At 52.3% G+C, this 57,671-nt stretch carries 52 protein-coding genes (1 of these 52 running past the window's edge); 21 read left to right on the forward strand and 31 right to left on the reverse strand.

All coding sequences use genetic code 11. The features are described 5' to 3' along the window. The 4 genes from E8E00_RS12360 to rpe form a co-directional block, all read right to left on the reverse strand. Positions 1-1,814: the 5' portion of an ExeM/NucH family extracellular endonuclease gene (locus tag E8E00_RS12360; RefSeq protein ID WP_096630640.1), read on the reverse strand. It extends 526 nt beyond the left edge of the window; 1,814 of the gene's 2,340 nt are visible here — the first part of the coding sequence; it begins with the start codon at positions 1,812-1,814; its stop codon lies beyond the left edge, outside the window. Positions 1,815-2,013: 199 nt separating this feature from the next. After that, a complete protein-coding gene (gene trpS, locus E8E00_RS12365; protein WP_096630638.1) occupies positions 2,014-3,027 on the reverse strand; it encodes a tryptophan--tRNA ligase in 1,014 nt (337 codons plus the stop codon). A gap of 60 nt (positions 3,028-3,087) precedes the next feature. Continuing rightward, positions 3,088-3,768 carry a phosphoglycolate phosphatase gene (locus tag E8E00_RS12370; RefSeq protein WP_096630636.1) on the reverse strand — a complete coding sequence of 227 codons (681 nt, stop codon included), beginning with the start codon at positions 3,766-3,768 and terminating at the stop codon, positions 3,088-3,090. A gap of 5 nt (positions 3,769-3,773) precedes the next feature. After that, a complete protein-coding gene (rpe, locus tag E8E00_RS12375) occupies positions 3,774-4,448 on the reverse strand; it encodes a ribulose-phosphate 3-epimerase (protein ID WP_069589885.1) in 675 nt (224 codons plus the stop codon). 148 nt (positions 4,449-4,596) lie between these two features. Between rpe and E8E00_RS12380 the strand changes: the two genes are divergently transcribed. Beyond that, positions 4,597-4,785 carry a DUF2970 domain-containing protein gene (locus E8E00_RS12380; protein ID WP_069589884.1) on the forward strand — a complete coding sequence of 63 codons (189 nt, stop codon included), beginning with the start codon at positions 4,597-4,599 and terminating at the stop codon, positions 4,783-4,785. Between the two features lie 13 nt (positions 4,786-4,798). On the opposite strand, the gene dam is transcribed toward E8E00_RS12380, so the two are convergent. The 9 genes from dam to pilM form a co-directional block, all read right to left on the reverse strand. Then, positions 4,799-5,620 carry an adenine-specific DNA-methyltransferase gene (gene dam, locus E8E00_RS12385; protein ID WP_069589882.1) on the reverse strand — a complete coding sequence of 274 codons (822 nt, stop codon included), beginning with the start codon at positions 5,618-5,620 and terminating at the stop codon, positions 4,799-4,801. Between the two features lie 72 nt (positions 5,621-5,692). Then, entirely contained in the window at positions 5,693-7,258 is a 1,566-nt protein-coding gene (locus E8E00_RS12390) for an AAA family ATPase (RefSeq protein ID WP_096630633.1), read from the reverse strand. Between the two features lie 11 nt (positions 7,259-7,269). Further along, complete coding sequence (aroB, locus tag E8E00_RS12395; RefSeq protein WP_096630631.1) at positions 7,270-8,349, reverse strand: 3-dehydroquinate synthase; 1,080 nt, start codon at positions 8,347-8,349, stop codon at positions 7,270-7,272. A gap of 21 nt (positions 8,350-8,370) precedes the next feature. Beyond that, positions 8,371-8,889: a shikimate kinase AroK gene (gene aroK / locus E8E00_RS12400; RefSeq protein WP_069589875.1), complete on the reverse strand. Its 519-nt coding sequence runs from the start codon at positions 8,887-8,889 to the stop codon at positions 8,371-8,373. Positions 8,890-9,034: 145 nt separating this feature from the next. Continuing rightward, complete coding sequence (locus E8E00_RS12405; RefSeq protein WP_096631586.1) at positions 9,035-10,780, reverse strand: type IV pilus secretin PilQ; 1,746 nt, start codon at positions 10,778-10,780, stop codon at positions 9,035-9,037. 16 nt (positions 10,781-10,796) lie between these two features. Beyond that, positions 10,797-11,309 (reverse strand): pilus assembly protein PilP, encoded by a 513-nt coding sequence (locus tag E8E00_RS12410; RefSeq protein WP_069589873.1) that lies wholly within the window; start codon positions 11,307-11,309, stop codon positions 10,797-10,799. Next, positions 11,306-11,917, reverse strand: a complete 612-nt coding sequence (locus E8E00_RS12415; protein ID WP_069589871.1) for a type 4a pilus biogenesis protein PilO — start codon at positions 11,915-11,917, stop codon at positions 11,306-11,308. Before E8E00_RS12415 ends, E8E00_RS12410 begins: the two co-directional genes overlap by 4 nt. Then, positions 11,914-12,492 (reverse strand): PilN domain-containing protein, encoded by a 579-nt coding sequence (locus E8E00_RS12420; protein ID WP_096630628.1) that lies wholly within the window; start codon positions 12,490-12,492, stop codon positions 11,914-11,916. Before E8E00_RS12420 ends, E8E00_RS12415 begins: the two co-directional genes overlap by 4 nt. Then, a complete protein-coding gene (pilM, locus tag E8E00_RS12425) occupies positions 12,483-13,397 on the reverse strand; it encodes a pilus assembly protein PilM (protein ID WP_096630626.1) in 915 nt (304 codons plus the stop codon). The genes E8E00_RS12420 and pilM overlap by 10 nt, the downstream gene beginning before the upstream one ends. Before the next feature lie 143 nt (positions 13,398-13,540). On the opposite strand from pilM, the gene E8E00_RS12430 reads away from it, so the two are divergent. Beyond that, positions 13,541-16,033, forward strand: a complete 2,493-nt coding sequence (locus tag E8E00_RS12430) for a penicillin-binding protein 1A (RefSeq protein ID WP_096630624.1) — start codon at positions 13,541-13,543, stop codon at positions 16,031-16,033. Between the two features lie 65 nt (positions 16,034-16,098). On the opposite strand, the gene oxyR is transcribed toward E8E00_RS12430, so the two are convergent. Further along, complete coding sequence (gene oxyR, locus E8E00_RS12435) at positions 16,099-17,031, reverse strand: DNA-binding transcriptional regulator OxyR (RefSeq protein WP_069589866.1); 933 nt, start codon at positions 17,029-17,031, stop codon at positions 16,099-16,101. A gap of 149 nt (positions 17,032-17,180) precedes the next feature. Here oxyR and E8E00_RS12440 point away from each other — a divergent pair, with 149 nt between their 5' ends. The 3 genes from E8E00_RS12440 (at position 17,181) to E8E00_RS12450 (ending at position 19,850) form a co-directional block, all read left to right on the forward strand. Then, on the forward strand, positions 17,181-17,912 hold the full coding sequence (locus E8E00_RS12440) for a glutathione peroxidase (protein ID WP_096630621.1): 732 nt from the start codon (positions 17,181-17,183) through the stop codon (positions 17,910-17,912). Between the two features lie 52 nt (positions 17,913-17,964). After that, positions 17,965-19,416, forward strand: coding sequence for a dihydrolipoyl dehydrogenase (locus E8E00_RS12445; RefSeq protein WP_096630619.1), 1,452 nt, complete (start codon positions 17,965-17,967; stop codon positions 19,414-19,416). 161 nt (positions 19,417-19,577) lie between these two features. Continuing rightward, positions 19,578-19,850 (forward strand): DUF3624 domain-containing protein, encoded by a 273-nt coding sequence (locus tag E8E00_RS12450; protein ID WP_096630616.1) that lies wholly within the window; start codon positions 19,578-19,580, stop codon positions 19,848-19,850. On the opposite strand, the gene E8E00_RS12455 is transcribed toward E8E00_RS12450, so the two are convergent. The 5 genes from E8E00_RS12455 to argC form a co-directional block, all read right to left on the reverse strand. Continuing rightward, positions 19,847-21,316 (reverse strand): alkaline phosphatase, encoded by a 1,470-nt coding sequence (locus E8E00_RS12455; RefSeq protein ID WP_069589861.1) that lies wholly within the window; start codon positions 21,314-21,316, stop codon positions 19,847-19,849. The genes E8E00_RS12450 and E8E00_RS12455 overlap by 4 nt on opposite strands. Before the next feature lie 213 nt (positions 21,317-21,529). Continuing rightward, entirely contained in the window at positions 21,530-23,410 is a 1,881-nt protein-coding gene (gene argH / locus E8E00_RS12460) for an argininosuccinate lyase (RefSeq protein WP_096630614.1), read from the reverse strand. A gap of 35 nt (positions 23,411-23,445) precedes the next feature. Next, a complete protein-coding gene (locus tag E8E00_RS12465) occupies positions 23,446-24,657 on the reverse strand; it encodes an argininosuccinate synthase (protein ID WP_096630612.1) in 1,212 nt (403 codons plus the stop codon). Between the two features lie 62 nt (positions 24,658-24,719). Next, on the reverse strand, positions 24,720-25,499 hold the full coding sequence (gene argB / locus E8E00_RS12470) for an acetylglutamate kinase (protein ID WP_077771941.1): 780 nt from the start codon (positions 25,497-25,499) through the stop codon (positions 24,720-24,722). A 9-nt stretch (positions 25,500-25,508) separates the two neighbouring features. Next, positions 25,509-26,519 (reverse strand): N-acetyl-gamma-glutamyl-phosphate reductase, encoded by a 1,011-nt coding sequence (gene argC / locus E8E00_RS12475; protein ID WP_096630610.1) that lies wholly within the window; start codon positions 26,517-26,519, stop codon positions 25,509-25,511. A gap of 528 nt (positions 26,520-27,047) precedes the next feature. Between argC and ppc the strand changes: the two genes are divergently transcribed. The 3 genes from ppc (at position 27,048) to E8E00_RS12490 (ending at position 31,767) form a co-directional block, all read left to right on the forward strand. Then, positions 27,048-29,681 (forward strand): phosphoenolpyruvate carboxylase, encoded by a 2,634-nt coding sequence (gene ppc, locus E8E00_RS12480; RefSeq protein WP_096630608.1) that lies wholly within the window; start codon positions 27,048-27,050, stop codon positions 29,679-29,681. Positions 29,682-29,864: 183 nt separating this feature from the next. Beyond that, the gene (locus E8E00_RS12485; protein ID WP_096630606.1) at positions 29,865-31,142 is read left to right on the forward strand and encodes an O-acetylhomoserine aminocarboxypropyltransferase/cysteine synthase family protein; all 1,278 of its coding nucleotides are present in this window, start codon (positions 29,865-29,867) and stop codon (positions 31,140-31,142) included. A gap of 64 nt (positions 31,143-31,206) precedes the next feature. Beyond that, positions 31,207-31,767 carry a PadR family transcriptional regulator gene (locus E8E00_RS12490; RefSeq protein WP_096630604.1) on the forward strand — a complete coding sequence of 187 codons (561 nt, stop codon included), beginning with the start codon at positions 31,207-31,209 and terminating at the stop codon, positions 31,765-31,767. Between the two features lie 52 nt (positions 31,768-31,819). Here the strand turns inward: E8E00_RS12490 and metF are convergent, their stop codons facing one another. The 3 genes from metF to metB form a co-directional block, all read right to left on the reverse strand. Next, positions 31,820-32,719 (reverse strand): methylenetetrahydrofolate reductase, encoded by a 900-nt coding sequence (gene metF / locus E8E00_RS12495; protein WP_096630602.1) that lies wholly within the window; start codon positions 32,717-32,719, stop codon positions 31,820-31,822. A 251-nt stretch (positions 32,720-32,970) separates the two neighbouring features. Then, positions 32,971-35,412, reverse strand: a complete 2,442-nt coding sequence (locus tag E8E00_RS12500) for a bifunctional aspartate kinase/homoserine dehydrogenase II (RefSeq protein WP_096630599.1) — start codon at positions 35,410-35,412, stop codon at positions 32,971-32,973. A 69-nt stretch (positions 35,413-35,481) separates the two neighbouring features. Beyond that, the gene (metB, locus tag E8E00_RS12505; RefSeq protein ID WP_096630596.1) at positions 35,482-36,639 is read right to left on the reverse strand and encodes a cystathionine gamma-synthase; all 1,158 of its coding nucleotides are present in this window, start codon (positions 36,637-36,639) and stop codon (positions 35,482-35,484) included. A gap of 172 nt (positions 36,640-36,811) precedes the next feature. Between metB and metJ the strand changes: the two genes are divergently transcribed. Beyond that, positions 36,812-37,129 (forward strand): met regulon transcriptional regulator MetJ, encoded by a 318-nt coding sequence (metJ, locus tag E8E00_RS12510; protein ID WP_069589843.1) that lies wholly within the window; start codon positions 36,812-36,814, stop codon positions 37,127-37,129. A 114-nt stretch (positions 37,130-37,243) separates the two neighbouring features. Here metJ and E8E00_RS12515 read toward each other — a convergent pair whose 3' ends face one another. Then, positions 37,244-38,497: a malic enzyme-like NAD(P)-binding protein gene (locus E8E00_RS12515; protein WP_069590824.1), complete on the reverse strand. Its 1,254-nt coding sequence runs from the start codon at positions 38,495-38,497 to the stop codon at positions 37,244-37,246. Positions 38,498-38,749: 252 nt separating this feature from the next. Then, positions 38,750-38,965: a 50S ribosomal protein L31 gene (gene rpmE, locus E8E00_RS12520; RefSeq protein ID WP_069590826.1), complete on the reverse strand. Its 216-nt coding sequence runs from the start codon at positions 38,963-38,965 to the stop codon at positions 38,750-38,752. Positions 38,966-39,183: 218 nt separating this feature from the next. On the opposite strand from rpmE, the gene priA reads away from it, so the two are divergent. From priA to hslU, 5 genes are all read left to right on the forward strand, one after another. Continuing rightward, entirely contained in the window at positions 39,184-41,382 is a 2,199-nt protein-coding gene (gene priA, locus E8E00_RS12525; RefSeq protein WP_168174065.1) for a primosomal protein N', read from the forward strand. 146 nt (positions 41,383-41,528) lie between these two features. Next, complete coding sequence (gene cytR / locus E8E00_RS12530) at positions 41,529-42,566, forward strand: DNA-binding transcriptional regulator CytR (protein ID WP_256369730.1); 1,038 nt, start codon at positions 41,529-41,531, stop codon at positions 42,564-42,566. A 71-nt stretch (positions 42,567-42,637) separates the two neighbouring features. Further along, a complete protein-coding gene (locus E8E00_RS12535; protein WP_077455095.1) occupies positions 42,638-43,189 on the forward strand; it encodes an SPOR domain-containing protein in 552 nt (183 codons plus the stop codon). Between the two features lie 167 nt (positions 43,190-43,356). After that, on the forward strand, positions 43,357-43,884 hold the full coding sequence (hslV, locus tag E8E00_RS12540; protein ID WP_069590834.1) for an ATP-dependent protease subunit HslV: 528 nt from the start codon (positions 43,357-43,359) through the stop codon (positions 43,882-43,884). An 11-nt stretch (positions 43,885-43,895) separates the two neighbouring features. After that, entirely contained in the window at positions 43,896-45,227 is a 1,332-nt protein-coding gene (gene hslU / locus E8E00_RS12545) for an HslU--HslV peptidase ATPase subunit (protein WP_077479517.1), read from the forward strand. A gap of 44 nt (positions 45,228-45,271) precedes the next feature. Here the strand turns inward: hslU and E8E00_RS12550 are convergent, their stop codons facing one another. Further along, on the reverse strand, positions 45,272-46,594 hold the full coding sequence (locus E8E00_RS12550; protein ID WP_096629381.1) for an IS4 family transposase: 1,323 nt from the start codon (positions 46,592-46,594) through the stop codon (positions 45,272-45,274). A 224-nt stretch (positions 46,595-46,818) separates the two neighbouring features. On the opposite strand from E8E00_RS12550, the gene E8E00_RS12555 reads away from it, so the two are divergent. Both E8E00_RS12555 and rraA read left to right on the forward strand, forming a co-directional pair. After that, positions 46,819-47,724, forward strand: a complete 906-nt coding sequence (locus tag E8E00_RS12555) for a 1,4-dihydroxy-2-naphthoate polyprenyltransferase (protein ID WP_069590837.1) — start codon at positions 46,819-46,821, stop codon at positions 47,722-47,724. Between the two features lie 119 nt (positions 47,725-47,843). Continuing rightward, the gene (gene rraA / locus E8E00_RS12560; protein WP_069590839.1) at positions 47,844-48,362 is read left to right on the forward strand and encodes a ribonuclease E activity regulator RraA; all 519 of its coding nucleotides are present in this window, start codon (positions 47,844-47,846) and stop codon (positions 48,360-48,362) included. Between the two features lie 51 nt (positions 48,363-48,413). Here rraA and zapB read toward each other — a convergent pair whose 3' ends face one another. Continuing rightward, complete coding sequence (gene zapB, locus E8E00_RS12565) at positions 48,414-48,656, reverse strand: cell division protein ZapB (protein ID WP_069590841.1); 243 nt, start codon at positions 48,654-48,656, stop codon at positions 48,414-48,416. 302 nt (positions 48,657-48,958) lie between these two features. On the opposite strand from zapB, the gene glpX reads away from it, so the two are divergent. The 4 genes from glpX to E8E00_RS12585 all read left to right on the forward strand — a co-directional run bounded on the left by glpX (position 48,959) and on the right by E8E00_RS12585 (position 52,049). Then, complete coding sequence (glpX, locus tag E8E00_RS12570) at positions 48,959-49,966, forward strand: class II fructose-bisphosphatase (protein WP_077662607.1); 1,008 nt, start codon at positions 48,959-48,961, stop codon at positions 49,964-49,966. Between the two features lie 129 nt (positions 49,967-50,095). Continuing rightward, positions 50,096-50,716, forward strand: a complete 621-nt coding sequence (locus E8E00_RS12575) for a metalloregulator ArsR/SmtB family transcription factor (RefSeq protein WP_069590905.1) — start codon at positions 50,096-50,098, stop codon at positions 50,714-50,716. Positions 50,717-50,725: 9 nt separating this feature from the next. Next, positions 50,726-51,469 (forward strand): ferredoxin--NADP reductase, encoded by a 744-nt coding sequence (locus E8E00_RS12580; RefSeq protein WP_069590846.1) that lies wholly within the window; start codon positions 50,726-50,728, stop codon positions 51,467-51,469. Between the two features lie 238 nt (positions 51,470-51,707). Next, positions 51,708-52,049: a DUF3135 domain-containing protein gene (locus E8E00_RS12585; protein WP_069590849.1), complete on the forward strand. Its 342-nt coding sequence runs from the start codon at positions 51,708-51,710 to the stop codon at positions 52,047-52,049. A 51-nt stretch (positions 52,050-52,100) separates the two neighbouring features. Here E8E00_RS12585 and E8E00_RS12590 read toward each other — a convergent pair whose 3' ends face one another. Then, the gene (locus E8E00_RS12590) at positions 52,101-52,460 is read right to left on the reverse strand and encodes a 5-carboxymethyl-2-hydroxymuconate Delta-isomerase (protein WP_069590851.1); all 360 of its coding nucleotides are present in this window, start codon (positions 52,458-52,460) and stop codon (positions 52,101-52,103) included. A gap of 260 nt (positions 52,461-52,720) precedes the next feature. On the opposite strand from E8E00_RS12590, the gene tpiA reads away from it, so the two are divergent. Beyond that, a complete protein-coding gene (gene tpiA, locus E8E00_RS12595) occupies positions 52,721-53,488 on the forward strand; it encodes a triose-phosphate isomerase (RefSeq protein WP_096630591.1) in 768 nt (255 codons plus the stop codon). A 56-nt stretch (positions 53,489-53,544) separates the two neighbouring features. Here tpiA and E8E00_RS12600 read toward each other — a convergent pair whose 3' ends face one another. From E8E00_RS12600 to E8E00_RS12615, 4 genes are all read right to left on the reverse strand, one after another. Next, complete coding sequence (locus tag E8E00_RS12600) at positions 53,545-54,867, reverse strand: IS4 family transposase (protein WP_096629381.1); 1,323 nt, start codon at positions 54,865-54,867, stop codon at positions 53,545-53,547. Positions 54,868-54,976: 109 nt separating this feature from the next. Continuing rightward, positions 54,977-55,441, reverse strand: coding sequence for a tRNA (cytidine(34)-2'-O)-methyltransferase (locus E8E00_RS12605; protein ID WP_096630589.1), 465 nt, complete (start codon positions 55,439-55,441; stop codon positions 54,977-54,979). A gap of 63 nt (positions 55,442-55,504) precedes the next feature. Next, positions 55,505-56,905 carry an envelope stress sensor histidine kinase CpxA gene (cpxA, locus tag E8E00_RS12610; RefSeq protein ID WP_096630586.1) on the reverse strand — a complete coding sequence of 467 codons (1,401 nt, stop codon included), beginning with the start codon at positions 56,903-56,905 and terminating at the stop codon, positions 55,505-55,507. Then, positions 56,893-57,588 (reverse strand): response regulator, encoded by a 696-nt coding sequence (locus E8E00_RS12615; protein WP_069590857.1) that lies wholly within the window; start codon positions 57,586-57,588, stop codon positions 56,893-56,895. Before E8E00_RS12615 ends, cpxA begins: the two co-directional genes overlap by 13 nt. Positions 57,589-57,671: the final 83 nt, after the last annotated feature.

The raw sequence follows: 57,671 nt of genomic DNA on the forward strand, positions 1-57,671 counted from the left end.
GTGGCGAGGTTGATATAGCCCAGGCCTTTCTCTACCGCTTGTGCGGTCGGATGCATAGGTACACCGCGAATTTCCGTTCCTGCGGCTGTCATGATATCGCGCTGGTTAGGCTGACGTTGGTAGTCGGTTAATACACGGACCGGATCTTCTTTCGCGTACGCATTGAGATCGCCAAGGATCAATACGTCTCCATCCAGCTGCTGCAGACGATCGCGTAATGTCACTGCCGCGGAGACACGGAAAGCATTACAATGTCCTTGTAAATCTGCTGTATCCGTCTCGAATTCACCCGCGATCCAATCTTCATAACAGCCTGATCCTTTCGACTTAAAGTGGTTAACCACAATGTGTAACGGCTCGCCATTAATGCTAAACGCTTGCAGCAAGCTGTCGCGTTGATACTTGTTAAGTTCACGCGTTTCGCCCTCAGGGTTTTCACCACTTATATACTGCTCGGGCATAGCAACCGCTTGTGCGTCACCGGCTAACGAGACTTTTGCAGGGCGGTAAATCATGCCCACCATGATCGCATCAGAGCCAAAAAACGCGCCCTGATTTTTCACCGCATCGCTGGGTTCAACAAACTGATAATGGTCTGCAGGATCCGCAAACTCTGCGTTGAGGTGGGTCACCAAATCGGCAATGGCGCTTCCAGCTTCAAACCCATTGTTTTCAAGCTCCATCAAGCCAACGATATCAGCATCCATCGCGCGGAGGGCATTGACAATCTTGGTACGTTGGAGCTCAAACTCAGCGGCGGTTTTAGCACCTCGGTTGCAACCACGCTTGGCGTCCGCATGGTCGCGATCTTTACAGGTGACATTTAAGGGACCACCAATGGCGCTGGCACTGGTGAAATAGTTGAGTACGTTAAAGCTTGCCACTTTAATGTCGGTATTCGGTACCGTCGCGGGTGCATCTTGACGATCGTGACGGTGCACAATGTCACCGGCGGTAATGGTGTTGGTCGCCACTAAACGGTACTGATCGTAGCTAAAGCCCATCACGCCAGACAAATGCTCAATACGATCGCCAATACGCAGATAGCCTTGCTCAGCGTCGAGTCCCGGAAAATAGGGAATTTGTCCGTCTTTGGCTTTTTGATCACTTTCGATATAAAGCTGATTCGCCGCATTGTTCGCCGCTAGCGCTTTCGCTTCGTCGGTTAACGCTGGATAAAGTTGCGTGGGTTTAAATAAAGGGGTGCGGTGCGTTAACACCATATTGTTGCGAAACGCGTCGTAGTCAAAGCCAAAATTACGAGTGATCACCAGTTCACTGTCCGCGTCCATGGTCACATACATGCCTTCGTAACGCTCAAGTGCATCCTTTAACGACTCACCGTGATCCACACGAATGGCAGTCGGAGCCAACGGACCATAATACGGGCCCTTAGCGACTTGATTATCGGTCACACCCAACTGCGTATGACCATAATACTCTTTGACCTTACCACTGGCACATAAGGTGTCACCGGGCTGCAAATTGAGAGCATCAGCGTCCCGCAAGTACACAAACAAGCCATCGGACGTGGCGCGATTGCCATCCCCTTGAGGATCTTGAATCCAAACCCCTTTATAAAGGCCTTGAGTCACCGCAGTGACAACACCTTGTACCGCATAGGTTTTATCGGAGCTGTATTTGTCCGCTGGGACTAATGGGCTGCGCTCACCGTCACCTTGGATCGCATAAATGGGCGTGGTGGGCGTCATGCCGCACTGGTAGGTTTGCTCGAGGGGGGCTTTGGCGGCCGCGGGCATGGCGAGTCCCGCCATCATCAATGCTAGCGGCGACCACATCAGTGGCTTTTTCATACCTGTTCCTTCACGTAGTTTGAGTGATTACTCGAATTTCGCGCGCATTATTAACGATGGATACACAGAATGGCGTGATTTGGCTCGCATCAGAAACAGTTACTATTGATGGACTTATAAGAAGTGAGAGTTGGGTTCCGGTCTGATCAAAAAAGCAGCGGTCTATGCCGCTGCTTTTTTATACCGTCATATTCGTGTGCTACACGCGTGGAACAAAACCCACTGCGTCATACACTTTACGCAAGGTTTGCTGTGCGCGTGCCGATGCGTGCTCAGCACCTTTTTGCATCACACTGTCGAGCAGCGCGCGATCAGCGCGGTACTCATGATAACGCGCTTGGAGAGGTTCGAGCATCGCCACCACCGCTTCAGCAGTATCTTTTTTCAGATGGCCATACATTTTGCCTTCGTAGGCTTTTTCTAGTGCGGCAATTGACTCACCGGTCGCCCCGGACAGCAAACCAAGCAAGTTAGAGACACCTGGCTTTTGCTCGATATCAAAATGGACACGCGGTGGCTCTTCCGAGTCGGTAACCGCACGTTTGATTTTCTTGACAATGGCTTTGGGATCTTCGAGCAAACCAATCACGTTATTACGGTTATCATCCGACTTCGACATTTTCTTGGTTGGATCTTGCAGGCTCATCACCCGTGCATTCACATCAGGAATGTAAGGCTCAGGCATGGTAAAGACATCACCGTAACGATTGTTAAAGCGCGTGGCAATATCACGGGCAAGCTCTAGGTGCTGCTTCTGATCATTACCTACAGGCACTTGATTGGTTTGATACAGCAAAATATCTGCCGCCATCAGCACTGGATACCCAAATAGACCGGCGTTGATATTCTCAGCATGACGCTGCGATTTGTCTTTAAACTGGGTCATGCGGTTCAGCTCACCCATTTGGGTGTAACAGTTCAATACCCAGCCCAATTGCGCATGCTCTGGCACGTGCGATTGTACAAACAAGTTACTTTTCTCAGGGCTCACGCCCACCGCCAAGCACAACGCCAACGCATCCAAGGTTGCTTCGCGTAACGCATCCGCATCTTGATGAACGGTAATCGCATGCAAATCCACCACACAGTATTGGCAGTCATAATCATCTTGCATCTGTTCCCACTGACGCAGCGCGCCTAGATAGTTACCGATACTTAGTTCACCCGAGGGCTGCACACCACTCAGTACAATGGGTTTTGAAGATTGACTCATGATGATTAGGTTCCTTTACGCGTTGCCCAACCGGGCGGTAGTTATGTTGCTATATAATCGTTATGCTTGGTGGCTGGCGACCACGGCTTGTAGCTCACTGAATGAATCCAGCACATAGTCAGGACGGCTATCGCTAATCGGTTCACCGTAGTTGTAGCCATAGGTTAACCCGACAGAAGCGATGCCTGCATTCTGGGCTGCCAAAATGTCATTTTTTGAATCACCGACCATCAACATTTGTGCATTGGTTAAGCCATGCTTGTCTCGCAAATGGTGCAACCCTTCTGGGTTTGGCTTGTTGGTCGGTAGGCTATCGCCTCCCAACACATCCGTAAACAAGGCGGCTAATCCTAAGTCTTCTAGGATGGCGGGCACAAATGCCACGGGTTTGTTTGTCACGACACCCAGTTGATAACCTTGCTGATGCAGCGCGGCCAAGGTGTCTTTCACGCCCGGATACAGCACGGTTTTTTCATGGCCGTTATTGTCGTAGTGGAAGTTAAAACGCTCACGGGCACGAGCGACCAAATCGGCATCCAAGTCAGTGGCAAAATCATGACGACGCGACAGCGCACGACGGATCATAATATCGGCACCGTTACCAATCCAACCTGTAACTTGTTCCACCGTCACGGTGGGCATGTCCAAGTCGGCCAGCATCATCTGTAACGCTTGAGTTAAGTCCGGTACGCTGTCGACCAAGGTACCATCGAGGTCGAAGGCAATATAACGAAGGCTCATACTACTTACCTATTTACAGTTGCAAGCGCGGTGCGCATCTCATCAATGGCCGCTTTATAGTCGGGTTGCCCAAAAATCGCAGAACCGGCAACAAACATATCTGCCCCTGCTTGGGCAATCTCGGCGATATTGTCAGCTTTCACACCGCCATCAATTTCCAGTCGGATGTCTCGACCGCTGGCATCAATACGTGCGCGCACGTCACGCAGTTTATCCAAGGTGCTTGGAATAAACGATTGGCCACCAAAACCGGGATTCACGGACATCAACAAAATCATGTCGAGTTTGTCCATCACGTAATCAAGATAATGCAGTGGTGTGGCGGGATTAAATACCAGCCCGGCTTTCATGCCGTGATCTTTAATCAATTGTAAGGTGCGATCGATATGGTCACTGGCTTCAGCATGGAAGGTTATCATATCGGCGCCAGCTTTGGCGAAGTCGGGAATAATGCGGTCAACCGGCTTAACCATGAGGTGCACGTCAATCGGGGCGGTAATGCCGTAATCGCGCAGCGCCTGACAAATCGGCGCGCCAAAGGTGAGATTAGGCACGTAATGGTTATCCATTACATCAAAGTGGATCACATCTGCACCCGCGGCGAGTACCTTCTCTACATCCTCGCCCAAGCGCGCAAAATCTGCTGATAAAATCGATGGCGCGATCAAAAAATCCGTCATAGTTGTCGCCTCACTTGCCAAAAAGTCGCCGCAATTCTACCCGATCTCGCTCGCGCTGTCTTATTCGATCCCGCTTTTCTACCTGAACAGCTGACAAAATACATACCGCCAACTAGGGTTGGATAAGAGCGACAAAAAAGGAGGCATCATGACAACAAAATTAGGCGTTTGGGACGTCATCAAAAGTGTGATTGCCGCGCTTTTTGGTGTGCAGTCCGAGCAAAACCGTCAACGCGATTTTGCTCAAGACTCACCTGCTGCGTACATCGTGATAGGCGTGGTGATGATCGGTGTATTTGTCGCGACCTTGCTTGCCATTGTCGGCATGATTACCTAATGCCACTTTCCTGTTAGGGTTGAGGCGCAAAGAGTGCCAACAGCTCATCCACTTTATTACGCCCATTCCCATTACGGCTAATGGTACGTTTGACTCGTACCACGTTGAAGGTCGCACCACGATATAAACGACGGGTATAAGGGGTGTCGTGGTTTGAAATAAGAACCGGGATCCCACCCGCCATCGCTGCCTGCTCTGCATGCTCGGCCAATAACGCTTGATCATCCAGCGTAAAGCCGTTGGTGGCGTAAGTGGTAAAATTCGCTGTCGCGGTTAAAGGCGCATAAGGAGGATCGCAATACACCACGTCGCCCAGCTTCGCGCGGGCAAAACTTTCCGCATACCCTTCACACACAAACTCTGCCCGTTGTGCTTTTTCGGCAAAAAAGAACAGCTCTTTTTCAGGGAAGTACGGTTTCTTGTAAGACCCAAAGGGAACATTAAATCCACCTTTTTTGTTGTAACGGCACAGGCCATTGAAGCCGTGACGATTCATGTACAAGAAATAGAGCGAGCGAAGATACGGATCTTGCGTGGCATTAAAGTCTTCCCGCACTTGCAAATATTGCGCTTTTTGATTGTAGTCTTGACAGAAAAAGGCGCGTGCATCATCGACAAACCGTGCTGGGGTTTGTTTGATAATGTTATAGAGATTAATCAAGTCGGGATTAATATCAGCCAAGATATAGCGGTCGTAGTCGGTGTTTAAAAACACCGACCCTGCGCCGACAAAAGGCTCGATCAGCGTGTCCCCTTCGGGAAGATGACGGCGAATGTCATCGACCAGCGAATACTTCCCGCCAGCCCACTTTAGAAACGCGCGATGCTTTTTCATTGCCCCTTGTCATTCTCCGCGATATGAAAGGGGGCGGATTGTACCTTATTTTGTCTCATCAATCAGCGGATTTTACTGCCCATTTGCACGATTGATTTCACGGTGAATTTGGCTAAATGATTTCACGAATGGCTGCAGCGCACGGACATTGTCGGCCAGCGTGAGTTCTGCGCGACGCGCCGCGGTGACACTCTCATAATCGCCCAGTAATACCATGTACCAAGTGCCACCATTACGGCGAGTTTGATAAACCTGAACACGCCCATCAAGTTGATAGTTCGCAATCAGATCAACCGCATCTTGGCGGGATTGTAAGGCGGCCAGCTGTAACGCATAGCGCTGTGCAGGCACCGCCAGTAGAGCTTGGGCATCTAACGGCAAGGTCTGGTTCGCGGACGCTGGCTGAGATGCAGCTTCCGGTTGCGCTGTTTGGCGTGGAGCAGCAGGCTCTGGACGGCTGTCTGGTGCCGCCGGTGTGGGCGGTGTTTGTGCCAGCTCAGGGATCAAGGGTTCGTCAACGGCCTCAGTACCATCACCACCTGCATCCTGCTCTTCAATCATGGCATCGACCACGTCATCAGGCACGACAACGCGTTTGCCTTCATCTCCGCGGCCAACCGTCAAGCCTTCGCCATTAACCTCTTCTGGCAATGAGACTGTATCTTCAGTCACCGAGCCTGACTGGCTGGTGCGGTTTGAAGTACTGGCTGGGTTTTGGTCCATGCCTTTCTCGGTGCCTTGGCCAGCAGTCACGGCGCTCTCTGGCTCGCCCTGCTGTTCGCGGAGTAAGTCATCAAGATTCTTTAACCCTTCTGGCAATACCATGCCCGAGGACTGATCATCACTTTGGCTCGGGAAGTACCACCAAATCACACCAGCACCCACGACCATGAGCACCACGGCCAATACCAGCATGGTAAAGGGTTTATTACGCGAGGGCTTTTTCTTCTCGTCACTCACTGTGCCTGTCTCCTGATTGTCCTTGCCCATGATCATGCCCGGATAGAGGGTTTGATTGGCCAACTTGGCCAGCCATTGTTTTTTCTTGGTCGCATCAATGCGTCGGGTCACCGCCAACACATCGATAAACATTTCTTCCTCCCCCTCGTTTAAGGGCGAGACTTCTAACTCTAACGGCTTTTGGCCTTGGCCATATGACACCTGACGAAGCCACTTGTTCAACTTTCCGGGCAACGCAAAAAGCACCACATTGATGCGCCAATGATCTTGGTTTTGTGCCTGTAAAACCAGTGCCCAAAGTTCAGACAATAAATTCGGGCTAAGACGGTGGGCATCATCAATGACAATTAATGCATCGCACCCACTGTCGCCGAGCATCATCGTCAGGCTATCGACTAGCGGGTCGGCCTCATTAAATACGCCATCTTTGACAATTTGACGAAGCAAAATAGCACGGCGTTGTGCATCATTTTGTGCCGTGTGACACACCAATAAGGAGTGGACCGACGCGTCGGCCCATTGCTCCATATAGCGCTCACTGAGCCAGGTTTTACCCGCGCCAGTCGGACCGGTGACCTGGATAAGGTTAGAGCTAAAGCGGGTAAGAAACTGCAGGCGTGATAAGAGCTGGGTTTGGCTTTCCAGCTCCAAGGCCAAGGTATCAAAGGTGTTTGTCATGCATTCAATGGTTAACCGGCATCAATCACATCGGCTAAAAGCTGATGTGGAACATCTGCAACCACTTGCGCTTGGCCGATCGCTGTTGGCAGTACCAAACGCAACTGTCCTGAAAGCACTTTTTTATCACGCATCATGTGCTTAATAAAAGCATCGTAGTTCATCTGGGCAGGGACGTGCACGGGAAGCTGCGCTTTTTCGAGCAAGGCAGTGATGCGGGACACACTTTGTTCGTCCAGCAAACCATGACGCAGTGCCGTGTGGGCAGCAAGCACAGTGCCCGTTGCAACCGCTTCACCATGTAACCAGTTGCCATAGCCCATCTCCGCTTCAATCGCATGACCAAAGGTGTGGCCCAGATTAAGCAGAGCACGTACACCGGCTTCGGTTTCATCTTGCGCGACCACATCAGCCTTGATTTGACAGCAGCGCCGAATCGCATAACTTAACGCGTCGGGTGACAAAGCGGTCAACGCCGCCATTTCGCTATCGAGCCAGTCAAAGAAAGGCGCGTCGGCGATAATGCCGTATTTGATTACCTCAGCCATTCCCGCCGCAAACTCTCGATCTGGGAGGGTGCTGAGTACTTGAGTGTCAATCACCACCGCTTTGGGTTGATAAAACGCACCAATCATATTTTTACCCAAGGGATGATTGATGGCCGTTTTCCCGCCAACCGACGAGTCAACCTGCGCCAATAAGGTGGTAGGAACTTGAATAAAATCTACCCCGCGTTGATAACAAGCGCTGGCAAAGCCAACGATATCACCAATCACACCGCCACCCAGTGCCACCAGCACCACATCGCGATTGTAGTTGTTTTCAAGTAGGAAGGTGTTGATAGTATTGAAGGTTTCTAGCGATTTGTACGCTTCACCGTCGGGTAAGCTAAGGCAGGCGACATCTTGTGCCCCTGCCTGCTTAAGCGTCGAGACCAGCTTCTCGCCATATAATGGCATCACTGTCTCGTTGCTTATCACAGCAACCCGACGCGAACGTACGTTTTCAAACAAGCTGGCATCTGCCAGCAGCCCTTCGCCGATAGAGATAGGGTAGCTACGCGCCCCTAACTGAACATCTATCCGTTCCATGGTCGGGTCCTGTGTCTGGGATTAGTGCTGCTCTAACAACTCGATGATTTGATTCGCGACCACTTTGGCGCTTTGATCATCAGTACGCACCACATAATCAGCAATTTCTTCATAAAGTGGGTTGCGCTCTTGCGCGAGTGATTCCAACACTTCACGGGGTTGATCGGTTTGAAGCAAAGGACGTTTTTTATCGCGTTGTGTACGCGCCAGCTGCTTCTCGATAGTGGTTTCTAAGTACACCACTACACCACGAGCAGAGAGACGGTTACGGCTTTCTTTACTCATGATAGAGCCGCCGCCGGTCGCTAGCACGATACCTTGCTTCTCAGTCAGGTCGTTAATCACGTTCTCTTCACGTTGACGAAAACCTTCTTCTCCCTCAACGTCGAACACCCATGCAATGTCTGCCCCAGTTCGATCTTCAATCACTGAGTCAGAATCATAAAATTCCATGTGAAGTTGTTGAGCGAGATGACGACCAATTGTGCTTTTACCAGCCCCCATAGGGCCTACCAAAAAGATATTTCGTTTTTCAGCCATTTTAAGCAATTTTACGCGCGGTTAAATAAAACAACACCGCCCGCAGGCTTGATGTAGAAAAGCCCGAGGCGCCAATTCCTCACAGATAATTCGTGATCAGACTAAAAATTATCTCAGGACAGTGGCCCCTTTGGCAACACCTAACCTACCCTGTGACGATTTTAGGGGTCACAAAGATCAGAAGCTCGCGTTTTGCATGATCTTTCAGACGGTGTTTGAATAGATTTCCAAACAGCGGAATATCCCCGAGTAATGGCACCTTGGTTTCTTTGTTAATCATGGTGTGTTGGAAGATCCCTCCCAGCACCACCGTTTCACCATTCCTCGCCAATACCTGCGTATTAATGCGCTTGGTACTGATCGACATGGCCTCCCCTTTACCTGCCACCACCGACTTCTCTGGCATATCTTGGGTGACTTTCAAATCCAGCACTAACTCATTCTCTGGGGTAATTTGGGGCGTCACGGTAAGGCTAAGTACTGCTTTTTTAAACGACACCGCCACAGCACCGCTGGAAGAGGCTTCAAGATAAGGTAATTCGGTCCCCTGCTCGATATATGCCGCTTTTTTATTGGTGGTGATTAAGCGCGGGCTCGATACAATTTCTGCTTTGTTTTCACTTTCCAGCGCCGATAACTCGAGATCCAGCAATAAATCACTGCCCAATTTAGCCACTTGCAGTGCCAGACTTGACGCGGCAGGGTTGGAGGCGGCCAAGTTCACATTCAAAAAATTGTCCACCGGCAGAGAATCATTGCCCGATCCGGTCAATGCCTCGTCATCGGAATTGTACATGTTACGGTCCCACATCAGGTTGCTTTCTATCGAAGAGCCGATACTGGTTGAACCGTTGCGATTTAAAATACCCCAGCGCACTCCCAGCTCATCGACAGACCCTTCTTCAACCGTGACAATCCGCGCTTCAATTTCAACTTGCTTCACCGGCACATCCAAGTGGCGGACCAAGGTGCGAATACGGGCTAAGTTCTTTTGATTATCTTTAATGATCAACGCATTGGTGCGCTCATCCAGCGACACCGCCCCGCGAGGAGACAGTAAACTGACCCCTTCGCCTTGACCTTTGAGCAGGGCGGCGATATCACTGGCTTTGGCATAGTTCACCGTGAGTACTTCTGAGGTCAGAGGCAGTAAGGCATCGGCCTGCTGACGCATTTCGAGTGCTTGCTTTTCTTGTGCCATCAGCTCAGCGCTCGGAGCAACGAGCATCACTTGTCCCCGTTGGCGCTTATCCAGTCCCTTCACACGCAAAATCACATCCAATACATCTTGCCAAGGCACACCATCAATGCGCATGGTGATATTGCCTTGTACCGAGTCCGAGGTCACAAGGTTAAAATCATTCTGTTCAGCAATCAGCTGCAACACGGTACGGACCGGAATGTCTTGGAAGTTAATCGAGATCGCCGCCCCTTTTTGCGCTAAGGCCGTCGCAGAAGGCGCTTTTTTTGCCGCAGAGACGCGGATGGTCAACACCTTTCCTTGCTGCTGATAATCAAACTCCACGGCCTGCTCAGCACGCAGTACAATGCGAGCACTCTCAGGGGCCTGAAAGGTCTCAATCTCAGTCACTGGCGTCTGACGGCTGCGAGTATCGAGAACCGCAAGTAATGCCTGTTTTAGCTGTACATTCGGCAAGCGTAGCGTGACTTGCTGAGGGATGGGTTGACGAAAGTCAGCCGTTACCGCGGCATCAGAAAACGTCAGCGAGACCTGAGCATCACCATTATCTAGACGCTTCACTGCGATATCAGTCAGCATACTCTTTGCGGCAACCTGCACTGAACCCAGGCTGAACATCAGTACCAGCAGTATGAGCCAGACTGGGCGAACGCTTTGCGAGAACGTGCGGGAAAGGTAAGGGCGTATCATCATATTGGTATCCTAACTACGGCAAAGTTGATTCCATCGACAAGGTAACAGTGCGAAGCTGCCAACATCCCAAGCCATCCGGCAGGGCTTCTTCAATGGCGATCTGGTGTGCATTCACGTCCACTACACGGCCACGGTTCTCGCCTAAATGCGCACCTTCACTGACTTGAGTGATGGTGCCATCAGGACGTGCAATTAAGGCTTGTTGCTGTGCGCCTTTGGTTAAGCTGCCTTTCATGGCAAGGCTTGCCAGTGGAAATTGCTCAAGTGGCTCTAAAGGCCGTTGTAAATTGGGCTGCCAACAGTCACCCGTTGAAGCCTGTCCACCTGTATTGATGGCTGGCAGCACAAAGGGATCCCGCTGATCAGCGACAAAGGCTATCGATTGGTAACTTGGCGGAGGGGGAATGCGGGTCGCGGTGACTTGCGCACTGGCTTGGGTTTGTTGCATAAAGCGTTCGATATCACTGTGGTATCTATCACAGCCGACCAAACTCAACCCAAATAACAACACCAAAAGACGCTTCACTGTAAGGCCTCCTTGTCGGTGGCAATACGTTCACCGGTATAACGATATGTGGTCGCAGACACAGACAGCAGCAAGGGCGCATGAATGTCATCGGTTTCAGTACGGGTTAAAACAAAATCTTGCAGCGACACCAAGCGCGTCATGGCAGCAATATCCGCGCTGAATGCACCGATAGAGGCATAATCACCGCTCAGAACAACCGTCATCGGAATAGCATCGAGCCAGCTGCCATGCTTTCTTGGTTGCCATTTCAATGTTTTGAAGCGCAACTGATGGCGGATCCCAACTTCATTAACCCCAGCGAGTAATCCCGAAAGCTCTTCTTCTTCCGGCAATTGGGCAATCAAAGTGGCATATTGCTGATTTAACGCGCGCATTTGTGCCTCCACATCGGGCAGAGCCGCCACGCGGTTGGCCAACAATCGATACTCGGCTTTAAGTTGTACTTCGCGCTGTGTCGCTGCCTTCAACGCCTCTTGGTTGGGTAGCCAAATCAGCAAAGCTGCGAGAACGAGTAGCGCGAACGCGCCCACCGCCCAAACGATAGCGCGGGTGGCGAGTGGCGCACTGGGGAGTTTTTGCCAATCCCACTCAGAGGGTGCGATCATGACTGCACTCCTTTGGGCTTCGGTAGCTGCGGTGTGACGTAGTCGGTCAAGCGAAAGCTTAACGTGAAGCGTTTGTTGGCGCGTTGCGATCCGGATTCGGTGATCACAGTGTCAATATCAACCTCGGTGGCTAATGCACTTTGCTCTAACGCTGCCAACAAGCTTGCCATCTCCGCATTAGATGTCACCCAGCCTTCGACCGTGACACGTCCGTGTTGCTGCGCCAAACGACTCAAATACGCCCCTTCAGGCATCACGGTTGGAATGAAATTCAGTAATGCGGTGACATTATTGCGCTGTTGTTGTAATGCGTTGACCAGTTGTAAGCGCGATTGCAGCGCAGCACGCTTTTTATCTTCGCGCTTGAAAGCCTGTAAGGTGGCACGAAAATCGTTCATCCCGGCGGTTAAGCGTTGATTACGTGCCTGTTGCTCAGTCAGCCAGTGCTGCTGGACCGCGTTCACGGCACTAACCACCAGTACCACGCCCAGCACCACCAAACCAGTGTGAACCATCAAGGTGTAACGCTGAGCACGGCGCGCTTTTTCCCGCCAAGGGAGTAGATTTATAAGCATGAATACCCTCCACGCAGCGCTAATCCCAACGCAATACTGGCCTCGTCACTGATGGTGGGGGCAGTTTGGTCCAACATCGCCACTGGATTTAAGCGTGTGATGGCCAGATGCTCAGACGTGAGTGTGGTAGGCCAGACGCCGCTTATCCAAACGGTGCTCAGGGGCAAGAGCCGATTGTGCTCACGCGCACGATGGCAAGCCTGATCAACATGCTGCTGTACTAAGGTGTTCGCGTGCTCTTCGCGGTGTTCGTAGCGCTCTCCTTCCCCCAAACGGCTGCGATGCTGGTAAACCTGACCATCCGGATAAAGACGAATCGCGGTGATCAAGCCACCGTGATAATGCAGCCACAGCGGCCAGTGATTAGCCTGCGCAACAGGCCGAATCGCTTGATAGACCCCGACTAACGCTTGGCTGTTAATGTCCGCCACCGAGGGCGATAAACCGACCCGCTTGAGCGCGTCTAGGGCTGGAGTGAGAGCATGACGCCGACACGCCACGACTTGATAACAGGCTTGTCCCGGCTGAACGGAAATACCGCTCATGACCTCAAAGTCGTAATACAAGGTAGCGGTATCCATGTTGAGGGCAGCACTCAGCTTTTGGCCAATCAAGGCTTCTTGCTCAATCTCATCGTCAATAAGCGGTGCCGTAATTTGCTTGGTGATCACCGCATCTTCATCCACGCCTACCACCACAGGAACGCGCAAGCGCTGATACCAAGGTAAACACGCGAGTAATCGTTTTTTTATCTCGGTCATCGGGGTCAAAAGATCGTCAGTCGCGCGATAGTGCACCTCATGATGCCCTGCGACCTGAATGCCTTGTCGATGTGCACGAACCGCAATGGCGTGAATGGTATCTCGGCCAATATCGATACCTAAAACTGCCGAATTTCGAACCATTTCGTGTTAGGCTCCCAACGTCAGCGTGAGGTCAGCATTTAGAAAACTGCCCTTCACGGCGGGTTATTTTTATTGCTGGTGCCTTTATACTACTGACGTATGGTTATTGAACGGCTCAATTGCAACAGAACGGGAAATCTCAGGTGAAGTTCATAAAGCGTCTGCTTATCTTTGCACTGGTTTGCACAGTGCTGGGAGTCACTACAATTTTCGGTTTTTACCTGTACGTAAAACCCGACCTCCCCGATGTGGCGACACTGAAAGATGTCGAGCTACAAACCCCAATGCAGGTTTACAGTGCTGACGGCAAGCTGATCTCCCAATTTGGTGAGAAGCGACGCATTCCCGTTAAACTGGAAGACATCCCTCCGCAAATGATTGATGCGCTGATCGCCACTGAAGACAGTCGCTTCTATCAACACCCGGGGATCGACCCGATTGGTATCGTTCGCGCCGCCGTGGTAGTAGCCATGTCAGGCAGTGCGAAGCAAGGGGCCAGTACTATCACCCAACAGTTAGCGCGAAATTTCTTCCTTTCCAACGAAAAGCGGATCATGCGCAAGATAAAAGAGATTTTTATCGCCGTGCATATCGAGCAATTGTTGAATAAAGACGAAATCCTTGAGCTGTACTTTAACAAGGTTTTTCTCGGCTACCGCGCCTATGGCGTTGGTGCCGCCGCACAAGTGTACTTTGGTAAGACACTAGACGAGCTGACCTTAAGTGAAATGGCGGTGATTGTCGGCCTCCCTAAAGCGCCATCCACCATGAATCCATTGTACTCCCTGTCTCGTGCTACTGAGCGCCGTAACGTGGTGCTGGCTCGCATGCTCAAAGAAGGCTACATTTCGCAGGCCGAGTATAGCCAAGCGAAAAATGAGCCGATTGTCGCGCGTTATCACGGTGCTGAAATTGAGCTCGATGCGCCTTATGTCGCAGAAATGGCGCGTGCATGGGCGGTAGAACACTTTGGCGACGATGCTTACACATCGGGCATTCGCATATACACCAGTGTGGACTCCGATATGCAACGCGCGGCCAATGATGCAGCGATGGAGAACATCCTTGCTTACGATCGTCGCCACGGCTTCCGCGGTCCAGTCGCGACCTTATGGCAAGCCGCAAGCGACCGTTGGCAACACCAGCGTATTGTCGATTATCTTGCCAAGCAGCCTAGCTATGGCCCTCTTGAACCTGCCATCGTGACCGAAGTGAGTGACCAATCCGCCTTAGTGATTGGTCCTAATGGCCAAGAAATCACACTCGATTGGGCGGGGATGGACTGGGCGCGCCCTTACATTACCGATAATCGTCAAGGCCCCGCGCCCAAACACGCCAGTGATATTTTACAAAGCGGTGAACAGGTGTGGATTCGTCGCGTTGACGATCAATGGCACTTGGCGCAAGTGCCCAACGCCAATACCGCCTTAGTATCCATGTCCCCCACCACAGGGGCGATCAAAGCCTTAGTGGGTGGCTTTAACTTTGTGCATAGCAAATTTAATCGTGCTACCCAATCGGTGCGCCAAGTGGGTTCAAGCATCAAACCCTTTATCTATTCAGCGGCCATCCATGAAGGCATGACCCTTGCCACCTTGATTAATGACGCGCCCATCAACCGCTGGGATCGCAGTCAAGGCGTGGCATGGCGTCCGAAAAACTCGCCGCCACGTTATGAAGGGCCACTGCGTGCTCGCATTGGATTGGCACAATCGAAAAACGTGATGGCTGTGCGTGTCCTCCGTCGTGTTGGCTTGGACGATACCTTAGATTATCTGACTCGCTTTGGCTTTAAACGTGATGATCTCCCTCGCGCCGAAGCCATTGCACTCGGCGCAGGCAGCTTAACGCCGGTTGAAATGGCACAAGGGTTTAGCGTGTTTGCCAATGGTGGTTACTTTATGGAGCCTTTCATCATCGATCGGGTAGAAACGCCCTTCGGTGAGGAAATTTACCGTGCTAACCCATCGGTGATTTGCGATGACTGCGAAAAGCCGATGGAGAAAGCAGACCCCTTCAACGAGCAGAATTTGCTGACCGATAACAGCGAAGAATCGCCACAGCCCGCCAAACAAGTTATTGACGAGCAAAATGCGTTCTTGGTGCGCGAAATGATGCAGAGCAATATTTGGGGCGGCGGCGACTGGCGCTATGGCACCGGTTGGAATGGCACCGGCTGGCGCGCACAAGCGCTGAAACGACGGGATATCGGCGGTAAAACCGGGACCACCAACGACTCTAAAGACACTTGGTACACAGGTTATGGCCCGGGTATCGTCACCACGGTATGGGTGGGCTTTGATGACCACTCACGTGAATTAGGGCGCACAACCCGCAACAGCAACCTGAATGACGAACAGCAACCAATTCGTGGGGCCGAGTCTGGCGCCAAAACCGCTGGGCCCGCATGGATAGACTTTATGCAAAAAGCCCTCGCGGATGTGCCAGAACAAAGCAAAGTGGTGCCACCGGGTATCGTGAAGGTACGCATTGATCGTGAAACCGGTTTGCTCACCCGCAAAACCGACCACACCTCGATGTTCGAGTACTTTATTAAAGGGACAGAGCCAACCGAATACGTCTCATCCCAGCCTAGCGGCACCATTTATGAAACGGAGACCGAATCGCTATTTTAATCGACCGTATCCGTGACAATTGAACTGACCCCCAATGTTGGATATCCAGTATTGGGGGGTTCTTTTTATCCTGCGTTTAATGCGGTAGGCTCAGCACTTAACGGCGTGTCCATGACCGCGACCATATGCTCACGGATCACTTCAGCCAATTGTTCATAGCGCCCTCGCAATGGTGAACCGGGGCGATAATCTAAGGTGATCTGCCGTGTCGGGGTTGGCGACGTGGTGGGAATATAGGCTACGCCATCGCGTCGCTGTGCAGGGACGGATAAGCGAGGGAGTAAGGTGATACCACTGCCCGCCGCGACCATATTGCGGAGTGTTTCTAAACTGGTGGCACGAAAACGCTGATCCTCGCGCGCGCCCACTTTAAAACAAAATCCCATCGCTTGGTCACGTAAGCAATGACCATCGCCCAGCATTAACAAGGTCTCTCCTTGCAGGACATCTAACGCCACCTCAGCACATCCCGCAAGCTTATGCGCCTCACTGACCGCCAATAGCATTGGCTCTTCATACAATGGCAGTTCTTTCAAATGCTGGGTTTCTTCCACAGAAGCCAAAATGATGCAATCGAGTTTGCCTTCTTCCAATTGCTGTACCAACTGCTGGGTCTGACCCTCGTGAATAAACAGCTCTAATTCTGGAAAACGGTCGCGCAACATGGGAATGATCTTCGGCAACAGATAAGGGCCGACGGTCGGGATCAGGCCAATATGTAGGGGCCCCGTCATACTTTCCCCTTGTTCACTGGCCAATTCGGTCAAAATTGTGACTTCTCGCAACACGTTACGTGCCTGCTGTACTAACCTCATACCCGCATCCGTGAACAACACACGACGACTGGTGCGTTCTAACAAACTCACGCCCAGCTCATCTTCCAGCTTACGAATCTGTCCGCTCAAGGTGGGTTGGCTAACAAAACACGCTTCGGCCGCTTTGCGAAAGTGGCGGTGTTCGGCCAGCGCCACCAAGTATTCCAAATCACGAATATTCATTGCTGTCTCTTCTATAGGAGAAAACTATCAAAACCATAGCATCAAGCGATTAGAGCTATCAATCTTCTTTCGCGATACTACATCCATCAAGACACGGCGAGTCAGACACATGCCGTTGACAGTTAACGACCAAATCAAAAGGGGAAACCATGTTTGCATCAAAAGAAGGCCAACCAGTACCACAAGTTACCTTCCGTACTCGCGAAGGCGACCAATGGAAAGACGTTACCACCGATGACATTTTTGCCAATAAAACCGTGATTGTATTCAGCCTGCCGGGTGCGTTTACACCGACCTGTTCATCCTCGCACCTGCCGCGCTATAACGAGCTATATCCGGTGTTCCAACAATACGGCGTTGATGACATTGTCTGTGTGTCCGTCAACGACACCTTTGTGATGAACGCCTGGAAAGCCGACCAAGACGCTGACAACATTCATGTCTTGCCTGACGGCAACGGCGAGTTCACTGATGGTATGGGCATGCTGGTCGACAAAAACGATCTTGGCTTTGGCAAACGCTCATGGCGTTACAGCATGCTGGTGAAAAACGGCGTGGTCGAGAAAATGTTTATCGAACCCAACGAGCCGGGCGACCCGTTCAAAGTATCTGATGCCGACACCATGCTGGGCTACATCGCTCCTGAGCACAAACTGCAAGATTCGATCACCGTGTTTAGTAAGCCGGGCTGTCCATTCTGTGCCAAGGCCAAACAAGCCCTGATCGACGCAGGCCTTCAGTTTGAGGAAATTATTCTTGGCAAAGACGCCACCACGGTTTCTTTGCGTGCAGTGAGCGGTCGCACCACCGTGCCACAAGTATTTATCGGTGGCCGTCATATCGGTGGCAGTGAAGAGCTCGACACCTATCTGAATCAGTAATCCGCTGTTTGGGCGGCCTCCTTGCCGCCCGTTATTTTCCCAGGAGAAAGCAATGAAAACATTAACGGTTGATGTGGCTGTGATCGGTGGCGGAACCGCCGGGCTAGGTGCTTATCGCGCAGCCAAAGCGCATACGGATAACGTGGTGATGATTGAAGGCGGCCCCTATGGCACCACGTGCGCGCGGGTTGGCTGCATGCCTTCCAAACTGTTAATTGCGGCGGCTGAAGCAGCACATCATATCGACAAAGCGCCCGGCTTCGGTGTGTATCCCGGCGGCACCACGGAAATTAATGGCCGTGAGGTGATGGATCGGGTGAAACGCGAGCGTGACCGTTTTGTCGGCTTTGTACTGGAAAGTGTCGATGACATTCCCGCTCAAGACAAAATCGACGGCTATGCGCGCTTTGTAGATGATCACACCTTAATGGTCGACGATCACACCACCATCCATGCTGATCGCATCGTGATCGCCACAGGCTCTCGTCCAAGCTGGCCGTCCGCTTGGGATCACCTTGGCGATCGTTTAGTGGTCAATGATGATATTTTCGAATGGGGCGATCTACCTGACTCGGTTGCGGTATTTGGCCCGGGTGTAATTGGCCTAGAGCTGGGACAAGCGCTGCATCGCCTCGGGGTCGAGATGACCATGTTTGGCGTCGGCGGCCAAGTGGGCCCGCTGACCGATCCGGACATCATGGCGTATGCCAATCGCACCTTCAGTGAGGAGTTTTATCTCGACGCCGATGCCAAGGTGGAAGAGATGGTGCGTGAAGGCGATAAGGTGCAAATCCGTTATCGCGATAAAGAGGGCGAGAGCCAACTGCGCTGGGTCGACTATGTGGTTGCCGCCACCGGTCGTCGCCCCAATGTCGACAAGCTAAACCTTGACGCGACCAGCATCAAAGTGGATGCCCGCGGGGTGCCGGTTGCCGATAGTTACACCCTGCAAACCACGGCACCGCACATTTTTATTGCCGGTGATGCCAGTAACCAAATTCCGTTGCTGCACGAAGCGGCTGACCAAGCGCGCATTGCCGGTGACAACGCAGGCCGCAGTAAAGATATCCGTGCCGGATTGCGCCGCAGCAAACTCTCTGCGGTCTTCTCCGACCCGCAAATTGCGATGGTGGGCGAAAGCTACAAAGCAATTACCGACCGTCTCGGTCCCTGCGGCTGCTTTGAAACCGGCGTGGTGTCGTTTGAAAACCAAGGCCGCTCACGGGTGATGCTGCGCAACAAAGGTTTGTTACACGTGTATGCCGAACAAGGCACTGGCCGCTTTCTTGGCGCTGAAATGATTGGTCCGAACGCTGAGCACTTGGCCCACTTGTTAGCATGGGCACATCAAAATCAAATGACCATTTCGCAAATGTTGGATATGCCCTTCTATCACCCAGTGATTGAAGAAGGGGTACGTACCGCGTTGCGGGATGTGAACGCCAAGCTCAAACTCGGCCCTGAAATGATCAAACACTGTATGGACTGTGGCCCAGGCTGCTAATCCACTGCCCTTTTCGCCGATTTTCGGCGCTTTACAGGCGCTGCCTGTTGCTTCCCCAAGCACTTGCTTACCTTTTTGCCCTCCTGATTGGAGGGCTTTTTTGTATCCGGCGGCCCACTGCGCCACAATAAGCTATCGCTACTACCGACCAAGAGAAACGCATGGCTTGCAAATACTGTCAGTCCGCGATTTGGCAACAAAAACTGGGACGCTGTACCCGTTGTATGAAACAACTGGCCGCCATGTGCGTGCTACTTTGGCCACTCTGGTGGTGGGGCTATTCCGACACGCCACGGCAAGTGGAGTCGATTGCCTTGTTATTCGCCGCCGGTAGTGCCAGTGTGCTACTCACCCTGCATGTGGTGATTTACCCGTTTCGGCGCAATAAAAAACCCGCGCCAGAGCGCGGGTCATCCAGCCATCACGACGATTAATCGGCCAGGTCCGTGGCTTCGTTAATCACATGGAAAATATAGTTTTGCTCCACGGCACCTTGGAATAACCACGCCATCGGCCCACGAGCCATGATGGCCACATCTTCACCGGAGTGGGTTTCCGAGCCGAGCTTAATCAAGGATTGCTGTTTGTAATCCAGCTCACGCACCTGCCCTTCTTGCAAGTTTTCACGCTCACCTTTGACCGCCCCCGGGCCGTTGCCATAGGTGATGGTGGTATAGGTTTTACCAAAATCATCCTGATTCAAGCGCCCTTTTTGACGTGACAAACCGAGAATAGGATTGCCCCGCTCCGCATAGCCGTTCATCACCATAGTGTGGGCATGGTCGGCGGTGACAATAATCAGGGTATCTTCTGGGTTGGTTTTCGCTAAGGCCACTTTAATGGCATCGTCGTAAGCCAACGTATCTTCTAACGCTCGCGCAGCGTTGCCCGCATGGTGAGCATGGTCGATACGTCCAGCTTCCACCATCATCACATAGCCGTCTTTGTTGCGGCTAAGCATATCGATCGCCTTGCTGGTCATGTCCGCCAATGATGGCTCATCTTGGCTTTCACGGCGATCCGCTTCGTATTTCATGTGGCTGCTTTCAAACAAACCAAACACGCGTGAGGTGGTCGCCGGATCGATGGCATCAAAACCGGATTTATCGAAAATGTATTGACCATCAGGGTGACGGGTTTGCCATGCCTCAATCAGGTTGCGTCCATCTTTACGCTTACCCTTTTTGCCCTCAGGATCGACGCTATCGGCAGGAATAAATTCACGCCGTCCGCCACCGAAAGCCACCTGAAATCCCTCACCAGCATCAAAGTCGACAAACTGACTGGCGATATCGGTACAGCCTTGGTTTTTGGCAATGTTGGGTAACTTGCTATCGTTTTCCCAATTGCGATCCGCACTGTGGGCGTAGGTGGTAGCTGGGGTGGCATGGGTCAAACGAGCGGTTGAGATCAAGCCCAGCGCCTTGCCCTTCTCGCCCGCCATTTCAAATAAGGTTTTCGCTTCGTTACCCTTGGCGGTACTGCAAAAACCACGCTGGACATTATCGTCAACACTAATAACCCCGGCTTTGGTTTTCACCCCAGTGACCATCGCGGTGGCGGTCCCAGCCGAGTCAGGCGTTTGCATGTCAGTGTTATAGGTTTTTGCTAATGCAACATGCGGCAGGCTTTCCATGCCAAGGCGGTTTTCCTCACCGGTTTGTCCTTGCTGCTGGCCCTGATAAATCCGCGCCGCTGTGATTGTCCCCACACTCATGCCATCACCGACAAAGAGGATCACGTTTTTGGCTTTGCCCGTAATTGGTGGGTTCGCTTTAGCGGCCGCCAAGGCGGCTTGTGCGTCTTGGTACCATACATCGTTTTGTTGAGGCACTGCCGCCTGTGCAGTTGCTGCTAATAAGGCTGAGGCCACTGCGGCCGTCACGGTTGTTTTCACCACAAAATCTCCATCATCAACGAGAAAACGCGGGCATGATGGTCATTGCGCGTGACGCTTCTGTGACAAACCGTACAATGTAACAGTTTGTAAGCCACTCAATTTGATGAAGTTTTTATGACAGAGGCAGGTGAAAAGGCTGCGGTTTAATCCACTCGCAGCCTTAGGGAGACGCAATAACGACACGGACGCCGTCACGCGATAGACAGTGTCACCCTACTCCAATGCAGAGAAGGTTGAGATTGTCGCCGGCCCAGCAATGTTATAGGTCAGAGCCACTTCGTCACAGGCGTGAAAGCGCGGACAGATTTCACAATCTTTCATCACTTTCTCAGGCAGTTGCGATTTCGACACTGGGGTAAAGTCTAATTGGGTGAAAAACTCGGGCACCCGGGTGAGGACAAAGACTTGCTCGATCGCCATTTGCTTGGCTTTTTCAATCAAGTGCATCATCAATGCGGTACCGTGACCTTGGCGCTGCCAGCCTGCTTCGACCCCTAAGGAGCGAATTTCTGCCAGCCCTGAGTCGTAAATATACAGCGAGCCGCAGCCGGTCAAATCCCCTTGATGCTCAGAGACCGCAAACAGGCCAATATTGCGCACCAATTCATGGCGGTCTCGAGGTAAGTTCTCCCCCAACTTCGCCCAATACACCACCATGCCTTCGATGGTATCGAGGTCGGTGAGCCTTGCCGAGCGCACCGTGACTTTAGGGGTAAAGCGCTTATCTAAACGCTTTTGTGCTTCTTGAATAGCAAAGCTAACCTGCTCGGGCGCGACCCCACCGAGTGCACGACGTTGAGCCAAGCAGGATTCAATCGTGAGCATGGCATACACATCGTCTTCAATGACCGGTGAGAATTGCTGCAAGGTGGCAAGCGGCAGTGCTTCCAATGCACAACCTTGTTCAATGGCAGACACCACCGCCACGCCCACAATATGGTGCGCTTCACGGAACGGGATCCCTTTACTCACCAAGTAATCCGCGAGCTCGGTGGCATTGGCATGCCCTTGCTGCGCCGCCTGCAAGGTTTTGTCTTTGTGGATGGTGATCCCTTCAAAACACAACGCGGCCATATCTAAGCAGTCATGCCACGTGTCCATCGCATCGAAGAGCCCTTCCTTGTCTTCTTGCATATCCTTGTTATAAGCCAGTGGCAAGGCTTTGACCGTCATCATCATCGCCGACAAGGTGCCATACACGCGGCCGGTTTTGCCGCGAATAAGCTCTAGCGCATCGGGGTTTTTCTTTTGTGGCATCAGCGAGGAGCCTGATGTCACCGTATCGGCCAGCTCGATAAACCCAGACTCGCCCGAGTTATAGAAGATCATATCTTCAGCCATCCGTGATAAATGCAGCATCGAAATTGACGCCGCAGACAGCATTTCCATCACATGATCACGGTCCGAGACTGAGTCAAGGCTATTACGGGTGGCCCGCTCGAAGCCCAGTTGTTGTGCCAAGGCATCGCGGTCAATCGGGTACGCGGTACCCGCCAGCGCACCGGAGCCTAACGGGCAGGTATCCAGACGAGTAAGCGCGTCTTGTAAGCGGGTGGTGTCGCGCTCAAACATCTCCAGATAGGCCAAACACCAATGGGCAAAGGTCACTGGCTGAGCACGCTGCAAGTGGGTGTAGCCGGGCAGCACGGTATCATGGTGCTGACTGGCCACATCCACCAGCTGCTGCTGAAGCTTGTCGAGAGACAGCAAGATTTGCTGGCCTTGCTGGCGACACCAGAGTTTGAGATCCGTGGCAACCTGATCGTTGCGTGAGCGTCCGGTGTGAAGCTTTTTGCCCAAATCCCCGACTTTATCGATCAGTTGCTGCTCAACCCAGCTGTGAATATCCTCGGCCTCAGAGCTTAGGATTTGCTTGGGGTTTTCCATCACCGACAACTTGAGTTCATTGAGCGCGAGCTCCAATTGCTGTTGCTCGTCATCACTCAGCACGCCCACTGAACGCAAGGCTTTCGACCAAGCAATGGAGCCCACAATGTCTTGCTCTGCTAGGCGATAGTCAAAGCGCAGTGAATCATTAAACGCTTGAAACCGTTTGTCTGCTGCTTGACTAAAGCGTCCGCCCCATAATGCCATGCTGTCTCTCCTTACTGCTCACGATGCTTTTCTAATTAGGATTGTTTTTGTTTGTTCAGCGCCCGAATCCGGCTCGACAGCGAATACAAACGAATAAAGCCTTCGGCATGGCTGTGATCGTAGACATCGTCATCACCAAAGGTGGCAAAGTCTTCCGAGTACAAACTATTGGTTGAACGCTTTTGGACCACTGTCGCTTGGCCTTTATAGAGTTTGATCACCACCTCACCCGTTACCGGCGCGGCAAGAGAATTGGCCGCGGCAAGAATAGACTGGCAAAGCGGGGTAAACCAACGACCATCATAAATCAGGTGAGACGCTTTTAAACCGAGCTCCTCACGGAACTGATAACTCTCTTTATCCAGCACCAATTGCTCAACACCACGCAGTGCTTCCATAATGATGGTGCCCCCCGGGGTTTCATAGCAGCCGCGGGACTTCATTCCCACCAAACGGTTCTCAACAATATCAATCCGTCCTACCCCGTGGGCGGCACCTTTGTCGTTCAGCAGCGTCAGCACGTCATAAGGCGACATGGACTCACCATCGACTGAGACCACTTCCCCGCTTTGCACCCCTAAGGTAACAAACTCGGGCGTATTGGGTGCCTCTTCCGGCGCCACTGTCCATACCCAGCAATCTTGGTTAGCCGCCGTCCAAGTGTCTTCCAGTACACCGCCTTCGGTTGAGACGTGCCAAGCGTTGGCATCACGTGAATAAATTTTCTCAAGGCTCGCCGTGCAGGGAATATCACGGGCGGCCAAGTAATCGAGCAAGGCTTCACGACTGGTGAGATCCCACTCCCGCCACGGCGCAATCACTTTCAGTTGCGGCGCCAGCGCAGAGAAGGTGCTCTCAAAACGAACCTGATCGTTCCCCTTGCCGGTACAGCCGTGGCAAAGTGCATCCGCTCCAACCTCTAGGGCGCACTCGACCTGCGCTTTGGCAATGATCGGACGCGCCATCGAGGTACCTAGAAGGTATTTGCCCTCATACACCGCACCGGTTTTCAGGCTAGGGTAAATATACTCCGCCACCATTTCGTGTTTCAGATCGGCGATAAAACACTGTGATGCCCCAGAGGCGAGCGCTTTTTGCTCAATACCTTCGAGCTCTTGTTCGCCTTGACCGACGTCGGCAACAAAGGCCACCACCTCACAGTCATAATTTTCTTTTAGCCATGGAATGATGGCCGAGGTATCCAATCCACCCGAATAGGCCAGTACAACTTTATTTACCTTGCTCATCTTGCTCTCCTTAAATCCTGATGTGACGGGTCGACGGTTTCGTCGCGTCGTTATACGTCTTATTAACTGGCGCTAAACCGAGTGCCGATTTGCTGGCCATCGAATAATTGAGTGAGTTTTTCTGGGTAACGCCAGGTGGCAATCTCCACCGGTTTACCCAGTTCGCGGGCGGCGGCAAACGCCGCGTTGACCTTGACCACCATGCCATCGGTGATCACGCCTTTTTCCATCAAGTGCTGCGCATCTAACTCGGTCAGGCAAGGCAGCAAGTGCCCTTTGCCGTCTAACACGCCGCTGACATCCGACAGCAACACCAGCTCCGCCCCGAGCGTGGTTGCCACCGCTACCGCCGCTTGGTCGGCATTGACGTTCATCAGCTCACCTTGGTCACTGATGCCAATCGAGCTAATAATGGGGACACAATCCGCGGCCAATACCGCCTGCAACAGGCTAGGATCACCGGCGCTGGCTTCCCCTACTGCACCTAGCTCAGGGTCCAGCTGGCTGACCTGACACAAGCCGCCATCGGCCAAGCTCAAACCACAGCTTTTAATCTTCGCCTTACGCGCTTCGGCGAGTAGCAGCTTATTCGCCGTCCCTGCTAAGGCACCGGTGACATAGTCAATCTGGTCGACCGGCGTGACCCGCAAGCCTTGTTTTTTCACACTGGTGAGGGCGAGCTTTTTCAGCAGCTCATCGACCAAGTAGCCGCCACCGTGCACCAGCACTAGTGGACGCTCAGCCTCACTGCGATAAGTGTTCATCGCGCCGAAAACCTTGGCGAGGGTCTCGCTGCAGCTCAGTGCCGCGCCGCCTAACTTGATCACTAATGGCGTTTTCATCCGTTTCTCCTAGACAATCGCTGTGGTTTCGGCAAAGCCAAACTTAAGGTTTAAACACTGCACGGCTTGGCTGGCCGCGCCTTTCAGTAAGTTATCAATCGCACTGGTGAGGATCAGATGCCCATGCGCGGCCTGATAGCCTATGTCGCAAAAGCCGGTGTACTGCACCGCTTGTAGCTTGGCCACCTCACCGGCTGGGAGCACCCGTACCAGCGGCGCCTCTTGGTAAGCCTGGGTCAGTGCCTGCCCCACCTCCGCCTCACTAACACCTGGCGCTAATTTGGCGGTAATGGTGGCAAGAATGCCGCGTTTGTAGCTGCCAAGGTGCGGGGTGAAAATCACCGGCGTATCTAGGTGTGCGGCAATCTCTGGCTGATGACGATGAGAAAACACCCCGTAGGCATGCAGGCTCACTTCGCAAAAACTGTTGGTCAGACTCGCTTTGCGCCCCGCGCCCGTCACGCCGCTGGTGGCATTGATCACCGGCCACATTTGTTTATCCAACAAGCCTGCATCCAGCACGGGTTTGAGCGCTAACTGACTGGCGGTGGGATAACATCCCGGCACGGCGACCAGCTGCGCTGCCGATAATGCTTCCTGTTGCCACTCCGCCAAGCCATACACGGCTTGCTCAAGCCATGTCGGTGACTGATGCGAAAAGCCGTAATTGGCCGGGTAAAAATCAGCTTGATTGACCCGATACGCCCCCGACAAATCAAACACCACGCAACCTTGAGCCAGAAAAACCGGCGCCAATTCATGACTGACCGCGTGCGCGGTGGCTAAAAACACCACATCGGCTTGCTTGGCGACATCCTGTGGCGAGGACAACGGCATCAGTGGCATATCCACCACGCCACGCAGTTGACCGTGCAACGCGCTCACAGGACGATTAGCGTCTTCACTGCCTGCCGAGACATATAAACCGGCCAAGTGCAATTGCGGATGGCGATGGACAAGGGCGACAAGCTCGGCTCCTGTGTAGCCACTGGCACCGACAATAATGGTGTTAAGTGTCATGGGTGTCTCTCTTTATAGGTGTTTAAGGCGTGCTGCGGGGCAGCAGAATATCGAGGGCGTAGCCGATAGCCACGCAAGGCAGGCTAGCGTCGTCGAGCAGAAAGGGCGTTGTGTTTGGCAGCGAGTGGCATCATGGTCAGCTCTCAAAAATATTTTTATTCATAAATAGTGAATGTTTATTTTTTATCGTATTCCCGTTTGGCCGTCAACCCCAAAAAGCGTAAAAAATCACTTTTAATGTCTATTCATTCATATTGGAGCAATAATTCCATCTAACCATGCAAATAACACTACTGCCATTCACGAGAAAGTCGCGATACGGCGGGCGCGGAGAAGCCCTCGGGAGGATGGCAAACCTGAAAGCTGAAACTTTTTTTCAGCTTTTGGGGTAGCTCTATGATAAGCATCAAATCCGGCGGCCAGTTTTCGCGCTAATTTGCGGTTAAGTTGACCCGATCGCGCAATATTCGCTAGATTGGTTCTTTACAGTCACAGTAGGATGTAACTTTGTTACAGAATGGATACGCTATGAACGAAAAGTACTCTGCCTTAAAAAGCAATGTCAGTATGCTTGGCCGTCTGCTGGGTAACACTATCCAAGATGCCCATGGTCCAGCACTCTTAGAAAAAGTTGAGGAAATTCGTCAGCTCTCAAAATCGGCTGCCGCTGGCAATCAGGATGATCATGCTAAGCTGAAAACCGTGCTGCAAAACTTGCCGGCTGACCAACTGCTTCCGGTCGCCCGCGCCTTTAGCCAATTTTTGAATCTGACTAATATCGCCGAGCAATATCACACCGTCTCGCGTCAATGCGACGCGCTGGAGTGCAGCCCGGATGCTATCGACGATTTACTCCGCCGTGTCAGCCAAGGTGAGATTAATGCCAATGACGCGCAACAAGCGATCGCCGATTTAAAAATTGAGTTAGTCCTGACCGCTCACCCAACCGAAATCGCACGCCGTACCACCATTCATAACTTGGTGCAGATTAATAAGTGCTTATCGAAGTTAGAGCTCAGTGAACATTTGGGGGCGGCAGAGCGTGCCAAAACGGAGAAACGTCTTGAGCAGTTGATTGCACAAGCATGGCACACCGATGTGATTCGCCAAGAGCGACCAACTCCGCTTGACGAAGCCAAGTGGGGCTTTGCGGTGATTGAAAATTCACTGTGGCAAGCAGTTCCGGCGTTTTTACGCCAGTTTGATCAGCAGCTTGAAAGCCACCTCGACATCAACTTGCCCATTGATGCCAAACCGGTACAAATTTCCTCGTGGATGGGCGGCGACCGTGACGGTAACCCCTATGTTACCAGTGAGGTTACCCGTGAAGTGATGCTGTTATCACGCTGGAAAGCAGCGGATTTGTATTTGCGCGATGTGCAAGATTTGATCAGTGAACTGTCGATGACCCAGTGTGATGACACTGTGCGTGAGATGGCCGGCGAGGCACACGAACCGTATCGCGCCATCCTCAAAACCTTGCGCAGTCAGCTAACTCACACTTTGAGCTATTTGGACGCCAAACTGAAAGGCGAACGCGCCTCCTCACAAGGGATCCTGACCGACACCCAGCAATTGTGGCAGCCTTTACTGGCGTGTTACCAATCGCTCCATCAATGTGGCATGGGCATTATTGCCGACGGCAAATTGCTTGACTTGCTCCGCTGCGTGCAATGCTTTGGCGTGCACTTGATCAAACTCGATATTCGCCAAGAAAGTACCCGCCATGCCGATGTGCTCTCAGAAGTGACCCGTTATTTGGGGATGGGCGATTACGCCCAATGGAGCGAGCAAGACAAGCAAGCCTTCTTAACCCGCGAGCTGGCGTCTAAGCGTCCGTTGTTGCCACGTGATTGGTCACCGTCACCTGACGTCCAAGAGGTGATCGACACTTGTCGAGTGATTGCCGAGCAGCCGCGTGAAGCCTTGGGTGCCTACGTCATTTCGATGGCACGTACCGCCTCCGACGTGCTGGCTGTCCACCTATTGCTGCAAGAAGCCGGTTGTCCATTCCGCATGGATGTGTGTCCGCTATTCGAAACCTTGGACGATTTAAACAATGCCGAGGCAGTGATTGGTGAGCTGCTGGCCATTGATTGGTACCGAGGCTTTACCCAGAACTTCCAAATGGTGATGATCGGTTACTCGGATTCGGCCAAAGACGCTGGAGTGATGGCCGCCGGGTGGGCGCAATATCGCGCCATGGAAGCGCTGGTCAATTTGTGCGATGACCAAGGCGTTGACTTGGTACTTTTCCACGGTCGTGGCGGCACCGTAGGTCGCGGTGGTGCCCCCGCGCATGCGGCATTGCTCTCACAACCTCCGCGCAGCTTAAAAGGCGGTTTGCGGGTGACCGAACAAGGCGAGATGATCCGCTTTAAGTTGGGTCTGCCTGACGTCGCCGTCAACAGCTTAAACCTTTATACCAGCGCCATTTTGGAAGCGAACTTGCTGCCACCACCAGAGCCTAAGCAAGAATGGCGTCAGCTGATGGACACCTTAAGTGACATCTCATGCCAAGCCTACCGTGATGTGGTACGCGGCCATGAGCAATTTGTGCCTTACTTCCGCTCTACCACGCCGGAGCTTGAGTTAGGCAAGCTACCACTGGGATCGCGCCCGTCCAAACGTAACCCCAACGGTGGTGTGGAAAGCTTACGGGCGATTCCTTGGATTTTCGCCTGGAGTCAAAACCGATTATTGCTGCCAGCTTGGCTGGGGGCGGGACAAGCTATCGATCACGCCATTTCAAAAGGCCATAAAGCCCAGCTGGAAGAAATGTGCCGCGAATGGCCATTTTTCTCCACCCGCCTTGGCATGCTAGAAATGGTGTTTACCAAAACCAACCTAGACATTGCCAAGTACTATGATCAGCGCTTGGTCGATGAGAGCCTTTGGCCGTTAGGTGAATCCTTGCGAGAGCAATTGCGCCAAGATATTCAGGTTGTGCTGGCAGTGGAAAATAGCGACAACCTGATGGAGCAAAACCCATGGGGCGCTGAAGCGATTCGCTTACGTAATATTTATGTTGAGCCGCTCAATATGCTGCAAGCCGAGCTGTTATACCGTACACGGCAATCGGAACAAGGCGATCAGTCACTCGACGATGCCTTGATGATTTCCATTGCGGGGATTGCCGCGGGGCTGCGCAATACCGGTTAATCCTTGATAGTAGAGCCGTACCCTAGGGTGCGGCTTTTTTGTCTTGGCACATGAACGACGCTGAGGGAATCCTGACCACAGACTTTTTTATGCAAAGCCGCAGCTAATGCTTGCTGTTGCATTGATAATATTATTACTATTGAAGGTCGCACTGACGCGACCCAACAACGCAAAGGAATTGCCATGAAAGACGAAACCCTCTCGATTCATCACGGCTACCAGACCGACCCCACCACCAAATCGGTGGCAACGCCCATCTATCAAACCGTCGCTTACGAGTTTGACAATGCGCAACATGGTGCTGACCTGTTTAATCTTGATGTGCCGGGCAATATCTACTCACGGATAATGAACCCGACCAACGACGTGTTGGAGCAACGGGTGGCGGCATTAGAAGGCGGTATTGCCGGACTGTGTGTCAGTGCCGGTGCGGCGGCCATCACCTATGCGATTCAAACCCTCGCCAAAGCCGGTGATAACATCGTCGCCACACCACAGCTTTACGGTGGCACCTATACCTTGTTTGCCCACATGCTCCCCGAGCAAGGCATCGATGTGCGTTTTGCCGCGAGTGACGACGCCAGTGCGATTGAGGCGCTGATTGATGACAACACCAAAGCAGTCTATTGCGAGTCGATTGGTAACCCGGCCGGCAATATCGCCGACATTGAAGGCTTAGCCAAGGTTGCCCATGCGCATGGGGTTCCGTTGGTGGTCGATAATACCGTGGCCACACCGGTTTTGTGTAAACCGATTGAGCATGGGGCCGATATCGTGGTGCACTCACTCACCAAGTACATTGGCGGTCATGGCACCACCCTTGGCGGTATGATTGTCGATGGCGGCACCTTTGACTGGGTAGCACATCAAGCCCGATTCCCGCAATTCTCACAACCGGAGCCTGCCTATCACGGCGTGGTTTATAGTGAGACGTTTGGCCCAGCCGCATTTATTGCCCGCGCACGTACGGTGCCGCTACGTAACAGTGGCGCGGCACTCTCGCCGATGAACGCTTTTATGTTGATGCAAGGGTTAGAAACCTTGAGCCTGCGTATGGAGCGCCATTGCGAGAACGCCAAAGCCGTGGCCGATTACTTAGCCAATCACCCCGCCGTGGCGTGGGTGAACTATGCAGGCCTTGAAACGCATCCGCATTATTCGCGCGCCCAAACGCTGATCCGCGGTGGATTGCCCGCGTCACTGTTGTCGTTTGGCTTAAAAGGTGGCTTTGATGAGGGTGTGCGCTTTTACGATGCACTGAATTTATTTAAACGTCTGGTGAACATTGGCGATGCCAAGTCGCTCGCGTGTCATCCTGCTTCGACCACTCATCGTCAGTTAAACGAGCAGGAGCAGGCCGCAGCCGGCGTCACACCAGAAATGATCCGTCTTTGTGTCGGCATTGAGCATATTGATGACATCATTGCCGACCTTGAGCAGGCCTTGAGTTTGGCGAAATAACCCAAAGAAGGTTATCGCATTCCGGGCCGACCTATTGTTGTACGACTAATTGTGGATAGAAGAGATGTCACTACCCCATGTAATACTGACGGTGCTAAGCAACTGCGAGGCCACGGGTTACGATATTACCAAGGCGTTTTCCACTAGCATTAGCTATGTATGGAAAGCCAGCCATCAGCAAGTGTATCGCGAGCTTACCAAGCTCGCAGAAAAAGGGGCGGTGAGCTGCCGCTTGGAGCCACAGATGGGTAAGCCCGATCGCAAGGTCTATGCCATTACGCCGGTCGGCACTGACATGTTGCAAACTTGGCTACTTAGTGAGCCAAAACTTGCCCCCGAACGGGATGAGTATGTCGCACGTCTGTTGAGCTGTGAGGTGCTCGACCCGTCCCCTATGCTGGATCATGTTAATCAGTTAATTGCCGAATCGCAGCAACTCCTCAACCATTACGCCATGATTGAGCAACGCGAATTTGGTCAAGCCAGCCCGCTTACCAATCAGCAGCGCCTGCTGCGTTTAGCCTTGCGTCGTACCATTCATCAACGCCGCGCTTGGCTTGCTTGGGCACAGGAGGTACGCGACGAATTGACTATGCTAGCGCCTCACGAACCTTGCTCGGCATAAATTGCAAACCACACAACACGCAACCTCAAAACGCCCCATTGTGGGCGTTTTTTTATGAGACAGCGGCAAGCGGACGCACGCCCAAGGTATGGCACAAAGCATAGGTGAGCTCGGCACGATTCAAGGTGTAGAAATGGAAATCCTTCACCCCTTCCCGACTGAGGACACGCACCATGTCGATCGCAATCGAGGCCCCAACCATCTGACGCGTAACAGGATCATCCTCTAGGCCTTGGTATTGTTTGTGCATCCATTGCGGCACGCGCACATTGGTCACCTTGGCAAAGCGCGACGCCTGCTTAAAGTTGGAGACCGGCAAAATCCCCGGCACAATTTCGACATCAATGCCCGTCGCCACACAACGATCACGAAAGCGCAAATAGCTTTCGACATCGAAGAAAAACTGGGTAATCGCCCGGCTGGCTCCCGCATCCACTTTGCGCTTGAGGTTAATTAAATCCGCTTGGGCGCTTTTCGCTTCTGGGTGCACTTCGGGATAAGCGGCGACCGAAATATCAAAATCATGCTCTTCTTTGAGCAAGCGCACCAAATCAACCGCATACATATCGGGCTTTTTCTCTGGCGAGGGTAAGTCACCACGCAACGCCACAATGTCACGAATGCCGTTTTGCCAATAGTCGCGGGCGATATGACGCAGCTCGTCTTCACTGGCGTCAATGCAGGTCAAATGTGGCGCCGCGGCGATACCCGTTTGTTCATGAATACTTTTCACAATGTCGTGGGTGCGATCGCGCTCGCCTGAATTGGCGCCGTAGGTCACTGACATAAATTTAGGTTTGAGCGCTTTTAAGCGATGCACGGAGTTCCAAAGTGTCTCCTCCATGGTTGGGGTACTCGGCGGAAAAAACTCAAATGAGACGTTAATGTCGCCATTTAGGTCAGCAATGTTCTGATTCAGTGCATCAATGTGGCCCGCGTGCGTGTAGCTCATACCCTCTCCCTGCAACCAATATGGTGTGTGCGATGATGTGTGTTTTGATTTATACGTTTAGACGTCCATATGTCTAAAGATTGGCGTTATCCGGCGAGAATGTCAACGATACATTAATGAAAAAAACTCATAACGTTATGAATCAGGCCGTCAGGATCAGTATGGTGGAAAAGCCGTCGATGCGTGGCAGAAAAAAGGCTGCTCAACGCATCATTGAGCAGCCTAGTCAACGTGGAATATAAATGCGCTAGCTAGTGGAGACGTCCAATCAAACGGTTAAGATCGGATTGAATCGCGCCTGCGGTGACATCACGCCCCGCGCCGGGGCCACGAATGACCAATGGATTTTCGCGATACCATTGGCTCTCAATCGCAAAGACATTGTCACACGGCAGTAGATGCGCCAGCGGGTGCTCAATCGGCAGAGTTTCTAAGCTGACTTGCGCTTTACCTTGGCCGTCTAAACGCGCCACATAACGTAGCACCGAGCGGTCGCGTTGTGCTTTCATTAAGCGTTCATGCAGCACCTCATCCATTTGGCTGGCGTTATCTAAAAAACCGTCCAAAGAAAGCGCTTGCAGCGCCTCTGGCACTAACGACTCCACTTTCACTTGTTCCGGCTCTAACGCCATACCGGCCTCACGCGCTAATATCACCAGCTTGCGCACCACATCCGCGCCGGAGAGATCTTCACGCGGATCAGGCTCGGTTAACCCTTGCTGCCAAGCTTGCTCAAGCAGCACACTAAACGGAACCTCGCCGCTAAATTGTAAAAATAGCCACGAGAGTGTGCCGGAGAAAATGCCGGATAAAGCTAGGATCTGATCGCCACTTTCCTGTAAATCTTGTACCGCGTAGTTAATGGGTAATCCCGCCCCGACGGTCGCGTTGTAGAGCCAATGCCGTCCAGTTTTGGCAAAGGCCTGCTGAATAGCATGATATTGCTCTGCCGGTGCCGCCCCCGCTTCTTTATTCGCCGAAATCAAATGAAAGCCATGTTCGGCAAGGCGCGGATACAAGTATGCGAGTGATGCACTGGCAGTGACATCCAGCACAATCACATCGTCATAGGGATGATTGAGCAGGCGGGTAAGCCACTCGTCATCAAAATACGGCTCGCTTTTGTCATCGAATCCGTCTAACACACGGCTAGGATCGATACCGGCAAAATCCAGCCATTGGTTGCGACTATCCACCACAGAGATCAATGAGACCCCTTTACCATGGCGCTTCTCCAACGCTGTTTTTTGCTCGGCAAAGAGGCTGAGCCAGCGGGTACCAATGTTACCTTTTCCCACTAACACCAAACCGATGCGGCGCTGAGCCTGAAACAGCGCATCGTGCATCCCCGCCACCAAGGCTTGGGTCTGCATTTGACGCAAAATCGCAACTAAGCTAAGCCCAGACGCCGACTCACTCATAAACTCGACAGGGTGTGCTTTCAGCTGTTGGTAAAAGCCGTGGCAATGGACGGGGTTATTGACCACACCGGCCCCCACTGCCGCCACCATGCTAAAGCCCTCACGCAAACGCAATTCCGCAGACAGGCCCGCATCCTGAATCTGTGCCATCACGGTATCGATCACTTCTGCACTGAATGCCAATTGAATGCGATGCTGGTCATCACGGTAATCGACAGCCAGAGGTTGCAGCTTGAGCTGAGTCAGAGTGCGGCTTAGCTCCTGCTTAAACGCCTGAAAGTCGAGGCCGCGTGCGACATCAAACTGCAACAGACAGACATCATCTAGCGCCGTAATGATCTTTGCACCACGCCCAGAGGCGAGCACACGTTCGATACGGGTTGAGCCACTGTCAGGTGCATGCGTACAGCGTAAGGTAAGATCGGTGGCACTCTGCGCCACCGGCTGTAAGGTGCGGCTATGGAGCACAGGGGCAGCAAGACGTGCCAGCTCAGCCGCCTCATCCAATCGAATCAAAGGTAACAAACAGGCATTATCGACATGACGCGGGTCAGCACTGTACACTCCAGCCACGTCACTCCAAATCGTCACCCGACTCACCCCGGCCAAGGCACCTAAAATGGTTGCCGAGTAGTCGGAGCCATTGCGGCCAAGCAGCACGGTTTCTCCCGCTTGGTTTTGTGCCATAAAGCCCGTGATCACCACTTGGGTGTGGGCATATTGGGATAACTGGTTGTTCAGCAATGGCCAAGACGCTCCCCGATCAACTTCTGGCTGCGCTGCTCGCTCTGCACGTAGACACAGACGTGAGTCCAACATTACAGCGGGTTGCTGGTGCTGGCTAAGCAAGCTCGCCAGTAAGCGGGCCGACCATACCTCGCCAAACCCTTGAATACGCGCCTTATCTGCGTCAGTCAGCGAGCCCTCTCCCAAGGTCGCAATCGTGGCGATGTCAGCATACAAGGCATCGACAAGGCGCTGCTTGTCTTCACCATCAATAAGATTTTCAATTAAATCTTGCTGAAAGCCGCGCAAGGTCTGTAGCGTTTCATGGGCGAGGCGACCGTCTTTGTTGAGCTGAGCCAGATAAGCAATTAATTGGTTGGTGGTTTTGCCTGCCGCGGAGACCACAATCAAATCTTGGCGGCCCGCGTGGGCGGTCAATACATCGACAACCCGACGATAGCAGGCGGGCGACGCTAAGCTGCTGCCGCCAAATTTATGAAGTTGTCGTTGTGCTTCAGGGGACGTCTCCGTCGATTGCGCATGCATGACAAGGTCTCTCTTTGTCTAACCAAATATCAGGGTAAAGCAAGGAACAGCGCCGTAACGTTGTTCAGGTTACGCGGCCAATGCCGCAAAAGCGTTGGCCAAATCAGCGATGAGATCATCCGCATCTTCCAATCCGATTGAAAAGCGCAGCAAGGTCGGTGCGATACCCGCTTCCGCTTGCGCCGCATCACTCATCGCCCGATGTGTCATGGAGCCTGGGTGTGTGACCAAGCTTTCTACACCGCCTAACGACTCTGCTAAAGCAAATAGCGAAAGGCCTGCGATAAAACGCGCCACCCCGTCACTGTCGGTATCCAATTCCAAGCTCAGCATACTACCAAAGCCTGATTGCTGACGGGCAGCAATTTCGTGACCCGGATGGGTCGTGAGTCCCGGATAATAGAGTTGGCGCACAGCAGGAACCGTTTGCAAATAGGCGAGTACCGCTTGCGTGTTTTGCTGGTGTTGTTTAACCCGTGCGCCTAAGGTACGCAACCCTCGCAATGTCATATAACTGTCAAACGCGTTGCCCGTGGCTCCTATACAGTTGCCCCACCACGCTAAGGTTTCGGCAAGTTCACTGGTTGCTGCAATAACCGCGCCACCGACAATATCAGAATGCCCATTAATAAATTTGGTGGTCGAATGCACCACCATGTCGGCCCCTAGCGCAAGTGGTTGCTGTAAAGCAGGAGATAAAAAAGTGTTGTCGACCACCACCCAAGCGCCGACTTGATGCGCTTGTTGGCAAATATCGGCAATATCGACCACGCGCAGCAGGGGGTTAGATGGAGTTTCCACCAGCACCAACGTCGGTGATTCTGCCAAGGCGCTCGCCAAGGCGTCTGGATCGGATTGGTCGACAAATTTAACCTGCCAAATTCCCTGCTTGGCTCGGGACTCAAGCAAGCGATACGTGCCACCATAACAGTCATGCGGGGCCACAATTTTGTCACCCGCATTCAATAGCGATAACACCAAATTAATCGCGGACATCCCGCAGTTGGTTACCACGGCCCCCGCGCCCCCTTCTAAGTCAGTCAATGCTTGCTCTAGCTGGGCGCGGGTCGGATTCCCTCCGCGTGCATAGTCATAGGTGGGCACATCCCCCAACGCGGGAAAGCGATAATTGGTCGAGAGATATAAAGGGGGAACCACCGCATGATGTTGCGTGTCGGTGCCAATGCCAGTTCTTACAGCGATGGTGTCAGTTTTTTTTCGGGTCATGGTTCATCCTTGCGATGTGGTGCGCGAGCCAGCGTTGTTATCCTCACCTTACCCTGCACTTTTTGAGACGTCAACACTTCTAGACGTCTATACAGCTTTGCATGTGGCGGTTAATATAGCTAGAATCTCCGCAGCATCATTCTGGGTATTCAATAATCAAGATAGGTGAGACATGGCGCAGTGGAACGGCGATTACATTAATCCGTATGCCGAGCATGGTAAGAAAAAGGAGCAGGTGAAAAAAATCACCGTTTCTATCCCACTTAAAGTTTTAAAAATTCTCACTGACGAGCGGACACGCCGTCAGGTTAATAACCTGCGTCACGCGACCAACAGTGAGCTGCTGTGTGAAGCATTTTTGCATGCTTATACCGGCCAGCCATTGCCAACCGATGACGATATTCGCAAAGACAAGCCTGACAGCATTCCTGCTGAAGCGCGTCAGATCATGAAAGAACTAGGTATCGAGTTCGACGATAGCGAATACTAAAAAAACCCGCCGATTGGCGGGTTTTTTGTCATCATCGGTGCTCGGCACAACCTTTTCAGGTTTTATGAGAGCACGTTTTTCCTAACGCTCACGCATTATGCCTTGTCGAGCATGTTACGCCTTGTCGAGCATATAGTTGTCTGGCATCTCGATACGGGCGACGCCAGTTTCAACCGCTGCAAGTGCCACCGCGCGAGCCACGCGTGGCAATAAGCGTGCATCCATTGGCTTAGGAATAATGTAATCCGGGCCAAAATGCAGCGCATCAACACCTGCCGCGTCCAATACCGATTGTGGGACAGGCTCTTTCGCCAAACCACGGATCGCCTCAACGGCCGCCAGTTTCATTGCATCATTAATTTCACTGGCACGCACATCCAACGCTCCACGAAAAATAAACGGGAAGCAGAGTACGTTGTTGACTTGGTTTGGATAATCCGAGCGCCCTGTTCCCATGATCAAATCATCACGGACTTGATGCGCGACCTCTGGATTAATTTCAGGGTCTGGGTTCGAGCAAGCAAAAACAACCGGCTTATCGGCCATCAGTTTTAGTGCCTCTGGCGAGAGCAAGTCTGGCCCTGACACACCCACAAACAAATCAGCGCCCTCAATCACATCTTCGAGGGTACGTTTGTCGGTATTGTTGGCAAACAATTGCTTGTACTTATTGATGTCGTCACGACGGGTGTGGATCACGCCTTTGCGATCCAGCATGTAGATTTTTTCGCGTTGCGCGCCACATTTGATCAATAGCTCCATGCAGGCAACAGCCGCTGCACCAGCACCAAGGCACACAATGGTGGCTTCACGAATATCTTTGCCTTGCAGCTCAAGAGCATTCAGCATACCCGCCGCGGTAACAATCGCGGTACCGTGCTGATCATCGTGAAAAACAGGTACTTCACAACGTTCAATCAGCTGTTTTTCAATTTCAAAGCAATCCGGCGCTTTGATGTCTTCAAGGTTAATGCCCCCAAAGGTATCCGCGATGTTCGCAACGGTATCCACGAATTCATCGATAGTACGGTGTTTGACTTCAATGTCGATCGAGTCCAAGCCAGCAAAACGCTTGAACAATAAAGCTTTACCTTCCATGACGGGCTTTGAGGCCATTGGCCCTAAGTTACCCAATCCCAAAATGGCGGTACCGTTTGAGATCACCGCAACCATGTTGCCCTTTGCGGTGTATTGATACACAGCGTCTGGGTTTTGAGCGATTTCACGGACCGGCTCTGCAACGCCTGGGCTGTATGCCAACGCCAGATCCGCCGCCGAGTCAGCAGGCTTGCTCAATTCAACAGAGATTTTTCCGGGAGTAGGGTATGCATGATAATCCAGCGCTTGCTGGCGTTTATCGTCCGACATGTAGTGTTCCTAGTTATTATCGTGAAGGGATGCACCAATATCAGCTGGGAAGGCTGCTGATATCAGCAACGCTATACTCAAACCACAGGGTAGATTCGAGCAAGATAAACGATGTTAACGCAGTGGCTAAAGGTCCACCAGTCTAAAACGGCCCCGAACGTTAACCTCCGACCTCTAGACGTTAAAAAGGTGACGACGGGATCAAAAAAGGGGCGCTTTCGCACCCCTTTTTCGCATTCGGCTGTTAGCGGCTTATTTTTTGCTGCTAAGGGCACCGAAACGCTTCTTAAAGCGGTCAACACGACCACCGGTGTCAACGATACGTTGCTTACCAGTGTAGAATGGGTGACATTTGTCACACACGTCTAGGTTGATGTCTTTACCAAGAGTGGTGTTGAACGCGAATTCGTTACCGCAAGAACACTTAGCAGTGACAGCTTTGTACTCTGGATGGATACCAGCTTTCATAGGGATAACCTCATAGTGAAGGCCGTGTCGCTCTCCCGATCCTAAGCCGGGCACCACACGTCGTTAACAAACATTTTCTAAGGCGCGCAATTCTAATCAAGCGACCTCGATTTCGCAACTTTTTTGTGCAGTCGCCCATCACCTTGTATCCAACAACAAGGCTTTGCCTACCTGGGTCAAGCCGTTACACTGAGCGTCTTGTTAGCCGATAAGATGTTGTGATGGAACAGTTTGCACAAGTGGCCTTACCGGTCCCGCTGGCGAAAACTTTTGATTACCGGATTACCGAACACGTCCCTGTGGTGGGAGCACGTGTGAAGGTGCCTTTTGGTCGCCAGCATAAGGTCGGCATTGTCACTGCCATCACCACCACACCTAGTGTTGCCGCCCATCAAGTCAAGGCGATCACTGAGGTATTGGATGACGCGCCACTTTGGACTCCTGCCGTCTATCACCTGTTGCAATGGGCAAGTCGCTTTTATCATCATCCACTTGGCGATGCGATGGGCGCCGTGATGCCGACGCTACTGCGCAAAGGTCGACCCGCAGCGCTCAAGCAGCAAAAATGGTGGCAATTGACCGAAGCCGGACAGAATCAACCGGTGACCGGGCTTACCCGCGCGCCAAAACAAGCGCGTGTGTTAACCCTGCTCACTCACGGCCCTACTCCGCATGCCGACCTCGTGGAGCAAGACATTACCCCCGCTGTGATTAATACCTTGGTGGACAAAGGCTGGATCGCGCCTTACACCCCACCGCTTGAAGGCAAAGCTTGGGCACGGCATTTTACCATCAGTGAAGACAAGCCCTCACTGAACCATGAACAAGCCATGGCCGTTGCCACCATCAACGCCAGCGATGGCTTTGCCTGTGTGCTTTTAGAAGGTATTACCGGCTCGGGCAAAACCGAAGTGTATTTAAACGTCTTAGAGCCGGTTTTAGCGCGTGGCGAGCAGGCGTTAATATTGGTGCCCGAAATTGGCCTCACCCCGCAGACCATCCGCCGATTCGAACGCCGCTTTAACGTCCCGGTTACCGTGATGCATTCGGGGCTCAATGATACGGAGCGACTCAGCGCGTGGCTGGCGGCTCGCGACAATCAAGCTGCAATTGTGATTGGAACACGCTCAGCACTTTTCACCCCAATGGCGAAGCTTGGCATCATCATTATTGATGAGGAGCACGATCCCTCATATAAGCAGCAAGACAGCTTTCGCTACCATGCACGCGATCTGGCGGTAATGCGCGGTCATGAAGAAAAGATACCTGTGGTGCTCGGTTCGGCAACACCGTCATTGGAAACGCTACACAATGCACAAACGGGAAAATACCAATACTTACGCTTAACCCAACGTCCGGGCAATGCAGTCACCGCCCGCCAAGGGGTGCTCGACATCAAAGGCCACCATCTTGAGGCGGGCTTATCGGCGCCCTTAATTGCCGAAATGCGTCAGCATCTTCAGCAGGGAAATCAGGTGATGTTGTTTTTAAACCGCCGTGGTTATGCGCCTGCAATGATGTGTCACGAATGTGGCTGGCTCGCCAGTTGTCAACGCTGTGATGCCTACTACACCCTCCACCAACAGCATCAAGAGTTACGCTGCCACCATTGCGGGCATCAAAAACGCGTGCCGCCCCAATGTGGGGATTGTGGTTCGACACAGCTGATCAGTGTGGGCGTGGGGACCGAGCAACTCGAAGCCCAGCTGGGCGAACTGTTTCCCGACTACAATACGGTCCGTATCGATCGCGACAATACCCGACGCAAAGGCAGCCTAGAGAGCTATCTCGCCGGCATCGAAAAAGGTGAGTATCAAATCCTACTCGGCACCCAAATGCTTGCGAAAGGTCATCACTTTCCCAATGTCACCTTAGTGGCGCTTGTCGATGTGGATGGCGCCTTGTTCAGTAATGACTTCCGTGCCCCAGAGCGTCTCGCGCAGTTGATGGTACAAGTCGCCGGGCGAGCTGGCCGCGCCAGCAAACCCGGTACGGTGATTTTGCAAACTCACCACCCTGAGCACAGTCTCATTCAAGCGCTGATCCACAAGGGTTATCAGGCGTTTGCTGACTCTGCATTGGCAGAACGTCGCCAAGCGTGGCTGCCCCCTTATACCTTCTTAAGCCTGTTTCGTGCCGAAGGGCATGAGGACAACAGCGTGCAGCAATTTTTACAGCAAGTCCGACAAACCTTGGCCGCCTCACCCATTCAACATGATGAGGTACACATTATGGGGCCGATGCCTGCGCCGATGGCGCGACGCGCAGGGCGTTATCGCTGGCAACTGCTGATCCAGGCACCGTCACGAAAAGTGATGCAACAATGGCTCACCGTTGCCTTGCCCGTCATCCAACAATTGCCCTTGTCACGCAAAGTTAGATGGTCATTAGATGTTGAGCCGCAAGACCTTTCTTAACATTCCCTTGCATTAAAGCGACGTAGATCACGATTTCTTTGCAATAAGTGTTAGCTTGTTCGTATTTATATGGGCCAAGCCTAGGTAGAATACCTTCGCAAACTGACGCATCCTAGACAGGTCAGAGGAGTGAATAACTTACTGATCTGACTAACTCAGACAACAAGAGGACTGTCATTATGGCGACAATGAAGGACGTTGCCCACATTGCCGGTGTATCTACTGCCACGGTCTCGCGCGCACTGATGAACCCTGAAAAGGTGTCTGCATCCACGCGTAAGAAGGTCGAACAGGCCGTGGTTGAAGCTGGCTACTCCCCCAATTCACTCGCGCGCAATCTTCGCCGCAATGAGTCTAAGACCATTGTCGCGATCATTCCGGATATCTGCGATCCCTACTTTAGTGAGATCATTCGCGGTATCGAAGAAGCGGCGATGGAACATGGCTACTTGGTCTTGCTTGGCGACAGCGCCCAGCAGCAAAACCGTGAAAACTCCTTTGTGAATTTAGTCTTTACCAAGCAAGCCGACGGCATGCTGCTCTTGGGCACGGATGTCCCATTTGATGTCAGCAAGCCAGAGCAAAAAAATCTTCCCCCCTTGGTGATGGCCTGTGAATATGCGCCAGAGCTCGAGTTGCCTACCGTGCATATCGATAACCTCACCGCGGCATTCGAGGCAGTCAACTACCTGACCCAAGTGGGGCATACCCGTATTGCCAACATTACCGGCGCAACCCATACGGCACTGACACAGTTCCGCACCCAAGGCTACCAGCAAGCACTGCGCCGAGCTGGGATCACGGTTAACCCCGCCTACAGTGTGACTGGGGATTTCAGTTTTGCATCTGGTGCTCGGGCCATGACAAGCCTGTTATCCCTGCCTGAGCCCCCCACCGCCGTATTCTGTCATTGTGATGTGATGGCAGTGGGTGCCATGCAGCAGGCAAAACGTTTGGGCATGCGTGTGCCGCAAGATATTTCTATTGTCGGCTTTGATGACATTCAATTCGCTGAGTACTGCGATCCACCGCTTACCACGGTATCACAGCCTCGCTATGACATTGGTCGTCAAGCAATGCTGATGTTACTCAGTATCTTACGCGGACGAGATGTGAACGCCGGCTCTCGCTTACTGGATGCCAAATTGGTGATCCGTGAGAGTGTCGCGCCCCCGTCTCGATAGTAAGACTAGTCAGCACGGGTTGAAGCCAGTAACATGAGCGCTTTACTGGCTTCTTGATTTGATTATTTGCTGTGGCAACTCGTGATTACGTCAAACGTGGCAAAGCGCCACGCAAAAAAAACTCCCGTCGCCAACCACCGGCTCGTAAAGGCTTCCCACTCAAATGGGCACTGCTTGCGATCGCGCTCGTGGGCGCGTTTGGCTATGGTTTATACCTTTTGAGCCAAACCGATACGCCGGCGCCAGCGCAACCTCAGCAACCCACTGCACCGGCAAAGCCGCAGCCGAAAAGCACCTTGCCTGAAAAGCCCAAAGAAAAATGGAGCTACATCGAAGAGCTGGAAAGCAAAAAGGTGGAGGTTGAAGCGAAAGAAATTCCTCAATCAACCCGTCCTTACCTGATGCAATGTGGCGCGTACCGCAGCCGCGAACAAGCCAGTGAGCGTAAAGCGATGATTGCGTTTCAAGGCCTTGAAAGCCAAATCAAAGTCAGCCAAGGCGAAAAAGGCGCTTGGTACCGTGTGGTGCTCGGCCCTTACCCACGTAAACGCCAAGCTGAGCGAGATCGCAACATGCTACGTCGTGCGGGTATCGAACCCTGCGCCATCTGGTATTGGGAATAATCCGTTTGTCCTGCTCTACCGGTCCGTTTTTTAGTCGGACCGGTAAGGCATCGGTGGCAAGACAGCGCGAGGAAATATTACCACTCCCCTTGAAAACCCTCGTCCGCGGCCCAAACTCTTAAGGTAATCACCCATCTGGTGCACCAGAAACAAACAAAGAGGTTCCCGTGACTACAATCGTCTCCGTTCGCCGCGAAGGTAAAGTGGTCATTGCTGGCGATGGCCAAGTCTCCCTTGGTAACACTGTCATGAAAGGCAATGCACGCAAAGTTCGCCGTTTATATAACGGCCAAGTATTAGCTGGTTTTGCTGGCGGTACGGCGGATGCCTTCACCCTATTTGAGCGCTTTGAACGCAAGCTCGAATTGCATCAAGGCCATCTCACCAAAGCGGCGGTTGAACTCGCCAAAGAGTGGCGTACCGATCGCGCCCTACGCCGGCTCGAAGCCTTGTTGGCGGTGGCGGATGAAACCGCGTCACTGATCATCACTGGTAACGGCGACGTGGTCGAGCCTGAGCGTGATCTCATTGCGATTGGCTCGGGTGGCAACTTTGCGCAAGCCGCCGCTGTCGCCATGCTCGAAAATACAGAACTAGGCGCCCGAGAAATTGCCGAAAAAGCCCTCGCGATCGCTGGTGACATTTGTGTGTTCACCAACCAGCATCACACCATCGAAGAACTCGAGAGTAAATAACAGGATTTGTCATGTCTGAAATGACTCCACGCGAAATTGTGCATGAGCTTGACCGCCATATTATCGGCCAAGATAAAGCCAAACGTGCGGTGGCGATCGCACTGCGTAACCGCTGGCGCCGTATGCAGCTGCCAGAAGATCTGCGTGCGGAAGTCACGCCGAAAAACATCCTTATGATTGGCCCGACGGGTGTGGGTAAAACCGAGATTGCTCGCCGTCTGGCGCGCCTTGCCAATGCGCCTTTCATAAAAGTCGAAGCGACCAAGTTCACCGAAGTCGGTTATGTGGGTAAAGAAGTGGAAACCATTATTCGCGATCTCGCGGATGTGGCGATGAACATGACCCAACAGCAAGCGATGGAGAAAGTGAAATTCCGTGCTGAAGAGCAAGCGGAAGAGCGCATCCTCGATATCTTGCTGCCACCAGCCCGTGACGCTTGGGGGCAAAATGAAGCCAGTCAGGAAGACTCTTCAACCCGTCAAAACTTCCGCAAAAAGCTGCGTGAAGGCAAACTCGACGATAAAGAAGTAGAAGTCGACGTTGCCGCTCCACAAATGGGCGTTGAGATTATGTCGCCTCCCGGCATGGAAGAAATGACCAACCAGCTACAAGGCATGTTCCAAAACTTGGCAGGCAACACCACCAAAAAGCGTAAGATGAAAATCAAAGACGCGATGAAGGTGTTGACCGAAGAGGAAGCAGCCAAGCTGGTCAATCATGATGACATCAAAGAGCAAGCCATTCATGCGGTGGAAAACAATGGCATCGTCTTTATTGATGAAATCGATAAGATTTGTAAATCCGGTAACACCAGCGGCGGTGACGTATCGCGCGAAGGGGTGCAACGTGATCTACTGCCGTTAGTGGAAGGCAGTACGGTCTCAACCAAACACGGCATGATCAAAACTGATCATATCCTGTTTATCGCCTCAGGCGCATTCCAAGTGTCACGTCCGTCTGATCTGATCCCAGAGCTGCAAGGCCGTCTGCCAATCCGTGTTGAGCTTGAAGCCCTATCAACCCATGACTTTAAGCGTATCCTCACTGAACCAAACGCCTCGCTCACCCAGCAATATACCGCCTTGCTGAAAACCGAAGAGATTGATCTGGCGTTTGAAGAAAGTGGTATCGATGAGCTCGCTTCTGCCGCTTGGCGCGTGAACGAGAAAACCGAAAACATCGGTGCTCGTCGTCTGCATACGCTGATGGAGCGCTTGATGGAAGACGTCTCGTACGAAGCCAGCGAGCGCGCCGGTCAAAGTGTGACAGTGGATGCCGAGTACGTGCGTAGCCACCTTGAAGAGCTGGTGGATGACGAAGATCTCAGCCGCTTTATTCTCTAATCTATACCGATATCAAGGGCAGCAAACGCTGTAATGCATGTGAATTAAGCTGAGTTACGTCTTTTAGAAGGCCTAGTCGCATAGCGATTGGGCCTTTTCTTTACTGCTCTTGGGTATGTCCTCTCTCGCCTCTCTGGAAGTACAAAGCTCTCTGCCATGTCGAGGATATATCGGAGCACTTCTGGGTATCTTCCAGGTGCGACAGCCGGGAGCATCTGCAACTGACTCACTAAAAATATTGATGCCTGCTTAAAGCCTATTTGGTATGGCATTACCGTGTTCAATGAATACGCCATCTGGCACATCATAAAACGCAGTAGGTTGTAGGCGAGCAACATCCCCCAAAGCTCCTGTTTAACTAACGCCGGTGTTTTACTTCTTAGCGTAAGGCTATTTTGAAGCATGTACTGCTTCATCTCTCGATAGCCTAATTCGATTTCCCAACGATGACTGTAGAGCTCTGTAATATCGGCCCCTATATACCGCTTGGGGTCGGTCATTGACGTCAGCAGTTTGACCTCTTTCCCTTTGACCTTGGTGGTAATGAGTCTCGCCTCCAGTGTATCTGGCGCATCAGCCCATTTCTTTTTCGCTTGAGCAGTTAGCGAGAGTTCAATTAGCTCCTGACCACGCCCCAGTTTTCTCAATGTCTTATATTGCGCCCCTTTTCGTAACGGAATTAGCCAGTGCCTCTCCTTACCTTGGCTTTGCCAACGATGGAGAAGCCCTAAGGCATAAAAGCCTTTGTCAAACAGGGTGAGGCTATTATCTGGGGCTTTATCGATAAGCTGAGCGGTCAGGTCAACCTCACTGACGGAGACGGAGTCAAAGGCAGCACTGTTAAGCAGATGACTCGTTAATTCCATATGGCAGACCATGCGAACTTGAGGATAGTCTGACGTCGTTGTTTTATTACCGGTTCGGCTAAAAGCCTTATCGTTGTCGGCCGTATCTGGTGTTCGCCAAACTACGCCATCAACAGCATGTAAAGTGAGTCCGTACCAGTCAGGATGTGGGGTCTTCTCATGCCACAATTGCTGAGTTTGGTTGAACACCGCTTCGACTGGCTTGTGCCCCAACTTCTTACGGGCATGGATAACCGCACTCGGCGCAACAAAGGGTTTCTTGCCCGGTAGCAATATATCTAGCTGAGAGACCACCTTACTCATCGATAGATGCCGATAAAGTGACATTCCCACAACGCTCCATACCATCAATTCCATGGGGAGCCTACGCTTACGAATCGTCGCGACGCCTGTGTCCTCAAGACATTGGTGAATGAGTTCAGGGCAAAGGAGATCGGATAGACCATTGAGTTGGTCAGCAGAGAATTGATGTATTCGGTCGAGGGCTTGTCTTAAGAACATAAAAAAATCCGAGTGTGCAGAAACACTCGGATTTTGACACCCTCTCAGGATCGTTCAACCGATCATTTTTTGCTTAACTGATCGGCATTACAGCAAACGCTGCCCTTTTTTGCATAAAAGTTTGCGCTGACGCAAACGGAAGTCGAATTTCCCCACCCTGCCCGTTGCCCACTTACACGCTTAAGCGATAATGGCGATATTGTCTGTTCGTCGAGAGTGTCTGTATGACTCAATCCACTTTGGCTATTTGGCTTGATGCCGCTCGGCCCAAGACCTTGCCCCTTGCCATTACCTCTATTTTATGTGGCAGCGCGGTCGCCGCCTCACAAGGGCGTCTTTCTTGGTCGATTAGCGCCATGGCCTTGGTCACCGCGTTATTACTGCAGATCTTGTCTAACCTCGCCAATGATTATGGCGATGCGGTGAAAGGGACAGATAACGCCGCGCGCCTAGGCCCGATGCGCGCTATTCAGTCAGGACACGTGAGTATCGCTACCATGCGGCGTGCGCTCATCCTCAACGTACTACTCACGCTCATTAGTGGTGGCAGTTTAATTGCCATTGCCTGCCAACAACCGACTGATATCGTCAGTTTTCTGCTACTCGGTGTCATGGCCATTGTGGCGGCCATTACCTACACCGTGGGCAATAAACCCTATGGCTATCGTGGGCTGGGGGATCTCTCCGTGTTGATGTTTTTCGGTTGGCTGGGTGTCGCTGGGACCTACTATTTACAAGTTGGACACATTGACTCGCTAGTTATCCTCCCCGCAACCGCATGCGGCTTACTCGCAGTGGGAGTGCTCAACATCAATAACCTACGCGACATTGATAACGATCGCGCCTGTGGCAAACATACGCTTGTGGTACGGTTAGGCCCACATCGAGGTCGTCAATACCATGTAATTTTGCTTGCCAGTGCCGTGGTTTGCTATTCGCTGTTTGCCGCGCTCACCTTCCAAGCTTGGCTGGGATGGTTGTTTCTCGCCGGCGTTCCCTTATTGATTCGCCATGGCCGTGAAGTGTATCAAGCCGCAAGCGCCACCGCATTGCGTCCTATGATGGGAAACATGGTACGTTGTGCACTGGTCACCAATGGCCTTTTTATGACCGGTATGCTGTTAGTGTAATCAGGGCACAGATTGTCCCCTTTTGCATTGCAAAGCCTTATCGGCCCGTTATACTTGGACTAGCCTTGTTGGCAACCGCATGTTGTCAGCCTTTTTCTGCCTCAACAAGAAGTTAGACTATGGAATACAATACCTCGGAACTATGCGACATGTATCTTGAACAAGTGGATGTCGTGGAGCCAATGTTTAGCTCTTACGGGGGCCGCAGTGCGTTTGGTGGCCAGATTACAACCGTTAAATGCTTTGAGGATAATGGCCTTATCCGCGAGCTTGCTGAACAAGACGGTCAGCAACGGATCATGTTGATTGATGGCGGTGGCTCACTGCGCCGTGCGTTGATTGATGGAGAAATTGCACAGCTTGCTGCTGATAACGATTGGGCAGGTATGATTGTGTATGGCTGCGTCCGTGATGTTGACACCATTGATGAGATTGATATCGGTATTCAAGCACTGGCATCGATTCCGGTCGGCGCGGATGAACAAGGCACAGGGGAAACCGACGTTCCCGTCAACTTTGGCGGTGTGACTTTCCTCCCGGACGATCATGTCTATGCAGATACGACCGGCGTGATCCTCTCACCCGACGCGCTCACCATGGATAGCGTCGACGTTGATGACGAGGAAGACGACGACTAATACGTCGCCTCACGCGGATAGAAAAACAGAGCCAATCGGCTCTGTTTTTGTTTATTCGACGTTCTCAATCTTGCCCAGCAAGCTACGAATACGGTTTTGCCACGCCTCTTGCTCTTCACGCAGTTTGGCGTTTTCTTGCTCGAGGCTTTCACGGCTTTCTTTCACCGAGGCTGCATCACGCTCTAGCGCGTCATTCTTTTCTTTCAGCTCTTCGATTTCCATTTGCAGCAGCGAAATGGTATCCACCGCCATTTGTACTTTTGCTTCGAGTTGTTCTAATACTTCCAATGACATCAAGGCCACCTTATTTCTGACGATTGATCCCGTTACTACTGACATCAGCAGCAACCCGTGCAACGTGATTGTGCACCCCGCTGTTATTGTACCGAGCGCACGCTAGACTGCCACTGTTCTCGCGCCTTGCCAACGCGCAAGTGCACAAAAATCCAGCATATTTGGTGTTATTCCTGATCCGCCTGACGTGTATTTCCACATATCCCCTGCTCACAGGCGTACGCAAACGTTTTCTATTTCTGGTAAACTGGCGCGCGCTCACTGGGCTGACCAGTTTTTGTGGCTTTTATCTTGGAGTACTCATGAAACGCGATCTCGCACTGGCTTTCTCTCGTGTCACCGAAGGCGCCGCCCTTGCCGGTTATAAATGGCTGGGCCGTGGCGATAAAAATGCAGCGGATGGTGCAGCCGTCGCCGTGATGCGTACCTTACTGAACCTCACCGAGATTGATGGTGAAATTGTGATTGGCGAGGGCGAAATAGACGACGCGCCGATGCTCTATATCGGTGAACAAGTCGGCTTGGGTGGCGACGCGGTCGATATTGCCGTCGATCCAATTGAAGGCACACGCATGACGGCCATGGGGCAAGCGAATGCCCTGGCGGTACTGGCCGCCGGCGAGAAAGGTAGCTTTTTAAAAGCGCCGGATATGTACATGGAAAAACTGGTAGTGGGACCGGGCGCCAAAGGTGCCATTGATCTGCACAAGCCCCTGCTCGAGAACTTAGAAAATATCGCCATCGCCCTAGGTAAAACCCTAGATACGCTGGTCGTCGCCACCTTGGCAAAGCCTCGCCATGACGCCATCATCGCCACTATGCAGCAACGCGGGATCCGAGTTTTCGCCTTTCCCGATGGCGACGTGGCCGCCTCAATTCTTACCTGCATGCCTGAAAGCGAAGTAGATGTGATGGTCGGCATTGGCGGTGCGCCGGAAGGTGTGGTGTCAGCCGCCGTTATTCGCGCCCTAGGCGGCGACATGCAAGGACGTTTGCTCCCTCGCCACGAAGTCAAAGACGATACCCCAGAGAACCGCGCTTTTGGTGAGCAAGAATTAGCCCGTTGCCAAGAAATGGGGATCCAAGCCCACCAAGTACTGACGTTGTCCGACATGGCGAGCAGTGATAACGTTGTCTTTGCCGCCACAGGGATCACCAAAGGGGACTTGCTAGATGGCATTAGCCGCCAAGGCGATCTGGCCACCACAGAAACCCTGGTGGTACGCGGTCAATGTCGTACCATACGCCGCATCCGCTCGACCCACTATTTAAGCCGTAAAGACGACGCCATCAAGCATCACATCTTATAACTCAGCGGGCAGCCAATGTGCTGCCCTGACTGGTCAAGTGGATTGATTTCGATTACCCTTTTATAAACACTTTGCTTTATTTAGTTGTGTGCTGCTGGGCAGCGGATTGGGGTAATCACTATCACTACCATCAAGTCTACCGATCGCATTCTCGATACCCTTAAACGAGAAGGCAGTGTCAGCGCAAAAACCCTCGCGCAATCGCTGGGGATGACCACGATGGGCGTGCGCCAACACTTACAGAGCCTTGAGCGAGACGGGCTGGTTGATTTCGAAGATGTGCGCGCCAAAGTGGGTCGCCCCACCCGCCACTGGTCGCTCACCGCCAGTGGTCATAGCCGTTTTGCAGACAGTCATAACGATCTGTCGATCACCTTGATTGACTCCGTCCAAGACGTGTTTGGCGAGCAGGGCGTCGAAAAAGTGATCGCGCAACGAGAAGCGCGAACCCTTGCGCAATATCAAGATGCACTAAAAGATTGCGATAATTTAGAGGCTAAATTGCAAACCTTGGCGTATCTTAGAGAGAGCGAGGGGTATATGGCCGAGCTCCAACAGGATGGCGCCGACTACATATTGATTGAACATCACTGCCCTATCTGCCACGCAGCCAAAACGTGTCCGGCGCTTTGCCGTTCAGAAATACAATTATTTCAACGCCTTTTAGGTAATGCTTACCGTATCGAGCGCGAAGAGCACATCGTGTCCGGGCAACGTCGCTGTACATATCGAATCGGAGAAAAGACGTGAGGAGGTAATATGGCCACTTGGATCAAGGCTGAAGTTGTGGAGAACCAACATTGGACGAAGGATCTCTTCAGCCTGGTGTTATCCGCCCCTATTGAACCCTTTACCGCCGGCCAGTTTACAAAACTGGGGATGGAGATCGACGGTAAACTCATTCAACGCGCCTACTCGTTTGTTAACCCTCCTCAAAGTAAGTATCACGAAGTCTATGCCACACGTGTCGCCGATGGACTCATGTCGCCGCGACTGCATGCGCTAGAGCCGGGTGAAACCGTGATGATCACCAAAGATCCCGCAGGCTACTTCACCTTGGATGAAGTGCCGCAAGGACAACATTTGTGGATGCTCGCCACCGGTACCGCCATTGGTCCTTATCTGTCGATTATGGAGCAAGGGGATGTTTGGTCACGGTTTAGAAAGGTTATCTTGGTGCATGCGGTAAGATTCGCGGCGGATCTGACCTATCAAGCACGCATCAACGCACTACAAGAAAAATACCCCGATCAGTTAGTCGTGCAACCGTTCGTGAGTCGCGAGCCCACCGCGGGCGCCCTTTCTGGACGGATCACCCATGCGTTAGAAGATGGCTTGCTCGAACGCGTGGTTGGGCTACCGCTTCAGCCCGACCATAGTCAAGTGATGCTGTGCGGGAACCCGGCGATGGTCAAAGAAGTGAAGAGCATTTTGGAAGGCAAAGGATTAAGCAAAAACCTACGCCGTAAGCCCGGTAACATTACCACCGAGCACTATTGGTAAGTCGTTGCGCCCCTTTGCTGGGGTGCATACGGTAACCCGTTGTATTTTTATGGTTAAAAATAAGCACTAAAAAGCGGTCATTTTTCAGGGGATTGTTTGTGCCACAGTCTGCTTTCCCGTTCAGAGCGCCAAGTGGCTCAGACACCCTGAATTTGATCCCCCCACGCCCCCGACTCATAGTTATTCATACGCCTTGGTAATGCGGTCATCTGACCGACGGCGTATAAAGGAGTAACTTATGAAGACGCTACCTTCTTTTGATGAACTGGCCGCTTTGGCTCAGTCCGATCCAAAAGCTTTAGAAGCTTTGCGCCTCAAGATGAGTGAAGAAGTGATTGCCAATGCCTCACATGCCACGCAACCACAGCTCCACGCCATGCTAAGCCACATCAACCGCGTGATAGAACATGGCAAAAACCCACTGCACGTGAACGTCATGTTATTTCAAGCGCTGTCAAAGCAATACTCACGCTTTGCCACCGCCTTTGAATCACCCGAATCGCTACGTAGCCACAACGCTGAAATCATGGACTTTCGCGTCGGCCAAGCCGCGCGCCAAAGCGCACGCGCAAGCGAATAACGCCCAAATCGGCTCGGGTGGAACGTCCACCCGTTACCGCCTTACCATCGGTTAAACCACAGCCGACGCGACCCGCTTGCTGTAGCTTTTGGTTTCCATATCACGAATTTCAACCGTTAAACTGCTCACGTGACTAGCATGACGGGATAACACGTCAACCAGCGCTTGGCTAATGGCTTGCTTTTGCGCCACCGTTCGCCCATCGAGCAAGCGAAATTCGACATGAATAAAATCGCCACGGTCTGCTTGTTCTCCAACCCGCCATACGCCGCAGGGCACGGCTCGCGACTTTAGCGCCGCCGGCTCAAACACTTCACTGGCGATGGCGGCTTGATGTAAGGCCTCCACCACCTGATCGATGTTCACTCGTTCAGAAACCGATTCTGTGTATTCCATGATTAAATGCGGCATCACACACTCCTTGTTATTGAGAAAGGCTATGGTGCCGGATTTTTCACCACCACTCTAGCGAGACCATCACAGTTCACTGGCCAGACGTGCCACAAAATGATGAAAATTTACTACTTAGCGGTTCACTTTTGCCAATAAAACGCGTAAAAACGAAGGCATTCTCGCCATTCTATGATTTTAAACAGAGAAGGCCGCGCTACAATAGACTACCTTCTTTACATCTTTTGACTTCAAATCAACTAAACCGCGGAGGAATTCCTATGCGCCGTCCATTGGTAATGGGTAACTGGAAACTCAATGGCAGCAAAGCCATGGTCACTGAACTGCTAAACGGCCTGAACGCTGAACTTAAAGGCGTGGAAGGTGTAGACGTTGCTGTTGCGCCACCGGTCATGTATTTGGCACAAGCCGAACAACTGCTGGCAGACAGCGCCATTAAGCTTGGTGCGCAAAACGTCGACACGCACAACAGCGGCGCATTCACCGGTGATATCTCTGCAGAGATGCTGAAAGACTTTGGTGCCACCCATATTATTATCGGCCACTCAGAGCGTCGTGAATATCACCAAGAATCTGACGAATTTGTCGCGCAGAAATTCGCTTTCTTGAAAGAAAATGGCCTCACGCCAGTACTTTGTATCGGTGAGTCCGAAGCACAAAACGAAGCGGGCGAAACCCTTGCTGTCTGTGCACGTCAGCTTGACGCAGTGATCCAATCACAAGGTGTTGAAGCGCTGAACGGTGCGATCATTGCCTATGAACCTATTTGGGCGATCGGTACTGGTAAAGCTGCGACGGCAGAACAGGCTCAAGAAATCCACGCGGCCATTCGTAAGCACATTGCGTCTTACAGCGAAGACGTCGCAAGCAAGGTTGTGATTCAGTACGGCGGTTCAGTAAAAGCAGGAAATGCTGCAGAGCTATTCGCGATGCCGGATATCGACGGCGCGCTAGTTGGCGGTGCCGCGCTTGACGCAGCGGGCTTTGCCGCTATCGCTAAAGCAGCGGCTGACGCGAAAAAATCGTAAGCGACTGACGCTAAACATCTAACAAAACGTCCCCAACCTGGGGTAATGCATGTGAATTAAGCTGAGTTACGTCTTTTAGAAGGCCTAGTCGCATAGCGATTGGGCCTTTTCTTTACTGCTCTTGGGTATGTCCTCTCTCGCCTCTCTGGAAGTACAAAGCTCTCTGCCATGTCGAGGATATATCGGAGCACTTCTGGGTATCTTCCAGGTGCGACAGCCGGGAGCATCTGCAACTGACTCACTAAAAATATTGATGCCTGCTTAAAGCCTATTTGGTATGGCATTACCGTGTTCAATGAATACGCCATCTGGCACATCATAAAACGCAGTAGGTTGTAGGCGAGCAACATCCCCCAAAGCTCCTGTTTAACTAACGCCGGTGTTTTACTTCTTAGCGTAAGGCTATTTTGAAGCATGTACTGCTTCATCTCTCGATAGCCTAATTCGATTTCCCAACGATGACTGTAGAGCTCTGTAATATCGGCCCCTATATACCGCTTGGGGTCGGTCATTGACGTCAGCAGTTTGACCTCTTTCCCTTTGACCTTGGTGGTAATGAGTCTCGCCTCCAGTGTATCTGGCGCATCAGCCCATTTCTTTTTCGCTTGAGCAGTTAGCGAGAGTTCAATTAGCTCCTGACCACGCCCCAGTTTTCTCAATGTCTTATATTGCGCCCCTTTTCGTAACGGAATTAGCCAGTGCCTCTCCTTACCTTGGCTTTGCCAACGATGGAGAAGCCCTAAGGCATAAAAGCCTTTGTCAAACAGGGTGAGGCTATTATCTGGGGCTTTATCGATAAGCTGAGCGGTCAGGTCAACCTCACTGACGGAGACGGAGTCAAAGGCAGCACTGTTAAGCAGATGACTCGTTAATTCCATATGGCAGACCATGCGAACTTGAGGATAGTCTGACGTCGTTGTTTTATTACCGGTTCGGCTAAAAGCCTTATCGTTGTCGGCCGTATCTGGTGTTCGCCAAACTACGCCATCAACAGCATGTAAAGTGAGTCCGTACCAGTCAGGATGTGGGGTCTTCTCATGCCACAATTGCTGAGTTTGGTTGAACACCGCTTCGACTGGCTTGTGCCCCAACTTCTTACGGGCATGGATAACCGCACTCGGCGCAACAAAGGGTTTCTTGCCCGGTAGCAATATATCTAGCTGAGAGACCACCTTACTCATCGATAGATGCCGATAAAGTGACATTCCCACAACGCTCCATACCATCAATTCCATGGGGAGCCTACGCTTACGAATCGTCGCGACGCCTGTGTCCTCAAGACATTGGTGAATGAGTTCAGGGCAAAGGAGATCGGATAGACCATTGAGTTGGTCAGCAGAGAATTGATGTATTCGGTCGAGGGCTTGTCTTAAGAACATAAAAAAATCCGAGTGTGCAGAAACACTCGGATTTTGACACCCTCTCAGGATCGTTCAACCGATCATTTTTTGCTTAACTGATCGGCATTACCCAACCTGGGGACGTTTTTTATTGTGCGCCGGCAAATCCTAATTGCCGCCACGCTTCATAGCCAATAATGGCCACGGCATTAGACAGGTTTAGGCTACGTGCCTCTGGCTGCATGGGAATGCGCAACCGCTGCGCGTCTGGCAATGCTTGGATCAACGCATCAGGCAAGCCGCGCGTTTCTGGCCCAAACAACAACACATCACCGTCCGCAAACGTCGCCTCAGTGTGGAACTGGGTGGCTTTGGTGGTACACGCAAAGATCCGACGACCCGCCATCGCGGTTGCAAACGCCGCATAGTCTTTATGACGTGTCACTCGAGCAAGATCGTGATAATCCAGTCCCGCACGACGGACTTTCTTTTCTTCCAGATCAAAGCCAAGCGGCTCAATCAAATGCAAGTTCGCACCACAGTTGGCACAAAGACGAATGATATTCCCCGTATTAGGGGCAATTTCAGGCTCGTAAAGCGCTATATCAAACATGAGAGTTTATTACCAAAGTAAGCAAGGCAGGTATTGTCGCAACCGCTGGTAGATTGCGCAATATTAACCACTCGGCCATTGCAAGCGCACCACGAGTCCACCTTGTGGATGGTTCGCAGCACTGACTTGGCCACCATGTTGCTGTACGGCTTGTGCAGTAATCGCTAGCCCCAGCCCAGTTCCGCCCGATTGACGGTCTCGCGCGGCAGACACGCGATAAAAGGGGCGGAAAATATCAGTCAGCATTGTCTCAGGAACGCCGGGGCCATCGTCCTGAATCTCAATATTTAACCCCGCTTGCTCGCTCATAACCGATAGGCAGACATGTTTATTGGCGTAGCGAATCGCATTACGCAGCACATTGTCGAGCGCACTGCGGGCTAAGCGCACATTGACGGTTAATGCGACATCAGGAAAGGGAGTCACCTCGATCTGCTTACCCTGCTGCCCCGCTTCAAATTGGGCATCGTCAACGACCGATTGCCAGAGTGCTTGAGCACTGATGGATTCGCGTTCAAGGTGTCCTTGCGATTGCAGTCGTGACAAGGTGAGTAGCTCGCTGATCAAGGCTTCCAATTGGCTCGCTTCCCGTTCAATCCGCGCTAACACTTCGCTATCGCCCAATTCACGCGCGGCCAGGGCGCGTGCCATTTGTAATCGAGTCAAGGGTGAGCGCAACTCATGGGAAATATCCGACACTAGTTGTTGCTGCCCAGTCACCATCTGATTGAGCGCGGTCACCATTTGGTTAAAGCCTCGACCTGCGTCGCGAAACTCTTTGGGACCTTGCTCAAGGGTAGGGTCAATCACCAACTGCCCCTTGGCGACTCGCTGACTCGCCGTTTGAAACCGCCGCGCGGGACGCGTCAAGGTATACGCCAACCAGAGCAACAAAGGCGTACTGACCAACATGGTCACCACTAATAAGTGCTGTGGTTTTTCCAAAATTTTAAGCACAAACGGCAGCTTGGGTTGCCAGCGCCGAGCATGATAAAAGGTTCCGGCTTCACGCGCGGTAGTGACGGGGAAAGGGCCGGCTAACATATTGCGGTGATAAAGGCGCTGCATCGGCGCATCAGTGTCGGTGGTTTGCGATATAAAATGGCGTAATTCGCGTGGCAAAGATCCTAATGTCGCGCTATCAGGCACCCAATACAACTTATAGGGCGTGCGACGATGACCGCGATGTTGATTCTGACGTGCAACCATCACCGCAATTGGAATATCACGCTGTTGTGAGATTGCTACTAATTGTTCCAGTTGGGCTTGGATACGGGCTTTTTCCGGCGAGGGAATGGTATGCAAGCTACGCGGGTCTTCTCGCTGTGCCCAAATAACCGCCGCTAACACCGCCAGCAGCGTCAGCCAGAAAATGATAAAAACCCGTCCGTATAAGCTTCCGAGAAAGGGCACCCGAGACCAGCGCTCGGCGAGCTGGCGACGCCAGAGACCTAGTCGACCCATAGATAGCCCTTACCTCTTAGGGTTTTAATCCTAGGTTTGCCATCAAGGCGCTCTGGCAGCTTCTTACGCAAATTGGAAATATGCACATCGACTGCACGGTCAAAGGGCATGAGTCGCTTTCCTAGCACCTGCTCACTCAATAAGGCTTTACTTACCACTTCACCGGGGTGATGAAGCAAACAGGCCAACATTTCGGTTTCCATACCGGTCAACGCCACGGGTTTATCTTGGCACAACGTCTCTAATCGACGCGGGTACACTCGCACATCATGATGAGCCAGTACCGGCTCATCTTCAGGCGGTGCCGACTCTGCGCTTACGACCTGCGTTCGGCGCAAAATGGCCCGCATTCGCGCCAGCAGTTCGCGATCGCTAAAGGGTTTGGCCAAATAGTCATCCGCCCCCAGCTCGAGCCCCATCACTCGGTCTACTTCTTCTCCTCGCGCCGTGAGCATCAAGATCGCGACGTTGGATGTGGCGCGCAGCTGACGCAAGGTTTCCATGCCGTTCAAAACCGGCATCATCACATCAAGCAGAATAATGTCAGGGGGCGAAGCGCTCGCCATCTCAAGGCCAGCTTGGCCATTATCCGCACAACGCACGGAAAATCCCTCCAGTGAGAGCAGCTCACTGAGTAAATCCGTCAGTGCGGTATCATCATCGATGATCAAAACCTCTTGCATGGCAATCAGACTCTCTGCCCATTATCAATTAGCCGTAGTTCTATCATAGCTACGCCCGCGGATGAGTGACTTTACCCATCTTT

It is taken from the genome of Salinivibrio sp. YCSC6 (assembly GCF_004916735.1).
GTDB lineage: Bacteria > Pseudomonadota > Gammaproteobacteria > Enterobacterales > Vibrionaceae > Salinivibrio > Salinivibrio proteolyticus.

What these genes read in the sequence shown, in the direction of transcription:
- trpS (WP_096630638.1), bottom strand. Translation starts at nt 3,027, where the DNA reads ATGAGTCAATCTTCAAAACCCATTGTACTGAGTGGTGTGCAGCCCTCG.
- E8E00_RS12370 (WP_096630636.1), bottom strand. Translation starts at nt 3,768, where the DNA reads ATGAGCCTTCGTTATATTGCCTTCGACCTCGATGGTACCTTGGTCGAC.
- rpe (WP_069589885.1), bottom strand. Translation starts at nt 4,448, where the DNA reads ATGACGGATTTTTTGATCGCGCCATCGATTTTATCAGCAGATTTTGCG.
- E8E00_RS12380 (WP_069589884.1), top strand. Translation starts at nt 4,597, where the DNA reads ATGACAACAAAATTAGGCGTTTGGGACGTCATCAAAAGTGTGATTGCC.
- dam (WP_069589882.1), bottom strand. Translation starts at nt 5,620, where the DNA reads ATGAAAAAGCATCGCGCGTTTCTAAAGTGGGCTGGCGGGAAGTATTCG.
- E8E00_RS12390 (WP_096630633.1), bottom strand. Translation starts at nt 7,258, where the DNA reads ATGACAAACACCTTTGATACCTTGGCCTTGGAGCTGGAAAGCCAAACC.
- aroB (WP_096630631.1), bottom strand. Translation starts at nt 8,349, where the DNA reads ATGGAACGGATAGATGTTCAGTTAGGGGCGCGTAGCTACCCTATCTCT.
- aroK (WP_069589875.1), bottom strand. Translation starts at nt 8,889, where the DNA reads ATGGCTGAAAAACGAAATATCTTTTTGGTAGGCCCTATGGGGGCTGGT.
- E8E00_RS12405 (WP_096631586.1), bottom strand. Translation starts at nt 10,780, where the DNA reads ATGATACGCCCTTACCTTTCCCGCACGTTCTCGCAAAGCGTTCGCCCA.
- E8E00_RS12415 (WP_069589871.1), bottom strand. Translation starts at nt 11,917, where the DNA reads ATGATCGCACCCTCTGAGTGGGATTGGCAAAAACTCCCCAGTGCGCCA.
- E8E00_RS12420 (WP_096630628.1), bottom strand. Translation starts at nt 12,492, where the DNA reads ATGCTTATAAATCTACTCCCTTGGCGGGAAAAAGCGCGCCGTGCTCAG.
- pilM (WP_096630626.1), bottom strand. Translation starts at nt 13,397, where the DNA reads ATGGTTCGAAATTCGGCAGTTTTAGGTATCGATATTGGCCGAGATACC.
- oxyR (WP_069589866.1), bottom strand. Translation starts at nt 17,031, where the DNA reads ATGAATATTCGTGATTTGGAATACTTGGTGGCGCTGGCCGAACACCGC.
- E8E00_RS12440 (WP_096630621.1), top strand. Translation starts at nt 17,181, where the DNA reads ATGTTTGCATCAAAAGAAGGCCAACCAGTACCACAAGTTACCTTCCGT.
- E8E00_RS12445 (WP_096630619.1), top strand. Translation starts at nt 17,965, where the DNA reads ATGAAAACATTAACGGTTGATGTGGCTGTGATCGGTGGCGGAACCGCC.
- E8E00_RS12450 (WP_096630616.1), top strand. Translation starts at nt 19,578, where the DNA reads ATGGCTTGCAAATACTGTCAGTCCGCGATTTGGCAACAAAAACTGGGA.
- argH (WP_096630614.1), bottom strand. Translation starts at nt 23,410, where the DNA reads ATGGCATTATGGGGCGGACGCTTTAGTCAAGCAGCAGACAAACGGTTT.
- E8E00_RS12465 (WP_096630612.1), bottom strand. Translation starts at nt 24,657, where the DNA reads ATGAGCAAGGTAAATAAAGTTGTACTGGCCTATTCGGGTGGATTGGAT.
- argB (WP_077771941.1), bottom strand. Translation starts at nt 25,499, where the DNA reads ATGAAAACGCCATTAGTGATCAAGTTAGGCGGCGCGGCACTGAGCTGC.
- argC (WP_096630610.1), bottom strand. Translation starts at nt 26,519, where the DNA reads ATGACACTTAACACCATTATTGTCGGTGCCAGTGGCTACACAGGAGCC.
- ppc (WP_096630608.1), top strand. Translation starts at nt 27,048, where the DNA reads ATGAACGAAAAGTACTCTGCCTTAAAAAGCAATGTCAGTATGCTTGGC.
- E8E00_RS12485 (WP_096630606.1), top strand. Translation starts at nt 29,865, where the DNA reads ATGAAAGACGAAACCCTCTCGATTCATCACGGCTACCAGACCGACCCC.
- E8E00_RS12490 (WP_096630604.1), top strand. Translation starts at nt 31,207, where the DNA reads ATGTCACTACCCCATGTAATACTGACGGTGCTAAGCAACTGCGAGGCC.
- metF (WP_096630602.1), bottom strand. Translation starts at nt 32,719, where the DNA reads ATGAGCTACACGCACGCGGGCCACATTGATGCACTGAATCAGAACATT.
- E8E00_RS12500 (WP_096630599.1), bottom strand. Translation starts at nt 35,412, where the DNA reads ATGCATGCGCAATCGACGGAGACGTCCCCTGAAGCACAACGACAACTT.
- metB (WP_096630596.1), bottom strand. Translation starts at nt 36,639, where the DNA reads ATGACCCGAAAAAAAACTGACACCATCGCTGTAAGAACTGGCATTGGC.
- metJ (WP_069589843.1), top strand. Translation starts at nt 36,812, where the DNA reads ATGGCGCAGTGGAACGGCGATTACATTAATCCGTATGCCGAGCATGGT.
- E8E00_RS12515 (WP_069590824.1), bottom strand. Translation starts at nt 38,497, where the DNA reads ATGTCGGACGATAAACGCCAGCAAGCGCTGGATTATCATGCATACCCT.
- rpmE (WP_069590826.1), bottom strand. Translation starts at nt 38,965, where the DNA reads ATGAAAGCTGGTATCCATCCAGAGTACAAAGCTGTCACTGCTAAGTGT.
- hslU (WP_077479517.1), top strand. Translation starts at nt 43,896, where the DNA reads ATGTCTGAAATGACTCCACGCGAAATTGTGCATGAGCTTGACCGCCAT.
- E8E00_RS12550 (WP_096629381.1), bottom strand. Translation starts at nt 46,594, where the DNA reads ATGTTCTTAAGACAAGCCCTCGACCGAATACATCAATTCTCTGCTGAC.
- E8E00_RS12555 (WP_069590837.1), top strand. Translation starts at nt 46,819, where the DNA reads ATGACTCAATCCACTTTGGCTATTTGGCTTGATGCCGCTCGGCCCAAG.
- rraA (WP_069590839.1), top strand. Translation starts at nt 47,844, where the DNA reads ATGGAATACAATACCTCGGAACTATGCGACATGTATCTTGAACAAGTG.
- zapB (WP_069590841.1), bottom strand. Translation starts at nt 48,656, where the DNA reads ATGTCATTGGAAGTATTAGAACAACTCGAAGCAAAAGTACAAATGGCG.
- glpX (WP_077662607.1), top strand. Translation starts at nt 48,959, where the DNA reads ATGAAACGCGATCTCGCACTGGCTTTCTCTCGTGTCACCGAAGGCGCC.
- E8E00_RS12580 (WP_069590846.1), top strand. Translation starts at nt 50,726, where the DNA reads ATGGCCACTTGGATCAAGGCTGAAGTTGTGGAGAACCAACATTGGACG.
- E8E00_RS12585 (WP_069590849.1), top strand. Translation starts at nt 51,708, where the DNA reads ATGAAGACGCTACCTTCTTTTGATGAACTGGCCGCTTTGGCTCAGTCC.
- E8E00_RS12590 (WP_069590851.1), bottom strand. Translation starts at nt 52,460, where the DNA reads ATGCCGCATTTAATCATGGAATACACAGAATCGGTTTCTGAACGAGTG.
- tpiA (WP_096630591.1), top strand. Translation starts at nt 52,721, where the DNA reads ATGCGCCGTCCATTGGTAATGGGTAACTGGAAACTCAATGGCAGCAAA.
- E8E00_RS12600 (WP_096629381.1), bottom strand. Translation starts at nt 54,867, where the DNA reads ATGTTCTTAAGACAAGCCCTCGACCGAATACATCAATTCTCTGCTGAC.
- E8E00_RS12605 (WP_096630589.1), bottom strand. Translation starts at nt 55,441, where the DNA reads ATGTTTGATATAGCGCTTTACGAGCCTGAAATTGCCCCTAATACGGGG.
- cpxA (WP_096630586.1), bottom strand. Translation starts at nt 56,905, where the DNA reads ATGGGTCGACTAGGTCTCTGGCGTCGCCAGCTCGCCGAGCGCTGGTCT.
- E8E00_RS12615 (WP_069590857.1), bottom strand. Translation starts at nt 57,588, where the DNA reads ATGCAAGAGGTTTTGATCATCGATGATGATACCGCACTGACGGATTTA.